The sequence below is a fragment of the Mumia zhuanghuii genome, from assembly GCF_042681565.1.
Lineage (GTDB): Bacteria > Actinomycetota > Actinomycetes > Propionibacteriales > Nocardioidaceae > Mumia.
This window is the reverse complement of record NZ_JBHUFT010000008.1, coordinates 541,618-596,244: the sequence shown is the minus strand read 5'-3', so window position 1 is coordinate 596,244 and position 54,627 is coordinate 541,618. Positions and strand designations below refer to the sequence as shown.

The 54,627-nt window shown below is 70.1% G+C and carries 63 protein-coding genes and 1 tRNA gene (1 of these 64 only partly in view); 16 read left to right on the top strand and 48 right to left on the bottom strand.

Translation table 11 applies throughout. The features are described from left to right. Positions 1-510: the end of an aminopeptidase N gene (pepN, locus tag ACFSDF_RS11225; protein ID WP_377157540.1), read on the top strand. 2,037 nt of this gene lie to the left of the window's left edge; the window shows 510 of its 2,547 coding nt (coding positions 2,038-2,547); its start codon lies off the left edge, out of view; it ends in the stop codon at positions 508-510. A 333-nt stretch (positions 511-843) separates the two neighbouring features. On the opposite strand, the gene ACFSDF_RS11220 is transcribed toward pepN, so the two are convergent. The 4 genes from ACFSDF_RS11220 to ACFSDF_RS11205 form a co-directional block, all read right to left on the bottom strand. Further along, entirely contained in the window at positions 844-1,368 is a 525-nt protein-coding gene (locus ACFSDF_RS11220) for a PH domain-containing protein (RefSeq protein WP_167007605.1), read from the bottom strand. Between the two features lie 13 nt (positions 1,369-1,381). Next, complete coding sequence (locus ACFSDF_RS11215) at positions 1,382-1,537, bottom strand: hypothetical protein (RefSeq protein ID WP_377157537.1); 156 nt, start codon at positions 1,535-1,537, stop codon at positions 1,382-1,384. A gap of 99 nt (positions 1,538-1,636) precedes the next feature. Further along, positions 1,637-2,593, bottom strand: coding sequence for a methylmalonyl Co-A mutase-associated GTPase MeaB (gene meaB, locus ACFSDF_RS11210; RefSeq protein ID WP_167007601.1), 957 nt, complete (start codon positions 2,591-2,593; stop codon positions 1,637-1,639). A gap of 40 nt (positions 2,594-2,633) precedes the next feature. Continuing rightward, complete coding sequence (locus ACFSDF_RS11205) at positions 2,634-3,824, bottom strand: acetyl-CoA C-acetyltransferase (RefSeq protein WP_167007598.1); 1,191 nt, start codon at positions 3,822-3,824, stop codon at positions 2,634-2,636. A gap of 166 nt (positions 3,825-3,990) precedes the next feature. Between ACFSDF_RS11205 and mce the strand changes: the two genes are divergently transcribed. Further along, complete coding sequence (gene mce / locus ACFSDF_RS11200; protein WP_167007595.1) at positions 3,991-4,431, top strand: methylmalonyl-CoA epimerase; 441 nt, start codon at positions 3,991-3,993, stop codon at positions 4,429-4,431. A gap of 15 nt (positions 4,432-4,446) precedes the next feature. Here the strand turns inward: mce and ACFSDF_RS11195 are convergent, their stop codons facing one another. Genes ACFSDF_RS11195 through ACFSDF_RS11185 form a run of 3 tightly spaced genes read right to left on the bottom strand, consistent with a single transcriptional unit; the run spans position 4,447 to position 6,699 of the window. Beyond that, positions 4,447-5,301, bottom strand: coding sequence for a 5-oxoprolinase subunit C family protein (locus ACFSDF_RS11195; RefSeq protein WP_377157533.1), 855 nt, complete (start codon positions 5,299-5,301; stop codon positions 4,447-4,449). Further along, positions 5,298-5,927: a 5-oxoprolinase subunit PxpB gene (gene pxpB / locus ACFSDF_RS11190; protein WP_243843090.1), complete on the bottom strand. Its 630-nt coding sequence runs from the start codon at positions 5,925-5,927 to the stop codon at positions 5,298-5,300. The genes ACFSDF_RS11195 and pxpB overlap by 4 nt, the downstream gene beginning before the upstream one ends. A 13-nt stretch (positions 5,928-5,940) precedes the next feature. Continuing rightward, a complete protein-coding gene (locus tag ACFSDF_RS11185; RefSeq protein WP_208322494.1) occupies positions 5,941-6,699 on the bottom strand; it encodes a LamB/YcsF family protein in 759 nt (252 codons plus the stop codon). 230 nt (positions 6,700-6,929) lie between these two features. On the opposite strand from ACFSDF_RS11185, the gene ccrA reads away from it, so the two are divergent. Together ccrA and ACFSDF_RS11175 are read left to right on the top strand one after the other, a co-directional pair. Continuing rightward, a complete protein-coding gene (ccrA, locus tag ACFSDF_RS11180) occupies positions 6,930-8,267 on the top strand; it encodes a crotonyl-CoA carboxylase/reductase (RefSeq protein ID WP_167007589.1) in 1,338 nt (445 codons plus the stop codon). Between the two features lie 97 nt (positions 8,268-8,364). After that, positions 8,365-9,705, top strand: coding sequence for a coiled-coil domain-containing protein (locus tag ACFSDF_RS11175; protein WP_167007586.1), 1,341 nt, complete (start codon positions 8,365-8,367; stop codon positions 9,703-9,705). Here the strand turns inward: ACFSDF_RS11175 and ACFSDF_RS11170 are convergent. Continuing rightward, positions 9,693-10,502 (bottom strand): alpha/beta hydrolase, encoded by an 810-nt coding sequence (locus ACFSDF_RS11170; protein ID WP_377157530.1) that lies wholly within the window; start codon positions 10,500-10,502, stop codon positions 9,693-9,695. The genes ACFSDF_RS11175 and ACFSDF_RS11170 overlap by 13 nt on opposite strands. Positions 10,503-10,624: 122 nt before the next feature. Between ACFSDF_RS11170 and ACFSDF_RS11165 the strand changes: the two genes are divergently transcribed. From ACFSDF_RS11165 to ACFSDF_RS11150, 4 genes are all read left to right on the top strand, one after another. Next, the gene (locus ACFSDF_RS11165) at positions 10,625-13,045 is read left to right on the top strand and encodes a winged helix-turn-helix domain-containing protein (protein WP_377157528.1); all 2,421 of its coding nucleotides are present in this window, start codon (positions 10,625-10,627) and stop codon (positions 13,043-13,045) included. A gap of 60 nt (positions 13,046-13,105) precedes the next feature. After that, a complete protein-coding gene (locus ACFSDF_RS11160; RefSeq protein ID WP_167007580.1) occupies positions 13,106-13,324 on the top strand; it encodes a hypothetical protein in 219 nt (72 codons plus the stop codon). A 67-nt stretch (positions 13,325-13,391) separates the two neighbouring features. Continuing rightward, positions 13,392-14,474, top strand: a complete 1,083-nt coding sequence (locus ACFSDF_RS11155; protein ID WP_167007577.1) for an AI-2E family transporter — start codon at positions 13,392-13,394, stop codon at positions 14,472-14,474. Continuing rightward, complete coding sequence (locus tag ACFSDF_RS11150; protein WP_377157525.1) at positions 14,471-15,808, top strand: hypothetical protein; 1,338 nt, start codon at positions 14,471-14,473, stop codon at positions 15,806-15,808. Before ACFSDF_RS11155 ends, ACFSDF_RS11150 begins: the two co-directional genes overlap by 4 nt. On the opposite strand, the gene ACFSDF_RS11145 is transcribed toward ACFSDF_RS11150, so the two are convergent. The 8 genes from ACFSDF_RS11145 to ACFSDF_RS11110 form a co-directional block, all read right to left on the bottom strand. Then, positions 15,805-16,035, bottom strand: coding sequence for a hypothetical protein (locus ACFSDF_RS11145; RefSeq protein ID WP_167007573.1), 231 nt, complete (start codon positions 16,033-16,035; stop codon positions 15,805-15,807). The genes ACFSDF_RS11150 and ACFSDF_RS11145 overlap by 4 nt on opposite strands. A gap of 26 nt (positions 16,036-16,061) precedes the next feature. Further along, on the bottom strand, positions 16,062-16,469 hold the full coding sequence (locus tag ACFSDF_RS11140; protein WP_167007571.1) for a DUF7144 family membrane protein: 408 nt from the start codon (positions 16,467-16,469) through the stop codon (positions 16,062-16,064). A gap of 126 nt (positions 16,470-16,595) precedes the next feature. Continuing rightward, positions 16,596-16,949, bottom strand: coding sequence for an SHOCT domain-containing protein (locus ACFSDF_RS11135; RefSeq protein WP_167252001.1), 354 nt, complete (start codon positions 16,947-16,949; stop codon positions 16,596-16,598). 13 nt (positions 16,950-16,962) lie between these two features. Then, positions 16,963-17,400 (bottom strand): DUF6325 family protein, encoded by a 438-nt coding sequence (locus ACFSDF_RS11130; RefSeq protein ID WP_167252002.1) that lies wholly within the window; start codon positions 17,398-17,400, stop codon positions 16,963-16,965. Positions 17,401-17,498: 98 nt separating this feature from the next. Next, a complete protein-coding gene (locus ACFSDF_RS11125) occupies positions 17,499-18,308 on the bottom strand; it encodes a tyrosine-protein phosphatase (protein ID WP_167252003.1) in 810 nt (269 codons plus the stop codon). Continuing rightward, on the bottom strand, positions 18,305-19,183 hold the full coding sequence (locus ACFSDF_RS11120) for a YihY/virulence factor BrkB family protein (protein WP_167252004.1): 879 nt from the start codon (positions 19,181-19,183) through the stop codon (positions 18,305-18,307). Before ACFSDF_RS11120 ends, ACFSDF_RS11125 begins: the two co-directional genes overlap by 4 nt. Positions 19,184-19,246: 63 nt before the next feature. After that, the gene (locus ACFSDF_RS11115) at positions 19,247-19,528 is read right to left on the bottom strand and encodes a hypothetical protein (protein WP_167007557.1); all 282 of its coding nucleotides are present in this window, start codon (positions 19,526-19,528) and stop codon (positions 19,247-19,249) included. A 20-nt stretch (positions 19,529-19,548) separates the two neighbouring features. Further along, complete coding sequence (locus tag ACFSDF_RS11110) at positions 19,549-21,330, bottom strand: 3-hydroxyacyl-CoA dehydrogenase family protein (RefSeq protein WP_167007554.1); 1,782 nt, start codon at positions 21,328-21,330, stop codon at positions 19,549-19,551. Between the two features lie 158 nt (positions 21,331-21,488). On the opposite strand from ACFSDF_RS11110, the gene ACFSDF_RS11105 reads away from it, so the two are divergent. Then, positions 21,489-22,031 carry a hypothetical protein gene (locus ACFSDF_RS11105; protein ID WP_167007551.1) on the top strand — a complete coding sequence of 181 codons (543 nt, stop codon included), beginning with the start codon at positions 21,489-21,491 and terminating at the stop codon, positions 22,029-22,031. 19 nt (positions 22,032-22,050) lie between these two features. Further along, entirely contained in the window at positions 22,051-22,728 is a 678-nt protein-coding gene (gene nucS / locus ACFSDF_RS11100; RefSeq protein ID WP_167007548.1) for an endonuclease NucS, read from the top strand. Between the two features lie 112 nt (positions 22,729-22,840). Here nucS and ACFSDF_RS11095 read toward each other — a convergent pair whose 3' ends face one another. After that, a complete protein-coding gene (locus ACFSDF_RS11095; protein WP_167007546.1) occupies positions 22,841-23,704 on the bottom strand; it encodes an SDR family NAD(P)-dependent oxidoreductase in 864 nt (287 codons plus the stop codon). Between the two features lie 99 nt (positions 23,705-23,803). Between ACFSDF_RS11095 and ACFSDF_RS11090 the strand changes: the two genes are divergently transcribed. Then, positions 23,804-24,313, top strand: a complete 510-nt coding sequence (locus ACFSDF_RS11090; RefSeq protein ID WP_167007544.1) for an O-acetyl-ADP-ribose deacetylase — start codon at positions 23,804-23,806, stop codon at positions 24,311-24,313. Between the two features lie 4 nt (positions 24,314-24,317). On the opposite strand, the gene ACFSDF_RS11085 is transcribed toward ACFSDF_RS11090, so the two are convergent. Next, positions 24,318-24,842 (bottom strand): hypothetical protein, encoded by a 525-nt coding sequence (locus ACFSDF_RS11085; protein ID WP_167007542.1) that lies wholly within the window; start codon positions 24,840-24,842, stop codon positions 24,318-24,320. Positions 24,843-24,955: 113 nt separating this feature from the next. Between ACFSDF_RS11085 and ACFSDF_RS11080 the strand changes: the two genes are divergently transcribed. After that, complete coding sequence (locus ACFSDF_RS11080; protein ID WP_167252005.1) at positions 24,956-25,519, top strand: SLATT domain-containing protein; 564 nt, start codon at positions 24,956-24,958, stop codon at positions 25,517-25,519. 24 nt (positions 25,520-25,543) lie between these two features. On the opposite strand, the gene ACFSDF_RS11075 is transcribed toward ACFSDF_RS11080, so the two are convergent. The 3 genes from ACFSDF_RS11075 to ACFSDF_RS11065 all read right to left on the bottom strand — a co-directional run bounded on the left by ACFSDF_RS11075 (position 25,544) and on the right by ACFSDF_RS11065 (position 29,135). Beyond that, a complete protein-coding gene (locus tag ACFSDF_RS11075; RefSeq protein ID WP_377159048.1) occupies positions 25,544-26,470 on the bottom strand; it encodes an FAD-dependent oxidoreductase in 927 nt (308 codons plus the stop codon). A 28-nt stretch (positions 26,471-26,498) separates the two neighbouring features. Next, complete coding sequence (locus ACFSDF_RS11070) at positions 26,499-27,023, bottom strand: ferritin (RefSeq protein ID WP_167007537.1); 525 nt, start codon at positions 27,021-27,023, stop codon at positions 26,499-26,501. A gap of 99 nt (positions 27,024-27,122) precedes the next feature. Further along, positions 27,123-29,135 (bottom strand): methylmalonyl-CoA mutase family protein, encoded by a 2,013-nt coding sequence (locus tag ACFSDF_RS11065; protein WP_167007535.1) that lies wholly within the window; start codon positions 29,133-29,135, stop codon positions 27,123-27,125. Between the two features lie 95 nt (positions 29,136-29,230). Here ACFSDF_RS11065 and ACFSDF_RS11060 point away from each other — a divergent pair, with 95 nt between their 5' ends. Continuing rightward, positions 29,231-29,545 (top strand): hypothetical protein, encoded by a 315-nt coding sequence (locus tag ACFSDF_RS11060; protein ID WP_167007533.1) that lies wholly within the window; start codon positions 29,231-29,233, stop codon positions 29,543-29,545. Positions 29,546-29,600: 55 nt separating this feature from the next. Continuing rightward, positions 29,601-30,173 carry a cob(I)yrinic acid a,c-diamide adenosyltransferase gene (locus ACFSDF_RS11055; protein ID WP_167252008.1) on the top strand — a complete coding sequence of 191 codons (573 nt, stop codon included), beginning with the start codon at positions 29,601-29,603 and terminating at the stop codon, positions 30,171-30,173. Between the two features lie 28 nt (positions 30,174-30,201). Here ACFSDF_RS11055 and ACFSDF_RS11050 read toward each other — a convergent pair whose 3' ends face one another. The 25 genes from ACFSDF_RS11050 to ACFSDF_RS10930 all read right to left on the bottom strand — a co-directional run bounded on the left by ACFSDF_RS11050 (position 30,202) and on the right by ACFSDF_RS10930 (position 52,550). Next, entirely contained in the window at positions 30,202-30,666 is a 465-nt protein-coding gene (locus ACFSDF_RS11050; protein WP_167007529.1) for a DUF2550 domain-containing protein, read from the bottom strand. A gap of 48 nt (positions 30,667-30,714) precedes the next feature. Beyond that, positions 30,715-31,107, bottom strand: coding sequence for a F0F1 ATP synthase subunit epsilon (locus ACFSDF_RS11045; protein ID WP_167007527.1), 393 nt, complete (start codon positions 31,105-31,107; stop codon positions 30,715-30,717). 22 nt (positions 31,108-31,129) lie between these two features. Next, positions 31,130-32,569, bottom strand: coding sequence for a F0F1 ATP synthase subunit beta (gene atpD, locus ACFSDF_RS11040; RefSeq protein WP_167007526.1), 1,440 nt, complete (start codon positions 32,567-32,569; stop codon positions 31,130-31,132). Between the two features lie 3 nt (positions 32,570-32,572). Then, positions 32,573-33,505 (bottom strand): F0F1 ATP synthase subunit gamma, encoded by a 933-nt coding sequence (locus tag ACFSDF_RS11035; protein WP_167007525.1) that lies wholly within the window; start codon positions 33,503-33,505, stop codon positions 32,573-32,575. Positions 33,506-33,511: 6 nt separating this feature from the next. Then, complete coding sequence (gene atpA / locus ACFSDF_RS11030) at positions 33,512-35,149, bottom strand: F0F1 ATP synthase subunit alpha (RefSeq protein WP_167007524.1); 1,638 nt, start codon at positions 35,147-35,149, stop codon at positions 33,512-33,514. A 66-nt stretch (positions 35,150-35,215) separates the two neighbouring features. Continuing rightward, entirely contained in the window at positions 35,216-36,025 is an 810-nt protein-coding gene (locus ACFSDF_RS11025; RefSeq protein WP_167007523.1) for a F0F1 ATP synthase subunit delta, read from the bottom strand. Next, positions 36,025-36,570: a F0F1 ATP synthase subunit B gene (locus ACFSDF_RS11020; protein ID WP_167007522.1), complete on the bottom strand. Its 546-nt coding sequence runs from the start codon at positions 36,568-36,570 to the stop codon at positions 36,025-36,027. The genes ACFSDF_RS11025 and ACFSDF_RS11020 overlap by 1 nt, the downstream gene beginning before the upstream one ends. A gap of 28 nt (positions 36,571-36,598) precedes the next feature. After that, positions 36,599-36,808: an ATP synthase F0 subunit C gene (gene atpE / locus ACFSDF_RS11015; RefSeq protein ID WP_149769333.1), complete on the bottom strand. Its 210-nt coding sequence runs from the start codon at positions 36,806-36,808 to the stop codon at positions 36,599-36,601. 64 nt (positions 36,809-36,872) lie between these two features. Continuing rightward, the gene (gene atpB, locus ACFSDF_RS11010) at positions 36,873-37,667 is read right to left on the bottom strand and encodes a F0F1 ATP synthase subunit A (RefSeq protein WP_167007521.1); all 795 of its coding nucleotides are present in this window, start codon (positions 37,665-37,667) and stop codon (positions 36,873-36,875) included. A 76-nt stretch (positions 37,668-37,743) separates the two neighbouring features. Beyond that, positions 37,744-37,944 (bottom strand): AtpZ/AtpI family protein, encoded by a 201-nt coding sequence (locus ACFSDF_RS11005; RefSeq protein WP_167007520.1) that lies wholly within the window; start codon positions 37,942-37,944, stop codon positions 37,744-37,746. Positions 37,945-37,971: 27 nt separating this feature from the next. Continuing rightward, positions 37,972-38,406 carry a hypothetical protein gene (locus tag ACFSDF_RS11000; protein ID WP_167007519.1) on the bottom strand — a complete coding sequence of 145 codons (435 nt, stop codon included), beginning with the start codon at positions 38,404-38,406 and terminating at the stop codon, positions 37,972-37,974. Positions 38,407-38,487: 81 nt separating this feature from the next. Next, positions 38,488-39,609 (bottom strand): MraY family glycosyltransferase, encoded by a 1,122-nt coding sequence (locus ACFSDF_RS10995; RefSeq protein WP_167007517.1) that lies wholly within the window; start codon positions 39,607-39,609, stop codon positions 38,488-38,490. Between the two features lie 3 nt (positions 39,610-39,612). After that, positions 39,613-40,254, bottom strand: coding sequence for an L-threonylcarbamoyladenylate synthase (locus tag ACFSDF_RS10990; RefSeq protein ID WP_243843088.1), 642 nt, complete (start codon positions 40,252-40,254; stop codon positions 39,613-39,615). 60 nt (positions 40,255-40,314) lie between these two features. Further along, a complete protein-coding gene (gene prmC / locus ACFSDF_RS10985; RefSeq protein ID WP_167007511.1) occupies positions 40,315-41,166 on the bottom strand; it encodes a peptide chain release factor N(5)-glutamine methyltransferase in 852 nt (283 codons plus the stop codon). Next, on the bottom strand, positions 41,163-42,248 hold the full coding sequence (prfA, locus tag ACFSDF_RS10980) for a peptide chain release factor 1 (RefSeq protein ID WP_167007508.1): 1,086 nt from the start codon (positions 42,246-42,248) through the stop codon (positions 41,163-41,165). The genes prmC and prfA overlap by 4 nt, the downstream gene beginning before the upstream one ends. 93 nt (positions 42,249-42,341) lie before the next feature. Then, positions 42,342-42,548 (bottom strand): 50S ribosomal protein L31, encoded by a 207-nt coding sequence (gene rpmE / locus ACFSDF_RS10975; RefSeq protein ID WP_039342141.1) that lies wholly within the window; start codon positions 42,546-42,548, stop codon positions 42,342-42,344. Positions 42,549-42,688: 140 nt separating this feature from the next. After that, positions 42,689-42,868 carry a hypothetical protein gene (locus ACFSDF_RS10970; RefSeq protein ID WP_167007506.1) on the bottom strand — a complete coding sequence of 60 codons (180 nt, stop codon included), beginning with the start codon at positions 42,866-42,868 and terminating at the stop codon, positions 42,689-42,691. Beyond that, positions 42,865-43,344, bottom strand: a complete 480-nt coding sequence (locus ACFSDF_RS10965; RefSeq protein WP_167007503.1) for a glutathione peroxidase — start codon at positions 43,342-43,344, stop codon at positions 42,865-42,867. Before ACFSDF_RS10965 ends, ACFSDF_RS10970 begins: the two co-directional genes overlap by 4 nt. Then, positions 43,344-45,149, bottom strand: coding sequence for a transcription termination factor Rho (gene rho / locus ACFSDF_RS10960; protein ID WP_167009203.1), 1,806 nt, complete (start codon positions 45,147-45,149; stop codon positions 43,344-43,346). Before rho ends, ACFSDF_RS10965 begins: the two co-directional genes overlap by 1 nt. 513 nt (positions 45,150-45,662) lie before the next feature. Next, positions 45,663-46,583, bottom strand: a complete 921-nt coding sequence (gene thrB / locus ACFSDF_RS10955; protein WP_167007501.1) for a homoserine kinase — start codon at positions 46,581-46,583, stop codon at positions 45,663-45,665. Further along, a complete protein-coding gene (thrC, locus tag ACFSDF_RS10950; RefSeq protein WP_279587745.1) occupies positions 46,580-47,659 on the bottom strand; it encodes a threonine synthase in 1,080 nt (359 codons plus the stop codon). Before thrC ends, thrB begins: the two co-directional genes overlap by 4 nt. After that, positions 47,656-48,969 carry a homoserine dehydrogenase gene (locus ACFSDF_RS10945; protein ID WP_167007498.1) on the bottom strand — a complete coding sequence of 438 codons (1,314 nt, stop codon included), beginning with the start codon at positions 48,967-48,969 and terminating at the stop codon, positions 47,656-47,658. Before ACFSDF_RS10945 ends, thrC begins: the two co-directional genes overlap by 4 nt. A 74-nt stretch (positions 48,970-49,043) precedes the next feature. Beyond that, positions 49,044-50,441 carry a diaminopimelate decarboxylase gene (gene lysA / locus ACFSDF_RS10940; protein ID WP_167007495.1) on the bottom strand — a complete coding sequence of 466 codons (1,398 nt, stop codon included), beginning with the start codon at positions 50,439-50,441 and terminating at the stop codon, positions 49,044-49,046. Positions 50,442-50,444: 3 nt separating this feature from the next. Then, complete coding sequence (argS, locus tag ACFSDF_RS10935) at positions 50,445-52,106, bottom strand: arginine--tRNA ligase (RefSeq protein ID WP_167007493.1); 1,662 nt, start codon at positions 52,104-52,106, stop codon at positions 50,445-50,447. A 30-nt stretch (positions 52,107-52,136) separates the two neighbouring features. Further along, entirely contained in the window at positions 52,137-52,550 is a 414-nt protein-coding gene (locus ACFSDF_RS10930) for a response regulator (RefSeq protein ID WP_167007490.1), read from the bottom strand. Between the two features lie 79 nt (positions 52,551-52,629). Between ACFSDF_RS10930 and ACFSDF_RS10925 the strand changes: the two genes are divergently transcribed. Further along, positions 52,630-52,704: transfer RNA gene (locus tag ACFSDF_RS10925), tRNA-Arg, on the top strand. 52 nt (positions 52,705-52,756) lie between these two features. On the opposite strand, the gene ACFSDF_RS10920 is transcribed toward ACFSDF_RS10925, so the two are convergent. After that, entirely contained in the window at positions 52,757-53,059 is a 303-nt protein-coding gene (locus ACFSDF_RS10920) for a DUF2510 domain-containing protein (RefSeq protein WP_167007488.1), read from the bottom strand. A 25-nt stretch (positions 53,060-53,084) separates the two neighbouring features. Beyond that, on the bottom strand, positions 53,085-53,945 hold the full coding sequence (locus ACFSDF_RS10915; RefSeq protein ID WP_167007485.1) for a 3-hydroxyacyl-CoA dehydrogenase: 861 nt from the start codon (positions 53,943-53,945) through the stop codon (positions 53,085-53,087). Positions 53,946-54,064: 119 nt separating this feature from the next. Between ACFSDF_RS10915 and ACFSDF_RS10910 the strand changes: the two genes are divergently transcribed. Then, positions 54,065-54,627: hypothetical protein (locus tag ACFSDF_RS10910; protein WP_377157510.1), on the top strand; the 563-nt coding region annotated here is incomplete at its 3' end.

Below are 54,627 nucleotides of genomic sequence, written 5' to 3'. Positions count from 1 at the left end.
GCCGTCGACACCGACCTGCGCTGGACCCTGGTCGCCGGGCTCGCCCGTGCGGGCGCCTTCGGCGATGCCGAGATCGACGCCGAGCTTGCGCGCGACAACACCATCTCCGGCCAGGAGAACGCCTCCGGCGCGCGCGCTGGCCGTCCGGACGCCGCCGCGAAGGAGGTCGCGTGGGACGCGGTCGTCGTCCGCGACGACTTGCCGAACGAGACGCAGCGCAGCATCGCTCGCGCCTTCCAGCAGCCCGGACAGGCCGAGCTGCTGCAGCCGTACGTCGACCGCTACCTCGAGACCGCCCGTACGGTCATCGAGAAGGGCGTGTGGCGTGCCTCGGAGATCCTCGAGAGCTTCTTCCCTCGGGCCAACCCGTCCGCGGAGAACCTCGCGACGATCGACGCGTGGCTCGCGGCAGAGGTCGATCTCGACGCGACAACTCGCCGGTACGTGAGCGAGGGCCGTTCGGACCTCGCCCGCGCCCTCGCCGCCCAGGAGCGCGACGCCGCGGTCTGACCCTGGCCGCCCCACGATTTGACCGCCTATCCACCTTGGTCCGACCGAATGCGGTGGATAACCGGTCAAATCGTGGGGCGCGCGCGTACGGGACCCTCAGGCCTCGATGTCGACGTCCTTGGTCTCCTTGCCGACACGAGCGCGGTCAGGGTGAGCCCGCCCATCACGGCCAGGTAGACGCCCACCCAGAACGGGCTGCCGACCGGTGACGCATGAGCCGGCGGGTGCGCCTCGGAGGCATGCGACCGGAGATGCGATCGTGATGCACCGGCGACCGTACGCCTGTGACCGAGGCCGCGGTCCACCCCGGTGGGCCCGCAGGAGGGCGTACGGTCAGCGCGCCGGGCCGCGCAGACCGGCCGCGACGAGGGCGCGCTGAATCGTACGGTCGCGCTCGAGCGGATCCGGGATGAAGCTGATGTCGCGCAGTCCCTGGGCCTGCGCGGCAGATTCGAAGACGAAGTGCCCGTAGCCCAGGATCCGTCCCAGCAGCGTGCGCTCGACCGTGATGTCGAGGATTCGGGCCATCGGCATCGTCGCGACCTTCACCTCGAAGACCCCTCGGATCTTGAGCACGCGATGGTTGGTGATGACGAAGACGTCGAGGTGCTGCTCGGAGGCCCTGAACATGCCGAACCCGATGATCCCCACCCCCACCAGCGCAAGCACCCCGGCGACCGAGATCGGCAGCAGCGGAAACATCGCGATGAGCAGCACCCCGCCAGACACGATCGCGTACGGCATCACGAAGACGACCCAGTGGTGGCGGACGACGTCCTTGACTCGTTCGCCGTCGTCGAGGAGCAGGAGCTTGCCGATGTTGCGATCGGGTACCAGCCTCAGGACCCTGCGCAGCACGACATTCCCCCCGTCAGGTCAGCAGTGATTGGAGGAAGGACGCGAGCTGGCCGAGGGCGTCGGTGATCCACCCGAAGATCAGCTCGACGGTGTCGGCAGCCCCCGTGGGATTTGTGAGCAGGAAGTAGACCACGAAGATCACCACGACGACGCTGATCGCCTTTTTCACCACGGCTGCCTTTCTCGGGGGCAGAAAGCTGCGGGCACACTCTCGGATGTTTATAGCGGAAAGGACTGGGCGCTGTCGCCAGGCGCGCCGTGATCAGCGTCACAGGCTGTCGAGGAGCCGCCTCGACGCCGTGAAAGGGTCGCTCTTGCCGGCGACGACATCGGCCGCGAGGGCGTCGATCCGGTGGTCCCCGTGGAGGGCCGCGAACCGCGTCCGCAGCTCGGTCGTCGCGAGGTTCTCGATCTCGTCGCGGGTGCGCCGCTGGCGTCGCCGCACGAGCTCGCCGCTGGTGCGCAGGTGCGAGAAGTGGGCGTCGAGCGCTGCCACGACCTCGTCGATCCCTTCCTCGCGGTACGCGACGGTGAGCACGATCGGGGGTTTCCACGCCGCGTCGGGACGGTCGGTCAGCGAGAGCATCCCTCGCAGCTCGCGGCGTACCTGCCGTGCACCGTCCCGGTCAGCCTTGTTGACGACGTAGACGTCGCCGATCTCCAGGATCCCGGCCTTCGCCGCCTGGATGCCGTCGCCCATCCCTGGCGCGAGCAGCACGACGGTCGTGTCGGCGAGCCCGGCGACCTCGATCTCGGACTGCCCGACACCGACGGTCTCGACGAGGATCACGTCGCACCCTGCGGCATCGAGGACACGCAGCGCCTGCGGGGCGGCCCAGGCGAGCCCACCGAGGTGGCCGCGGGTCGCCATCGAGCGGATGAAGACGCCGGGGTCTCCCGCATGGTCCTGCATCCTGATCCGGTCGCCCAGCAGCGCGCCTCCGGAGAACGGCGACGACGGGTCGACCGCGAGGACGCCGACCTTGCGGCCCTGCGCTCGGAGCGCGGCGACGAGCGCACCCGTCGTCGTCGACTTCCCGACCCCGGGCGAGCCGGTCAGACCGATGATCTGCGCATGCCCCGCGTGCGGCGCGAGAGCCGCGCTGACCTCGGGGAGCAGCGGCGACGCGTCCTCGACGAGTGAGATCAGGCGCGCGACCGCACGCGCGTCGCCGCCGGTGGCTCGTTCGACGAGCTCACCGACGGCGACGGAACGACGTGCCATCAGGATCGCGTCCGCGTCCTGCGGCGCACCGAAGGACGGGTCACTGCTGCGGGACGCGCACGATCAGGGCGTCGCCCTGACCGCCGCCGCCGCACAGCGCCGCCGCTCCGACGCCGCCACCACGGCGCGCCAGCTCGAGCGCGAGGTGGAGGACGATGCGTGCACCGCTCATGCCGATCGGGTGCCCGAGCGAGATCGCGCCGCCGTTGACGTTGACCTTGTCCTCGTCGATGCCGAGGGCACGCTGGCTGGCGATACCGACGGCGGCGAAGGCCTCGTTGACCTCGACGAGATCGAGGTCGGCGGGCGCGATGCCCTCCTTCTCGCACGCCTTGACGATCGCGTTGGCAGGCTGGAGCTGCAGCGTCGAGTCGGGGCCGGCGACGGTCGCGGCGGCGCCGATCTCGGCGATCCAGGTCAGACCGAGCTCCTCGGCCTTCTCCTTGGCCATGACGACGACCGCGCAGGCGCCGTCGGAGATCTGCGAGGCGGTGCCGGCGGTGATCGTCCCCTCCTTGGCGAAGGCGGGGCGCAGCTTGGCGAGCGACTCGGGAGTCGTGTCCCCACGGACACCCTCGTCGGCCGAGACGGTCACCGTCTCGCGGCGTCCGGCGATCTCGACCGGCACGATCTCGTCGTCGAAGAGGCCGTTCTTCTGCGCGGCGGCCGCGAGCTGGTGCGAACGCGCGCCGAACGCGTCCTGCTCCTCACGCGAGAGCGCATCGACATCGGCGTTGCGGCCCTCGGTGAGCTTGCCCATCGCCTGGTCGGTCAGCGCGTCCCACAGGCCGTCGTACTCCATGTGGTCGAGCATCGTCGTCGCGCCGTACTTGAAGCCCTCGCGTGAGCCCTTGAGCAGGTGCGGCGCCTGGGTCATCGACTCCTGGCCGCCCGCGACGACGACGTCGAACTCGCCCGCGCGAATCAGCTGGTCGGCGGTGGCGATCGCACTGATGCCCGAAAGGCACACCTTGTTGATCGTGACAGAGGGGACGTCCAGCGGGATGCCGCCCTTGTACGCCGCCTGGCGTGCAGGCATCTGGCCGGCGCCGGCGCTGAGGACCTGGCCCATGATCACGTAGTCGACCTGCTCGCCGGTGATCCCAGCCTTCTCCAGCGCCCCCTTGATGGCGACGCCGCCGAGGTCGGCTGCCGACTGGGACTTCAGGCCCCCGAGGAGCCGACCGATCGGGGTGCGCGCCCCCGCGACGATGACGGACTGACGAGACATGGGATCTCCTTACGAAGCGCGACTGCGCGATGTCTGCGGCCGAGACGGCGTGCTCTGGTGGGGTGCACGATACCCGCCCGTAACATCGGCTACCCCCTCGGTGAGGAAGGTCACAGGCTGGACGGCCAGGCGCCGCGCGCGGCCCTCGTGTCCTATCGTGCCCCGCATGGTTCCCGAACACCTCCTCATCGCCATCGACCACGTCGGCATCGCCGTGCCCGACCTCGACGAGGCCCTCGAGTTCTACGCGAACGTCTTCGGCCTGCACTCGGTGCACGAGGAGATCAACGAGGAGCAGGGGGTGCGTGAGGCGATGCTCGCCATCGGCGACACCGACCAGCGCATCCAGCTCCTCGCGCCGCTCTCCGACGAGTCGACGATCGCCAAGTTCCTCACCCGCAACGGGCCGGGCATCCAGCAGCTCGCCTACCGGGTGACCGACATCGAGGCGGTCGCCCAGACCCTGCGCGACCGCGGGATGCGCCTGCTGTACGACCAGCCGCGGCGCGGCACGTCCGACAGCCGCGTGAACTTCGTCCACCCGAAGGACGCCGGCGGCATCCTCGTCGAGCTCGTCGAGCCGGCCAAGACCGACACCGCCCACTGACGCTCCGCCGTCATCTCAGGCCCAGCGCAGCGTGACCCTCTGACCGGGGCGCGCCTGCGCGGCACGGTCGACGTCGGCGTCGGTCACGACAGCGACCACCGGATATCCCCCGGTGACCGGGTGGTCAGCGAGGAACACCACCGGCTGGCCGCTCGGCGGCACCTGGACCGCCCCGCGGTACGCACCCTCCGAGGGCATCGCCGTGTGCGGGTCTCGCAGCGTCAGCGCACGGCCGTCGAGCCGCATCCCGACGCGGTCGGCAGCGGGCGAGACGGTCCACGCCGCGGCGACGAGCGCGTCGGGGTCGCGCACCATCTCGTCTCGCGGGCCTCGGACCACCCGCAGGACGATCTCCTCGTACGCACGCTGCGGCACCGCGTCCACGCGCGGGTACGCCTGCGGGGGCGAACCGACCGGCAGCACCGTGCCGGGCGCCAGCGGCTCCGGGCCGATCCCCGCGAGCACGTCGCGGCTCCGTGACCCCAGGACCGGGGGGACGTCGACACCGCCACGGACCCCGACGTACGACCGGAGCCCGCTGGTCGGCGTCCCGAGCCGGACGGTCTCTCCGGAACGGACCCGCACGGGGGCGTACGGTGCGGCAGCGCGGCGCCCGACCGTGAGCGGGACGGGTGCGCCGGTCACGGCCACCCACGCGTCGCCTCCTCGTACGACGAGCGCGAGCCCTCCGAGGGTCACCTCGATCGCGGCCAGCTCCTCGCCGTTGCCGAGCAGCCGGTTGGCCAGGCGCAGCGCGCTGCGGTCGGCCGCTCCCGAACGGCCCACGCCGATCGCGGCGTGCCCGGGGCGCCCGAGGTCCTCGACGAGAGCGAGAGGGCCGCTGCGCACCACCTCCAGCACCGTCGTCACGACCGGTCCTCCACGAACCGGACGACCGCACCCGGCCTCAGCAGGGCGGGCGGGTCGCGACACAGGTCCCACATCGCCGCCTCCGTCGTCCCGATCAGCTGCCAGCCGCCAGGCGAGGAGCGGGGGTAGACCCCCGTGTACTCCCCTGCCAGCCCGACCGCGCCCGCCGGGACGGCCGTACGGGCACTCTCGCGTCGCGGCACGTGCAGCCGCGGGTCGCCCCCGGTGAGGTAGCCGAAGCCCGGCGCGAATCCCCCGAACGCCACCCGCCACACGCTCTGCGTGTGCGCGCGCACGACCTGCGCCTCGCTCAGACCGGTCATCCGCGCCACGTCGCGCAGGTCGGGCCCGTCGTAGCGCACGGGAATCTCGACCTCCGCGCTCCTCGACGCGTCCGCCGCCACGTCGGCGGCCCGGACGCGCAGCGACCGCAAGGAGGCCGTGAGCGCGGCGAGGTCGGCGCCGTCGCGCGCGACCACGAGCAGCGTCGCCGCCGCGGGAACGACGTCAGCGACCTCGTCGGGTGCCGCTGCGCGCACGGCTGCGTCCCACGCGACAACCTCCGCCGCCCCGTCGAGCTCGACCATCAGCGCGCGGTCGCCGTACGGCACGATCCGGACAGACACGTCGACCGCCCTCTCAGACGAACGCGCCGAGCGTCACGCCGACCGCCTCGAGCTCGGCACGCACTCGGCGCGCGAGCTCGACTGTGCCGGGCGTGTCGCCGTGGACGCAGACCGAGTCGGCACTGATGTCGACGACGCTCCCGTCGACGGTCTCGACCCGCCCCTCGACGACCATCCGGACCACCCGGCTCGCGACGACGTCGGGGTCGATCAAGACGGCCCCGGGCTGCGTACGGCTCACGAGGTGGGCCTCAGGCGTGTACGCGCGGTCCGCGAACGCCTCGCGGACGGTCCGCAGCCCCAGGCGGGTGCCCCACTCCAGAAGCTGCGAGCCGGGAAGCCCGAGCAGCGGGAGTCCCGGGTCGTACGCACGGACGGCCTCGGCGACCGCACGTGCCTGCGTCTTATGGTGGACCGTCGCGTTGTAGAGCGCGCCGTGAGGTTTCACGTAGCGCACGCGGGTGCCGGAGGCGCGGGCGAGCCCGTCGAGCGCCCCGATCTGATAGAGCACGTCGTCCGCCAGCTCCTCAGGGTCCATGTCGATGAAACGGCGCCCGAAGCCGGCGAGGTCGCGATAGCTCACCTGCGCACCGACGGCCACCGCGTTCTCGGCGGCGTGCTCGCAGCTCCGGCGCAGCGTACGGGCGTCGCCGGCGTGGAACCCGCAGGCGATGTTGGCGCTGGTGACGACCTGGAGGATCGCGGTGTCGTCACCGAGCTCCCAGCGCCCGAAGGACTCGCCGACGTCGCTGTTGAGGTCGAGTGTGATCACAGAACTCCCTGAATGAGGACGAGCGCGGTCCACGCTACCCCTGCCGGGGACGGTGGCGGAGCAGAGCGATAATGGCGCGAGATGCCGCTTCAGGGCCAGAAGCCCGGGCCGTACCGACGCACGCCGCGCCACGCCCGCGAGCGATGTCGGTCACCTTTTCGCGCCCCGGCCGATTACCGATGAGTAATATCCGCGTAACGCAACCGCGCCGCTCAATCCTGGAGGACGACGTGCAGCACATTCTCGACGCCATCATGGCGGGTGACACCTCGAGCGAGGACTTCGCGAACATCGCCATCCCCGAGACCTATCGCGGGGTCACGGTCCACAAGGACGAGATCGACATGTTCGAGGGTCTCGCCACGCGTGACAAGGACCCCCGCAAGAGTCTGCACATCGACGAGGTCCCCATGCCCGAGCTGGCACCGGGCGAGGCGCTGGTCGCGGTCATGGCGAGCTCGATCAACTACAACACGGTCTGGACGTCGATCTTCGAGCCGGTGCCGACCTTCGGTTTCCTCGAGCGGTACGGCCGCCTGTCGGAGTACACCAAGCGCCACGACCTCCCGTACCACGTCGTCGGCTCCGACCTTGCCGGCGTCGTCCTGCGCACCGGCCCGGGTGTCAACGCCTGGAAGGCCGGCCAGGAGGTCGTCGCCCACTGCCTGTCGGTCGAGCTCGAGAGCCCCGACGGCCACAACGACACGATGATGGACCCCGAGCAGCGCATCTGGGGTTTCGAGACGAACTTCGGCGGCCTCGCCGAGGTCGCGATCGTCAAGGCCAACCAGCTCATGCCGAAGCCCGGTCACCTCTCCTGGGAGGAGGCCGCCAGCCCGGGCCTGGTGAACTCCACCGCCTACCGCCAGCTGGTCTCCAAGAACGGCGCCGCGATGAAGCAGGGCGACACCGTCCTGATCTGGGGCGCCTCGGGCGGCCTCGGCTCGTACGCGACGCAGTTCGCGCTCAACGGCGGCGCCACCCCCGTGTGTGTCGTCTCGTCGCCGGAGAAGGCCGAGATCGTCCGCTCGATGGGCGCCGACCTGGTCATCGACCGTTCCGCCGAGGACTACAAGTTCTGGAAGAACGAGCACGAGCAGGATCCGCGGGAGTGGAAGCGCCTCGGCTCGAAGATCCGTGAGCTGACCGGTGGCGACGATCCCGACATCGTGTTCGAGCACCCGGGCCGCGAGACCTTCGGCGCCAGCGTCTACGTCGCACGCAAGGGCGGGACGATCGTGACCTGCGCGTCGACGTCGGGCTACATGCACCAGTACGACAACCGCTACCTCTGGATGAACCTGAAGAACATCAAGAGCTCCCACTTCGCGAACTATCGCGAGGCGTGGGAGGCCAACCGTCTCATCGATAAGGGCATGATCCACCCGACTGTGTCGAAGGTCTACAGCCTCGAAGAGACCGGCCAGGCGGCCCTCGACGTGCACCGCAACGCACACCAGGGCAAGGTCGGTGTGCTGTGCCTGTCGCCCGAGGAGGGCCTCGGTGTGCGCGACGCGGAGAAGCGCGCGCGTCACGTCGATCAGATCAACCGCTTCCGCGGCGTCTGATCGCTGATCAGGAGACGCCGACAGGCTGAGTTCGGCGGGGAGGTCGCGATAGGCTTCCCGAAGCGATCTCCCCCCGAACTACAACCGAAGGCACCTCATGTCAGACCCACACGGCAGCTACTCCGACGGCGACTCCTTCTCGCGCACCCCAGGCGACCCGGCGCCGGGGGCCGGTTTTCCGCTCGTGCGGCGAGGCGGCTACGACAAGGACGCTGTCGATGCCTATCTGGCCCAGCACCGCGACGACCTCGCGCGGGCCAACGCCGCCGCCGCCGCGGCCGAGAAGAAGCTGAGCGCACTCGAGACCGAGGTTGCGGAGCTCCGCAGTAAGGTCACGGAGGCCAACAAGCCGAGCTACGCAGGTCTCGGTGGCCGCGCGGCAGAGCTCCTGGGCCTGGCCGAGCAGCAGTCGGCCGAGATGCTCGACCGCGCGAGGCGCGAAGCCGAGGACGTGCGTCGCGTCGCCGAGTCCGAGGCCGCCGCGATCAAGGCGGCTGCGGCCAAGGAGGCCGACGATCTGCGCGCCGTACAGCTCGCCGACGTCGAGGAGACCCGTGAGCGTCTCCTCGCCGAGGCCGAGAGCGAGCGCGCGCTCGCCCTGGCCGAGGCCGAGGACGTCCTCGCCAAGGCCAAGCGGGAGGCGGAGCAGATCGAGCTCGCCGCCAACCAGTCGACGAGCTCCTCGCGCCTCACCGCGACCCGCGCGGCCGAGCAGATCCGTGCGGCCGCCGATCGCGAGCTCACCGAGGCCCGCCGGGTCCTCGCGCTCGAGAAGGAGCGGATGGCCAAGGAGGCCGCCGAGTCGCACGCCGTGGCGACCGAGCAGACGACCAAGATGATCACCGACGCCGAGTCGCGTGCCGCGGCCGCCGAGACGCGGGCGCGCGAGGCGATCGCCGCCGCGACGAAGCGCCGCGAGGAGACCAAGGCCGAGTCCGAGCGCATGGTCGCGCGGTCGCGTCGTGAGGCCGAGCAGATCATGCACACTGCCCGGACGCAGTCCGAGCACTCGCTGGCCCAGGCTCGCGCCGACGCCGAGAAGCAGATCTCCGAGGTGCGTCACGAGCTCGACTCGCTGGTCGCCAAGCGCGACGCGGTCAAGGGTCAGCTCACCAAGCTGCGTGAGGTCATCGGTTCGTTCGCCGGGCTCGACTCGCTCGACAAGGACCCGGAGAAGTCGATCGTGATGACTCCGCGCTCTGAGGTCGCAGCCGTCGTCGAGGAGGTCGAGGCCGTCGTCGAGGAGGCCGCGTCCGTCGTCGAGTCGGACGACTACGACAACGCCGACGACGCCACAACGATCGTCTCCGCCGATTCGGCCGACGACACGGCCATCGAGCGCCCGGCGCGCGAGCGTTCGGTGCGTCGCGCCAAGCTCGGCGGCCCCGCGGCTGCTGATCTGGCCGAGGGCGAGGACGAGGACTCTCAGGCCTCTTGAGGCCCTTCCGAGGGGCGGGCCGACTCGAACGCCGCGACCGTACGATCTGCGTACGCTGAGGCGTCGGCCCGCTCCATCGGACCTTCCCACGTCCGTGGGAGCGGGATCGTGGCACGCGGATTGAGGCGCGCCACGATCTCGTCCAGGACACGCTCGGTGTCTCCGACCCACAGGTGCTTCGCACCGTCGACGGCGATCACCTCGGCCTGCGGCACCCGCGCGAAGCGCTCCCGGGCCTCGGCGGGCCGCAGGTAGTCGTCGAGTTCGGGCACCAGCGCCGTCAGCGGCTTGCCGTCGGCAGCCCATGCGTCGAGATCGGCGTCGCTCGAGTAGCGCAACGGCGGCGACAGCAAGATCGCCCCCTCCACCTCGGCGTCCAGCCCGTACTTCAGCGTGAGGTCCGTCCCGAACGACCACCCGACGAGCCAGATGCCGGGCAGGTCCTCGAAGTCCGCGAACTCGATCGCGGCAGCGACGTCGTACCGCTCGCCCACGGCCGCGTCGAACGCTCCCCCACTGGTGCCCTGCATGCTGGTGGTGCCGCGCGTGTTGAAGCGCAGCACCGCGATGTCCGCCAGCGCGGGGAGGCGGTACGACGCCTTGCGGAAGAGGTGGCTGTCCATCATCCCGCCGTGCGTGGGCAGAGGGTGCAGGCAGATCATCGTCGCCACGGGCTCGCGCGACTCCGGCAGCGCGAGCTCTCCGACGAGCTCGAGCCCGTCGGCGGTGTGGAGCGTGATCGGCGTGCGCCGAGCGGGGAGGACGGAGTTGCCGCGGATCACCTGAGCGTCGTTCACGCCGGCAAGCCTACGTTCCGTGAGTGCAAGACCTCGTGCGGGACGGGCCACCTGCCACTAGCCTCCAAGTGCCGACGTGCGTACGGGGGTGCGCACCACGGGTGACACCGGGGAGTGTGGCCGTGACGCTGCAGGCCGACCAGGACGCGCGGACGTTCGACGATGCAGGCGTCGTCGTTCGACGCCGACTCCTGAGCGCGCTCGACCGGGCCGCACGCCGACCGATCACGCTTGTCGCGGCTCCGACCGGGTACGGCAAGACCACCCTGCTCCGTCAGTGGGCGCAGGAGCATCCCGAGGCCCTGTCGTTCGATGGCGGGCGGGCACGGCCGTGGGAGCAGGTCGTTTGCGCACTGCGCGAGGGCCGCCCCGTCCTCGTCGACGATGCCCACCTCGCGGGATGGGGCAGTGCGTTCGCCGCGGCCTGCGGAGCCGCAGGGCCGTCGGCGTCCCTCGTCGTCGCCTCGCGTGTCGACCCCCTCGTCGCGCTCCACCCTGACCGGCTCGCCGGGCGGGTGTCGGAGATCCGGGCGGAGGAGCTCGCGTTCTCGCTGGGTGAGCTGTCTCGAGTCGTGGCCAGGTCGGGCCGCCGGCTCGACCACGCCCAGGCCGAGGCGATGCACCTCGAGACCGACGGATGGCCGGCCGGGGTCCGGCTGACGGCGATGCGCTCGCGCGACGGACTCGCGACGGACGGTGCCTACTCGCCGAGTGGCAGCTATCTCATGGCCCACGTGGTCGCCGACCTCGATCCCAGAGTGCGCGCGTTCCTCTTGGCGACTGCGGTGCCCGAGGAGTTCGACGTCGCCCTCGCGTGCCGCCTGTCGGGCCGGTCCGACGCCTACGACGTGCTGGGCGAGATCACGCACTCGGTCGGCTTCGTCGTGCGCGACGGCGCGACCGGCCGCCTCCGCTACCACCCGATGCTGCGCCACCTGCTCCTGAGCGAGCTCGAGCGCGAGCCTGTCGCGCGTTTGCACGCCCTGCACCAGATCGCCGGACGCTGGACGTTCGGACGCGATCAGCTGGAGGCGAGCGCAGGCCATGCCGTGCGGGCCCATGACGACGACCTCGCCGCCGACGTTGCGGTCGCGCTCGCCTGCCGAAGTCTCGGCGATGACGACTGGAGCGCGCTGGATGCGCTGACCAGCGCCGTACCGGCCGTGTTCGCCCGCGACGACGAGCGCGGGCGCCTCCTGCTGACGCTGCGCGCGGCACGCAACGACGACAGCGTGGGCGCGGCGGCCGCCCTCGCCCGCACCGCACGCCGTACGAGCCTCGACATCCCCACGCACGAGCGAGTCGGCACGTTGACCGCCCTGTGCCGCGGCTGGCTCGCGCTCGGCGAGGGCCAGGGCGCTGCCGCGCAGGAGTGGATCGCGGCGGCGGACCCTGCCGTCGACCTCGGCGCCGGCTCACCGACCGCAGGATTGCGCAGCGCGTGGGTGCGCGTCTACGGGGCGCTGCTGGTCACCGACGGCAGGCTCGACGAGGTCGATGCCGTCCGGCGGTACGCCTCTCGCCTGGCTCGCCACGCACCGTGCGCGGGGGCGACCGCCGCGGAGATGACGATGTGGGCGGCCTTCGCCGCCGGCCGCCCGGCGGATGCACACAAGGCCGCCGGCGAGGTCGAGCGGCTCAGCGACGGATCTCCACCCCGATCGGTCTCGCTCGTCCGCGCGTGGCTCGACGTCGAGCGCGGCTCCCCTGCGGGCGTCGATCCCCCTCAGGGGCAGGCGGACCAGCTCCCAGGGATGCTGCCGTCGCCTCTGCTCGACCTGCTCGCCGAGCACTTCCGTCATCGCGCGGTGCAGCCGCCCCGCCCCGCGCACGAGGTGGTGGCCGAGTGCCAGCGGGCGACCACGTGGCTCGTGGCACGTCATACCCTCCTTGGCGCAGTGACGGCGTTGCTGTCCGCCGGCGCGACAACGACGGCGGTCGACGCGGTGCAGCGGGTCGGTACGGCTCACCCGCGGCTCGACACCTCGCCCTACCTGTTGTGGATCGCACTCACGGACGCCCTGCGGACCGGTGTCCGCGAGCAGCTCGGACCGCTGCTCGAGCAGGTCGACTGCGCCCACGACGTCCCCGAGGACCTGCGCGTACGGACGCTGATCGCTGCAGCAGCGCTCGCGCACAGGGGCGACGACGCCACCGCGGCCTCGGCCCGCTTGCGTCCGGCCCTCGAGAGCACCGCGGTCCACGGGTGGCGGCGGCCGTGGCTCGCCCTGGGACCGTCGGCGTTCGACCTGCTCACGGCCGAGCACGGCCGCGTGGGCGCGCACGGCGACCTGGTCACGCGCCTGCTCGTCGAGCTCCGTACAGATCGGGAGATCACCGACGAGCTCGTGGTCGCGCTCTCGACCCGCGAGCTGGAGATCCTCCAATACCTCCCGACGTCCCTCGACCAAGGCGAGCTCTGCGCGACGCTGTTCATCTCCCGCAACACCCTCAAGACTCACCTGCGGGCGATCTATCGCAAGCTCGGCGTCGAGTCACGACGTGAGGCCGTCCTCAAAGCGCAGCGCGTCGGCCTCTTGTGAGCACCGATCTCGCCCGCAGCGGGTGAGTCGCCTCCACCCGCTCCGTCGCAGACTGGGCGCATGGACGAGGACGAGGGCACGCCGTACGTCATCGTCGTCGCAGGTGCGTTGACCGACGCAGTGGCACGCGCCACCCGCGCCAGGGGCCTGGACGTGACCGAAGAGCGTGGTCGGCTCGTGCTGCGCGGTCGGTTCTCCGGCCTGGTCGCCCTGAACGACCTGCTCTTCGCCCTCGACGACCTCGGGCTCACCCTCGTCTCGGTCCGCCAGAACGCGTGAGCGTCCGCGCCGATCTCACACCGCACGGGTGAGTCGCAGCAGCCCAGGGCTGTCCTAGCGTCGAACCGTGCCTGACGATCGAGAGCCATCGACGCGGCTCGCGCTCCCCCGTGAGCCACTCATCATCCTCACCTGCGCCGGCGCCCTCGCCGCAGCGATCGGGTTGCGCGTGTTCGCTGGCATCATCGCGCCGCTCATCCTCGCGCTCGTCCTCGTCGTCGCGGTCCAACCCGTCCGTGACTTCGCCGTGAGGCGCGGCGTCCCCGAGTGGCTCGCGACGGGGACCACCCTCCTTGCGGTGTACGCCATCGTGGGCGGCTTCGGAGTCGCCCTGGTGGTCGCCGCGGGCAGATTCGCGACGTTGCTCGGCGAGTACGAGCCGCAGTTCCAGGCGTTCGTCAACGACATCGGGGACCTCCTCGAGTCGTGGGGCGTCGGTAGCGCGGAGGTCCAGGAGATGATCAGGTCGATCGACCTGGGCAGCCTCGTCGGGATCGCGACAGACCTCATCGGAGGTGTCGCAGGCGCGTTCTCGAGCATCTTCTTCATCGTCGTCCTGCTCTTCTTCGTCGCGACGGACGCGGGCGCATTCGCCTCGAAGCTGCGCAGGGTCCCCTCGAGCGGCTCGCGTACGGCGGAGGCGTTCGGGAGGTTCGCCCAGGGGACGCGGACGTACCTGGTCGTGTCCACGCTGTTCGGGCTCGTCGTCGCCCTCGTCGACGTCGTCGCGCTGTACGCGCTCGACATCCGGGACCCGTGGCTGTGGGGCATCCTCGCGTTCCTCACGAACTACATTCCCAACATCGGGTTCATCATCGGCCTCATTCCGCCGACGATCATCGCGCTGCTCGATCACGGCTGGGGTACGGCGCTGGCCGTGATCCTCGTGTACTCGGCGGTGAACTTCGTGCTGCAGACCCTCGTGCAGCCCCGAGTCGTCGGCAACACGGTCGGACTGTCAGGATCGCTGACCTTCTTGTCCCTCATCTTCTGGGCCTCGCTGTTCGGCGGCATCGGGGCGATTCTGGCCATCCCCCTCACCTTGTTCGTCAAGGCCGTCTTCGTCGACGTCAGTCCCGACCGGGGCTGGATCGGCCCGCTGCTGTCCAGCGACACCGTGCCGAAGGCCGTGGAAAGGACCACACCATGAGTGCGAACGACGAGGAGGTCGAACGGCTCCGTGCGGAGGTCGCCGATCTCAGGCAGCGCCTGTCCGATCAGCCCGACGCCACAGCCGCCCCCGACGGACGCAGCGGCTGGTGGCGTACGCCGCTGGTCGCCGTGCTCGTCTTCCTCGGCGCGCTCATGGCCCCGCTGTCCGTCGTCGCGACGTGGGCGCACGACGAGATCGGCGACACCGACCGCTACGTCGAGACCGTCGCGCCGCTGGTCTCAGACCCGGCGGTGCAGGACGCGCTCACCAACCTCATCACCGACGTGATCGTCACGCAGCTCAACATCGACGCGGTGACGAAGGAGGCGCTCGACGCAGTGGCGCAGCAGGACTTCGTACCGCCCCGTGCGGCTCCGCTGCTGCCCGCCCTCGCCACTCCGTTGACGAGCGCCGTGGAGGGGTTCGTGCGCGACACCGTCGACCGCGTGGTCCGCTCCGAGACGTTCGAGGAGGCGTGGGTGACCGCCAACCGCGAAGCCCATGGCCAGGCAGTCGCCGTCCTCACCGGCGCCGACACCGACCAGGTCGAGGTCACCGACAATGCGGTGAGCATCAACATCGCGACGTTCGTCGAGGCGGCCAAACAGCTCCTCGTCGACCGTGGGTTCGCGTTGGCCGAGCGCATCCCCGAGGTCAACGCGAGCTTCGTGCTCTTCCAGTCCGATGACATCGGCAAGGCGCAGACGTGGTTCAGCTGGCTCGAGACGGCCTCGCGCGTGCTCCCGATCCTCGGGCTCGTCCTGCTCGCGACGGCGGTCTTCATCGCGCGAGACCGCAGGCATGCGCTCTTCGCTGTCGCGATCTCGGTCGCCGTCGCGATGGTGCTCCTGGGCCTGGTCCTCAACCTCATCCGGCCGCTCTACCTCGACGCGGTGCCGTCCGACGTGCTGCCCGCTGATGCCGCTGCAGTCGTCTACGACCAGCTCGTCCTGTTCATCCGTACCGCGCTGCGCGCGGTCCTCGTCATCGCGCTCGCGCTCGCGGTGACCGCGTTCCTCCTCGCCCCGACGGGAGCCGGCGCCGCGATCCGTACGGGCATCGTGGGCGCGGCGGGACGGATGCGCGAGCGCTCCGGCATCTCCCGCGGCCCCGTGTCCACGTTCGTCGCCACCTACCGGACCTTCGCCCGCGTCGCGGTCGTGGCGCTCGGGGTGCTCGCCTACGTCTCTCTCGACCATCCGACCGGGGGCAACGCGCTGGTGATCGTCGTCCTGATCGTGCTGGGCCTGCTCGTGGTGGAGCTGGTGGCCGGGCCGCGGGAGCGGAAGCCGGCTGAACAGCCGGCCAGTGGTCCAGGGACTCCCGGTTAGTCGTCCTGGGTGGGGGTGACCTCGATGAGCTCCACCCCGAGCTCCTCGAGGGCCTGCAGCGCGCCGAGGAGCTCGGCACGGTCACGAAAGGCACCCCGAAGCGCGACAGTGTCTCCGGGTTCCACACGCAGGCGCAGCGCGGCCAGCGCAGCGACGAGCGCCTCGCTCAGCTCGCCTCGCACGAGGATCTCGTACGAGGTCGATCGGCCGGGCGAGGCGCTCGTCATGCGCGCTCCGTTCAACGAAGGAATCGTCAGCTCTCGAAGTCTGGCGTGTAGTTGGCCAGTGCCCAGATGAGGAACACGTTGAACGCGATGATCACGACTGCCCAGATCGGGTAGTACGGCAGCCACAGGAAGTTGGCGATGATCGAGAGGACCGCCAGGCCGATGCCGGCTCCGCGCGCGAACGCGTTGCCGGACATGATCGCGAACGCGATCACGATGAAGAGCACGCCGAGCACGAGGTGGATCCAGCCCCACGTCGTGACGTTGAACGCGTACACGTAGTCCTCGGTACGGACGAAGACGTCGTCCTTGGCGATGGCGGCGATCCCCTGGAAAACCTGGACGAACCCGATGATCGCCAGCATCGCTGCTGCGAAGATCGTGAGCCCCTGCGCCCAGGGGTTGCTGGTGCGTGTGGCAGAACGGGTGGACATTCGGTCTCCTTCATCAGGCGGCGGCCACCCCGCCGCGTACCAGTCAGCGTGTCGGCGCCACGGCGCCGCAGCATCACACCCACGGGGTGATTCGCCGCGGGCGATCACCGCCGCGCGGCGAGTGCCTCAGCCGCCGAGGATCTTGGCCTTCTGGGCGGCGAACTCCTCCGACGTCAAGATCCCCTGCTGCTGCAGTGCCGCGAGCCGCTCGAGCTGGGTGACGACGTCGCCGCCCCCCGCGGCAGCTGGCGCCGGCTGCTGCGCGGCGTACTGCTGGGCCGCGGCCGCCTGCTGCGCCGCAGCCTGCATCGCTGCCTGCTGTTGCTGCTGCTCGTACGCCTGCGACTGCGCCTCCTGCTCGTACCGGGCGTCCTGGCGTCGCTGCATCCGGTTGTTCACCGCGCCGGCGGTTCCTGCCACGACAGCAGTCCTCGCCGCCAGCCCGATGAGGCCCGGGCGTCCCCCACGTCCACCGATCATGGTCGTACTCTCCTCACTCAGATCCCCACGCCGCCACCACGGCGTCGAGGTCGGAACGGTCGATGCGCTCGTGCGCGAGGACGACGCCTCCTACAGCGCCGAGCGCTGCGGAGAAGCGAGCGGCCCACACGTTCTCCCAGACGACGAGCACCGCGGACGTCCCGTTCGGCACCGCCTCGGCGATCGCGAGGATGTCCTCCTCACCCAGCAGGCCCGGCACGTCGGACTCCACGCCCAGGATCTCGCGGATCGCGTCCCCGTCGTCGATGTCGAGCACCGTCACGCTCCCGTCTTCACCGCGGGAGACGATCACCGCATCGAGCAGCCGTACGGCTCCGCTCGCGACGGCGTCGGCCACGACGGTGGCCACGCTGCCGTCAGGCGTCGCCCCCTCCAGGAACCCCAGCACGGCGATGTCGACCGGGCCGGACGGGTTCGCGTTGTCCGCCATCGGATGTCCCCTCTCTGCGACGAGCTTTCGTCCCACTCTGCGGTGAACGCCCCGTCTGGGGATCACCCTTCGCGGGTGACGTTGAGCCCGGACGGGCCTCAGCACTCGGTCAGGAGGTCACGAAGGGCCTCCCGGCGGTCCGGGCCGACGCCGAGTCCCTCGGCGAAGTACGTCGCGAGATCGCCGTACTGCGTCCGCGCCTGCGCCATGCTGGTCTCGAGGTACGCCTCACGGACCCCGAGGACCGGGCGGAGCAGTGCGGGATCGCCGCCGTGCGCCGCGAACTCGTCGAAGACGGGCTTGAGCGCCGGGAGGAGCTGGTCGTTGGTGAGCAGGTACTCGCGCACCACGTCCTCCTCCGGCACGCCGACCATCAGGAGGGTCGTCGCCGCGGCCCACCCCGTACGGTCCTTGCCCGTGGTGCAGTGGAACAGCACGGGGCCGCGGTCGAGCGCGAGGAGGTCGGAGAAGAACGTCCGGTACGCCGTACGCGCGCTCGGGAGGGCGACCAGCTGCGTGTAGGCCCGGCTGAGCAGCTCCTCCACCTGCCCGTCGCCGAGGAGCGTCTTGGCGCGCTTCGGGTCCTCGAGGATCGTCGCCATGTCGGTGGGTGTGGCGTCGGTGTCGTCGGCGAGGACGTCGAGCACGACGTGCTCAGCCCCCGGCACCACGACATCCGGGCGCAGTGCGCGCTCGGGTTGGGTCCGCAGGTCCACCACCGTCCGGATGCCGAGCGCGGCGACCGCGTCCAGGTCCGCTCCGCTCAGCCGGCTCAGGTCCGTCGATCGGTAGAGCACTCCGTCGCGGACACGGCGCCCGTCGCTGGTCCTCCACCCGCCGAGACCGCGCAGGTTGGGGAGCGTCTCCAAGGGGATCGACGCACCTGGGTACGTCGCGGGATCGATCATGGGTCCTCCTGCCGAGTCAGGCGCGGGACCACCCGTCCCACCCAGGCCATCATGGTGGCGGTGATGCCCCGGTCGCGCATCCAGACCGACAGCTCGTAGCCGACGACGGCGGTGCCGACCAGCACGTACGCCACGACGACGAGCCACGCGACGATCGCGAACGCGACACCGATCACCCCGTAGCGCTGGGCGTCGATCGCGATGAGGTGCGGCACGTACAGATGGGTCCACCAGCCGGCCGCGAGCTGCACGCCCGTCGTGAGGATCGCCGCGGGCAGCAGGGCCTCGACGGTGGCACGCCCCGCCAGCTCGATCCGGAGCAGCATCATCCACAGCGGCACCGAGATCACCACTTGGACCGGGACGCCCGCGGGGCCGAGGAGGTGTCCGACCCAACCGACCAGGACGAACATCGCGAGCATGAAGAAGACGCCGAGGAAGCCGGCCGAGGCGGCCTTCACCCGTGGCGCGGCCTCGAGAGACCAGGCGAGCTCGTACATCCGCTGGAGCGTCCGTGAGAAGGAACCGATCGACAGCAGCAGGATCACGAAGCTCCCGAGGGTGAACCCGCCCGTCGCGTCCGGCGGCGACGCGAACAGCAGGCTCATGGCCTCGGCGGCGCTGCCGGTGAGACCGAAGTAGTCGATGAGCAGGTCGTCGACCTGCTGGTCGCCCGAGCTGGACAACCAGCTCGAACCGACGACCAGGAGCGGGATCAGGGCGATGAACGCCTGGCCGGACAGGGTGATCGCACGGTTCCGCCCGTCCATGTCGTACATGTGACGCACGCAGCGGCCGGGGAAGGACGCGTCGAACCACGCCTTGACGGCGACGGCCCTCCCGACCCAGGCCTCTGTGCTGGCACGCCGTCCCACCGCACAAGTCTCACCGCGTGCCTCGCGGTGAGCCTCACCCGTGGCGGGTGAGGCCGCGGGCGGTCAGCGGCGGCGTCGCCAGCAGGGGCTGTGCCAGTGTCGGCGCTCCTCGAGGCCCGAGGTGCTCAGGAGCCCCGGCTCGAGCGGCCACACGACGACGTGGGGCGTCGCCGGACGGATCGGCTGCGCGCAGCCGGGGCAGGTGTACGTCTTGGTGGACGTCGCCCCCGTGATCGTACGGACGACCCAGTCGCCGTCGCCGCGCTCCTCGACGCGCTGGTGACCGCCATTCAGCGGCGGAGGAGCACCCCGTGGTCCACGGGGTGTGCGACGTCGGCGAGACATGGCTCCAGCGTACGGACCGCTCAGCGGCGGGCGTAGTCGCGAAAGCCGCGTCCGGTCTTGCGCCCGAGGTAGCCCGCGGTCACGAGGTGCTCGAGCAGCGGCGCCGGCGCCCAGGCGGGCTCACGGAACTCGCGGAAGAGGGTCTGCTCGATCGCCAGCGACACGTCGTTGCCGACGACGTCGAGCAGCTCGAACGGACCCATCGGCAGCCGGCAGCCGAGCTTCATCGCGACGTCGATGTCGTCGGCGGTGGCGTAGTGCGCCTCGAGCATCTTGACGGCGTCGTTGAGGTACGGGAAGAGCAACGCGTTGACGATGAAGCCCGCGCGGTCGCCGCACGACACGGGGTGCTTGCCGATCTGGGCGCACAGCGCCGTGACGGTCTCGCTCACTTCGTCGGCGGTCGCCACGGTCGAGACGACCTCGACGAGCTTCATCACCGGCGCGGGGTTGAAGAAGTGCATCCCGATGATGTCGGCCGGGCGGCTGGTGACCGCGGCGCACGCGATGACCGGCAACGAGGACGTTGTCGTGGCGAGGATCGCACCGGGCTTGCAGAGGCGGTCGAGGTCCTTGAACAGCTCGACCTTCACGTCGAGATCCTCCGCGATCGCCTCGACGACGATGTCGACGTCGGCCAAGGCCTCGCGCTCGGTGCTGCCGGACAGCCGCGCGAGGACCTCGGCCTTCTTCTCCTCGGTGGACCTGCCGCGCGAGATGGCCTTGTCGAGCGACTTGGTGATCGCAGCACGGACGCCGTCGAGCTTGTCGGGCGTGCGTCCGACGTAGACGACGTCGTAGCCGGCCTTGGCGAAGACCTCGACGATGCCCGCGGCCATGGTGCCGGTGCCGACGACACCGACGGTGGCGATGTCGCGGCGCAGCTGCGGCGCGACATCGGCCGACGGGGTGGCGGCATCGGCGACGACCTCCGACGCGTACTCCTCGGTGTACGTGTAGAAGCCGCGGCCGGACTTGCGGCCGAGGAGGCCGGCGGTGACCATCTGCTTGAGGATCGGCGACGGCGCGTGGACACGCTTGCGGTCCTGGAGGTACATCGTCTCGAGGATCTCGTACGCGGTGTCGAGGCCGATGAGGTCGAGAAGCGCGAGCGGGCCCATCGGGTAGCCGCAGCCGAGTCGCATCGCGGCGTCGATGTCCTCGCGCGTCGCGTACTGCGCCTCGTACATCGAGGCCGCGTGGTTGAGATAGGCGAAGAGCAGCGCGTTGGCGATGAAGCCGGCCTTGTCGCCGACGGTGACGGGGCTCTTGCCCAGACGCTGCGCCAGGGCGACGACGTCGTCGACGACGTCGGGCGCGGAGACGACCGTCCGGACGACCTCGACGAAGTCCTGGACCGGCGCCGGGTTGAAGAAGTGGAGCCCGACGACGCGGCTGGGGAGCTTGGTGGCCGACGCGATCTCGGTGACCGAGAGCGCCGAGGTGTTGGATGCGAGGATCGCGTCGTCACGGACGATCTTGTCGAGCTGCTGGAAGACGTCGATCTTGACGTCGAGCTGCTCGACCACGGCCTCGATGACCAGATCGACGTCGGCGAGGGAGGTCAGGTCGGTGGTGTAGGTGATGCGACCGAGCAGAGCCGCACGGTCGTCGTCGGCCAGCTTGCCCCGCTCGGCGGCGCGCTGGGTCGAGTGCGCGATCGTGCCGCGGCCGTGGTCGAGCCCCGCCTCGTCGCGATCGACGCCGATCACCGAGATGCCGTTGCGGGCGAGCACCTCTGCGATGCCGGCACCCATGGTGCCCAGGCCGACGACTCCGACTGAGTTGATCTCGCGCGCCACGGATGTCTCCTGTGTTCGGGGAGGACGTAAGTTACCGGCAGGTTACTACCGGGTGGGCAGGAGTCTCGCAGCGATCACACACCTCGCGCCGTGACTCAGGTCACGCCGTGCCTGTGGAGAACCGTGCCGCTGCGTTCGGCTGCACCTAGCATGGCCGGATGCCCCGTCTCGAGGAAGCACTCCGTTCCGCCCCCGCCGCTGCGTCGGGCGGCCGTCGCGCAGCCCCCGCGATGGTCCTCGCGCTCGTCCTCACGGTCGCCGGGTGTGGCGAAGGCGATACGAGCGCAGGCACACCCGAGGGCACGGTCACCTCATCCGCACCGACAGCGACCACGGCGCCCACCACGACTCCGACGACCGAGCCGACGCCCGAGCCCGCGCCCGAGACACCGACGACGCCGGCGCCCTCCCCACCCTCCGACACCAGCTCCACCCCCAGCACCGGCGAGCTCGCCGCAGCCAAGGCGGGACGCGGTCCCGTCGGCGTGTGGCGCAACCGCGAACTGCAGTGGGTGCTGCGCATCAAGAAGAACGGACGCTTTGTCGATGACTTCGCCGGCGTCAAGAACATCCGCTCCGGCAAGTGGCGCCTCAAGGGCAAGAAGGTGATCCTCAAGGGCGGCGACGGCGTGACCACCCGGGGCAGGCTCAAGTCCAAGACCCTCACCATCAGGGGGACCGTGCTCGTCCGCGTCCGATGAGGCTCGCTAGCCTGTCGGGGTGCGACTCGTCATTGCCCGTTGCCAGGTCGACTATGCAGGTCGCCTCACGGCCCACCTCCCGATGGCCACACGTCTCATCCTCGTGAAGTCGGACGGATCGGTGTCGATCCACTCCGACGACCGCGCGTACAAGCCTCTCAACTGGATGAGCCCTCCGGCGACGCTGCGCGAGGTCAGGACCGAGGACGGCGCCCTCGAGTGGACGGTCTCGGCCACCAAGACCGACGACACGCTGCGGATCCTCATCGACGAGCTCGTCCACGACTCGAGCCACGACCTGGGCATCGACCCGGGGCTCCAGAAGGACGGCGTCGAGAAGCACCTCCAGGAGCTCCTGGCCGAGCACCCGACGACGCTCGGTGACGGCATGACCCTGGTGCGCCGCGAGTACATGACCGCGATCGGCCCCGTGGACCTCTTGTGCAAGGACCCCGACGGCGCCTCGGTCGCGATCGAGGTGAAGCGACGCGGCGAGATCGACGGCGTCGAGCAGCTCACGCGCTACCTCGAGCTGATGAACCGCGATCCCCTGCTCGCCCCCGTACGCGGCATTTTCGCGGCGCAGGAGATCAAGCCGCAGGCCCGCACGCTCGCGACCGACCGTGGCATCGAGTGCCGCGTCGTCGACTACGACGCGCTGCGCGGCATCGACGACCCGAGTCTGCGCCTGTTCTGAGCGCGCGAGCCCCTTATGGGGCTCCTAGGCTCGCCCGCATGGCCGCCGACGGTGGAGTCGCGCCTCAGAGAGGACGACGACCACCCACGGCGGGCGCTCGTCGGCCTGCCCGCTATGACGTCTCGGGAGCGGCGGGCCAGGTGAACGCGGGATCACGCGCGTACTCGTCGCGGCGCCAGGCCAGTGCCATCGCCACCATCTCGTGGGCACCGCGACCGATGATCACGCGACGTGGCGGGGCGGGCTGGGCGACGAGCGCGAGGAGAGCCGCCGCGGCCACCTCAGGGGGCTCGTCGGCGTCGACGGCAGCGTCGTCGGCGGCACCGTCGGGATAGGACGGCATGCCGAGCACCGCCTCGCGCACCGGCGCGTACGCCGTGATCGCGCTCTCGGCGAAGGCCATGCTCGTGCCCGCCCAGTCGGTCGCGAAGCCGCCCAGCTGCGCCATGGTCACGTGGATGCCGAACGGCGCGACCTCGTCGGCCATCGCGCTGCTGAACCCTTCGAGCCCCCACTTGCTCGCGTTGTAGAGCCCGAACAACGGAACGGTCCCGACCGCACCGACGGTCGAGATCTGGACGACGTGGCCGCCGCCCTGCGCACGCAGGTAGGGCAGGGCAGCCTGCGAGACCCAGATCGCGCCGAGCAGGTTCGTGTCGAGCTGACGGCGCACCTCGTCCTCGGCGAGCTCCTCGATCGCGCCGATCTGCCCGTACCCGGCGTTGTTGACCACGACGTCGAGTCGTCCGAGCCGGCCGTGAGCCTCCGCGACGGTCCGGACGACGGCGGACCGGTCGGTCACGTCGAGCGGGAGAACGACGAGCTGGTCTCCGTACGCGGCGGCGAGGTCGTCGAGCACGGCGGGCGTGCGTGCGGTGGCCGCGACCCTGTCACCAACCTCGAGGGCGGCGACGACGAAAGCCCGCCCCAGCCCTCGTCCTGCTCCGGTCACGAACCAGGTCCGTTGCTGGGTCATGGCACTCCCTGTCCTCGTCGGGTGGCGAGACGATGCGTCTCGTCTCGTACGAGACTACACGCATGGCCCCGCTCGCCGCCATCAGGTATGCAAGGAGGCATGATCCGCATCGAGGTCGTCCAGGGCGACATCACGACCGTCCGGGCTGACGCCGTCGTCAACGCCGCGAACAGCACGTTGCTCGGCGGTGGCGGCGTGGACGGCGCGATCCACCGCGCCGGCGGGCCGGAGATCCTCGAGGCGTGCCGCGAGCTGCGGGTGACGAGCCATCGAGAGGGACTGCCGACGGGCGACGCGGTCGCGACCACGGGCGGCCGCCTCCCGGCCCGCTGGGTCATCCACACCGTCGGCCCGGTGTGGTCCGGGCACGAGGACCGTACAGACCTGCTCCGGTCGGCGTACGCACGCAGCCTCGCGGTCGCCGACGAGCTCCAGGCACGCGTGGTCGCCTTCCCGCTGATCTCCGCCGGTGCGTACGGCTGGCCCCTGGACGATGCGGTCGCCGTCGCGGTCTCGACGATCCGCGGCGCCACGACCGAGGTCGAGCGGGTCGTCCTCGTCGCCTACGGCGAGGCGGCCGACCGGCTGCTGCGCGCTGCCGTGGATTGAGCCTTCACTCGGCGTCCGGCCCCTGCTCGCGCACGCGCTGCACGTGCGCGAGCGAGTCGCGCAGCTCGTCGAGCCACGTGTCCGCGTGCCGCTGGACCAGCCGCACGCACCAGCCGAGCGCGTCGCTGCGACTGCGCGCGACACCGCCGGCGACGAGCGTGTCGAGCACCTGCCGCTCGGGCTGCCGCAGCCGCGTCATCACCGGGGACGCGAGATGGGTGAAGAGCGCTCGCGTGTCACCGCACTCCACGCCCCACGACACCGTACGGGTGAACCGGTGCTGGGCTTCACGCGCGACCTCGATCCGCGCGTCCCGGGTACGCGCACGGAACTCACGGATCCGACCCTCGACCGCACCTGCCCGCTCGGCGTCGGAGGCCCCCTCAGGCAGAGCGGGCTCGGGGATGCGTCCGATCACCACGATCTCCTCGCGGTCGACGGTCACGCTGACGAGCTCCTCGAACAGCCCCTCGGGCAGGCGACCCGCGAACCACCCACGCACCTCGTCCGTCTCAGCCTCGGTAATCATGTAATCCGTCTTACGCCCGTTTGTCCGAAATGACAAGGGGTCTACGCCCGGGCCCTGGGACGACCGCCGCATTCTCGCCCAAGAAGGCAGCCGGTCCCGCTACGGTCCTGCGCATGTGGACGTATCGCGGTGACGAACCGACCGTCGTGCAGTGGCTGGTCACCATCCGGGTCGGGCACGAGGGCCACCGGCTCGCTGCCAAGGCCGCCCGCCGGCGGCACCGCCTCATCGGAGCGACGGCGGTCGTCCTCGCGGCGCTCGCCGCCTCCGCCAGCTTCACGAGCCTGCTGTCGGAGCCGCGCGCGTGGCTCCAGGTCACCGCCGGCGCGCTTGCCGTCGCGACAGCGGCCACGGCGCTGCTGCACACCTTGCTCAACGACGCGGACGTGATCGCCGCGCACCAGCGCGCGGGCGCCGAGTACGGCGACGTCCGACGCCAGCTCGAGCAGGCGATCTTGTCCGAGCGCATCACCGACGACCGCCTCTCCGAGATCCGCGCCGACTGGACCCGCGTCGAGAAGGCCTCCCCGACTCTGCCCGGGCGTGCGTCGCGGCGCGCGGCACAGCAGCTCGAGGCTCTTGCCGAGACCGTGGCGCCGCCCGCCGCTGCGACACCGGCCACCGTGGCGCGGGACGCCGAGATCGACGAGCCCCTCAAAGAGCTCACCGCGAGCTGATCACCCGGCAGCGCCGCCGGCGGCTCAGAGGGTGTCGAGCAGGTCGGCGACCTCGTCGGCGCACCCCCACGACAGTGTCACGCCAGCACCGCCGTGCCCGTAGCAGTGCACGACGGGGCTCGCGCCCTCGCGCCGCTCGAGCGCGAGCCGCACGGTCGGACGCGCGGGCCGCAGTCCGACCCGGACGCCGAGCACCGGTGCACCGCGAAGCGCCGGGACCAGCGCGGCGGCACGTGCCAGGATCGCCTCGGAGTCCTGCGTACGAGGGGCGAGGTCCCAGACTCCGGGCTCACTTGTGCCCCCGACCACGACGTCGTCGCCGCGCGGCACGACGTACGTGACGGTGTCGTCCCGGTCCGCGAGGACCACCTCGTCGACTCCGGGAACGGGCGGGAGGCGCAGCACCTGACCTCGTACGGGGCTGGTGGTCTCGTCACTGCTCAGCAGCCGGCTGCCGAGACCCGAAGCGTTCACGACCGCGTCCGCCCCGGGTGGCAGGGCCGACAGCGCCATGCGGGTGACCGTGCCGCCGGACGCAGCGAGCCTACGCTCGAGGTAGTCGAGGTAGCGCGGCATGTGCGCGACCGCCCCGTCGAACGTCCACCCGTCGGCGTAGCCGTCCGGAGGCGAGGCGATCCGGCGCAGGTCCGGCACCGCCTCGCGCCACCACGGATCGGGCGACCGCTCGGGCAGCAGCTCCTGAGTGCGCCGTACGAGCACGCCCGGACCTCCGTCCGACTCGTCCGCGGCGAGCGCGGCGAACACCTCGTACGACCTGCGGGCCCAGCCGAGGACGCGGTCGACGGGGAACGCGAGGTACGGATACCAGCAGGCCGCGGCGACGGCCGAGGTCGTCTCGCGCGGCAGGTCGCGCGCGAGGACGTCGACGTGGTGGCCGCGCTCAGCAGCCACCACGGCGCACGTCAGTCCCGTGACACCGGCCCCGACCACCAGGACTCGCACGGGTCCGCCGGGTGCCTCAGGCCCCGGCGACCGGCGGGGCGGTCGGATCGGCCGCCTCGCCCTTCTCCTCGCGAGCGACCCAGTGCTCGATCGCCTCGAGGTCGTCCGCCGACCGGGTCACGACGGCGAGGAGGTCGCTCATCTTGGAGACCTCCTCGACCTGCTCCTTGATGAACCACTGCATGAACTGGTCGGACGCGAAGTCGTTCGCGTCGCGCGCCACGCGGGTCAGCTCGTTGATCTGGTCGGTGACCCGCTTCTCCTGGGCAAGCGCCAATGTCACCGGCGCGACCGCGTCGTCGAAGTCGTTGATCGGGTCAGCGACGCCCGGGACGCGCACCGGCACGTCGGCGTCCAGGAGGTACTGCACCATCATCATCGCGTGGTCGCGCTCCTCCAGCGCCTGCTGGAAGAAGAGCGCCGCCATGCGCGGCATGGTGAGCGCGTCGTAGTAGCACGCGATCGCGACGTACTGCTGGTGTGCGGCGAACTCGTGCCCCACCTGCTCGCTGAGCAGCGCCGCGAACTTGTCGGATGCCATGTGCCTCACTCCTCGCTGCGGGCTCCCTGCCCGCGTCGTCGTCCGTACCCCCGACGCTAGTCGGAGGTACGGACGCATACCAGCAAGGCGTGGCTAGCCTCAGGCCAGATCGTTGGCCCTGCGGATCACGTCGACGATGTCGTCCATGATCTGCGTCATGCCGTAGTCCTTCGGCGTGTAGACCGCCGCGACACCCGCCTCGATGAGACGCCGTGCGTCGGACTCGGGGATGATGCCGCCGACGACGACCGGCACGTCCCCGATCCCCGCCTCGCGCAGCAGCGACAGCACGTCGGGGACGAGCTCCATGTGCGACCCGGAGAGGATCGACAACCCGATGCAGTCGACGTCCTCGTCCACGGCCGCCGCGACGATCTGTGTCGGGGTCAGGCGGATGCCCTGGTAGACGACCTCGAACCCAGCGTCGCGCGCACGCACCGCGATCTGCTCGGCGCCGTTGGAGTGTCCGTCCAGGCCAGGCTTGCCGACGAGCAGACGCAACCGTCCGCCGAGCTCCTCCCCGGTCGCCTTCACACGCTCGCGTACCGCGGTGAGCTCTGCTCCTGCCTCGGCCACTCCGACCACCCCCGTCACACCGGTCGGCGCGCGGAACTCGCCGAACACCTCGCGCAGCGCGCCTGCCCACTCACCGGTCGTCACGCCGACGCGCGCACCGGCCAGCGTGGCGTCCATCAGGTTCGCGTCGGTCTTGGCGTCGGTGCGGAGCCGCTCCAGCGCCTCGGCGACCTCCGCCTCGTCACGTTGCCCGCGCCACGCGATGACGCGCTCGATGGCGCTCGCCTCGGCCAACGGGTCGGCGGTCTGGATCGCCGCGTCGAGGTCGGCCGTCAGTGGCGACTCCTCGGTCTCCTTGTAGGCGTTCACGCCGACGACGAGCTGGTCGCCCGCCTCGATCTGCGCGCGACGCGCTGCGTGGGAGGCAACCAGCGCCTGCTTCATGTAGCCCGACTCGACCGCGGCGACCGCACCGCCCATCGCCTGGACACGGTCGATCTCCTCCTTGGCGCCGGCGACCAGCTCGGCGACCTTGGCCTCGATGACGTGGCTGCCGTCGAAGATGTCGCCGTACTCGAGCAGGTCCGACTCGTACGCGAGAACCTGCTGGAGACGCAGGGACCACTGCTGGTCCCACGGACGTGGGAGGCCGAGCGCCTCGTTCCACGCCGGCAGCTGGATGGCGCGGGCGCGGGCGTTCTTGCTCAGGCTGACGCCGAGCATCTCGAGCACGATGCGCTGCACGTTGTTCTCCGGCTGCGCCTCGGTGAGCCCGAGCGAGTTGACCTGGACTCCGTAGCGGAAGCGCCGCATCTTGGGGTCCTGCACGCCGTAGCGCTCGCGCGTGATCTCGTCCCACAGCTGGCCGAAGGCGCGCATCTTGCACGTCTCCTCGATGAACCGGACACCCGCGTTGACGAAGAACGAGATGCGTCCGACGACCTTCTCGAACTCCTCCGGCGGCACCTGCCCGGCGTCGCGGACCGCGTCGAGGATCGTGATCGCCGTCGACAGGGCGTAGGCGAGCTCCTGGACGGGCGTCGCGCCGGCCTCCTGCAGGTGGTAGCTGCAGATGTTGAGCGGGTTCCACTTGGGCATGTTGACGACCGTGTAGGCGATCATGTCGGTCGTCAGCCGGATCGAGGCCGCCGGCGGGAACACGTACGTCCCACGCGAGAGGTATTCCTTGATGATGTCGTTCTGGGTGGTCCCCGCGAGCTGGCCGACCCACTCCTGCGGGTCCTCGCCGGCCTCGCGCGCCTGCTCCTCCGCGACGACCTGATACATCGCGAGCAGCCACATGGCCGTCGCGTTGATGGTCATCGAGGTGTTCATCGTGTTGAGAGGGATGCCCTCGAAAAGGCGGCGCATCTCCCCGAGGTCGGGGACCGGCACGCCGACCTTGCCGACCTCGCCGCGGCTGAGCTCGTGGTCGGGGTCGTAGCCGGTCTGGGTCGGCAGGTCGAAGGCGACGGACAGACCCGTCTGCCCCTTCGCGAGGTTGCGGCGGTACAGCGCGTTGGAGTCAGCCGCCGAGGAGTGCCCGGCGTAGGTGCGCATCACCCAGGGGCGATCGCGAGGGGTCTTGTCGGCCATGCGGCTTAGGTTAGACGCTTGTGACCGGTCGGTAACACCCACGTGATCGGAGTCACGAGGGTCACATCGGGAGCCCGCGGGTGCACACTGACGGTATGGGTGGCAGAGGGGCTCTCGTCGGGTACGCGTTCGTGCCTCTCATCAGTCTGCTCGCCGTGGCCGGGCTGGCCCTGATCCTCAAGTGGGCGCACTCCCCCGGCAAGCGCGTCCGGCTCCCTTCGTACGGGATGCTCGTCCCCGTCGCTCGGTGCAAGGACCAGCACGGTGCCGAGATCACCGCGGCGCGACTGCGGACCGAAGGCATCCGGGCGTCGGTCACGCACGACGTCCGTGGGTGGCTCGTGCTCGCCTGGTCCGCGCAGGCGGATGTCGCCCGCGCGTGGGTCGCCGCCCGCCACCCCCACCCCTGACCTCGCGAGTCACTGCGCGCTCGAGAGTCAGTTCGCGAGGAATAGGGTGGGCGCCATGGTCAACCTCACCCGTATCTACACGCGTACCGGCGACGACGGCACGACCCGTTTGGTCGACATGAGCAAGACGTCGAAGCTCGACCTCCGGCTCCAGGCGTACGCCGACACCGACGAGCTCAACAGCCACCTCGGATACGCCCGGTCACTGGGCACGCTCGACGAGGACGTCGACGCGGTGCTCGCGCGGGTGCAGAATGACCTCTTCGATGTCGGTGCCGATCTGGGCGCTCCGGTCGTCGAGAACCCGGAGTACCCGCCGCTGCGTGTGGAGCCGGAGTACGTCGAGCGGCTCGAGCAGTGGTGCGACCACTACAACGCCGAGATCGAACCGCTGAGGTCGTTCATCCTGCCCGGCGGTACGCCTGCGGCGTCGGTCCTGCACATCGCTCGTACGGTCTGCCGACGATCCGAGCGCAGCGCGTGGGCAGCGATCGAGGAGCACGGCGACACGATGAACATCCTTACCGCGAAGTATCTGAACCGTCTCTCGGACCTGCTCTTCATTCTCGCCCGCTACGCCAACCGCGAGGTCGGCGACGTGCTGTGGGTCCCCGGCGGAGAGCGCTGACCCGCCCGTACGGGCGCAGCGGGGGGCGTCAGATGACGTTGTTGACTTCGCGGCCGGGAGGCGATGACTCCAGCCAGGCGAGGAGGCCCGTCAGCGCCTGCGGGCTGAGGGCGAGCTGGATCTCGGTCTCGCCGTCGACCGAGCACTGGACGATCGTGTTGCCCGCGTGCAGCGCAAACGTCTCTGAGCCGACCGGCTTGCGGCGCCCGAGCACCTCGACGTGGCCGCGCTCCAGCCGGAGTACAGGACGCGGGGAGAAAGAGAAGGTGCGGAACCACTCGAGATGGATGTCGCCGTAACGACCGATCCCTAGGGTCCACCCGCGAGGGTCACCCTCCTCGCGCGGAACATCACGCTTGCGGTTGACGCTGAGGTCGAACGTACTGCCGCCACGGGCGAGGATTCGCCGACGCGCTGCCAGCCCGATGACCGCAAGAACGACCAGGGCCAGAAGCAGGCCGAGGGAGTCGAGCACCCACAACCAGATCGGCATGTGTGCCCTCCTCCCTCGACGAGCGACTCAAGATCTCCTGTGTAGACCTTAGGACGCGAGCTCAACGGCGCGGATACGGGCCTCCAGACGGCGTACCGTCTCAGCGGCCTCTTCGTCGTCGCTTCCCTCGGACTTGATCCGCTCGAGGTCGTGCTTCGCGCGCTCCAGGTCGATGTCGTGCGACATGACCGCGCTCTCCGCCAGGATCGACACGCGGTTTGCGGCCACCGAGAGGAAGCCCGAGTCGACCGCGGCCACCCAGGTCTCCTTCGTGTCCGTCTCGATCTCGACGACCCCGTCGGCGAGCACCGACATCACCGGGGCGTGCCCCGGGAGGATGCCGATGTCACCGTCGAGCGTCCGAGTCATCAAGGACGTGGCCTCGCCGGACCAGAGCAGCCGGTCGGCGCTCACGAGCTCGACGTGCAGTGTGCCTGCCATCAGAGGACTCCTTCTCTCCCGATCAGGAGCTCTTCTGGATCTCGGCCCACTTCTTCTCGACGTCGTCCAGACCGCCGCACATGAAGAACGCCTGCTCGGCCACGTGGTCGTACTCGCCGTCCGAGATGCGCTTGAACGCATCCACGGTCTCGTCGAGCGGGACCGTGGAGCCCTCGATGCCCGTGAACTGCTTCGCCACGTAGGTGTTCTGCGAGAGGAAGCGCTGGATGCGACGGGCGCGGGACACGACCGTCTTGTCCTCCTCCGACAGCTCGTCGACACCGAGGATCGCGATGATGTCCTGCAGCTCCTTGTTGCGCTGGAGGATCTGCTTGACACGGGTCGCGACCTGGTAGTGGTCGGCCGAGATGTAGCGCGGGTCCAGGATTCGCGACGTCGACGTCAGCGGGTCCACGGCCGGGTAGATGCCCTGCGAGGCGATCTCACGGCTGAGCTCGGTCGTGGCGTCGAGGTGCGCGAACGTCGTCGCAGGCGCCGGGTCGGTGTAGTCGTCGGCCGGCACGTAGATCGCCTGCATCGAGGTGATCGAGTGGCCACGCGTCGACGTGATCCGCTCCTGCAGCACGCCCATCTCATCGGCCAGGGTCGGCTGGTAGCCCACCGCGGACGGCATACGGCCGAGCAGCGTGGAGACCTCCGAGCCGGCCTGGGTGAACCGGAAGATGTTGTCGATGAAGAGGAGCACGTCCTGCTTCTGGACATCGCGGAAGTACTCCGCCATCGTCAGCGCCGACAGGGCGACACGCAGACGCGCGCCCGGCGGCTCGTCCATCTGGCCGAAGACCAGTGCGGTCTGGCCGAGAACGCCCGACTCGTCCATCTCGACGATGAGGTCGTTGCCCTCACGAGTGCGCTCACCGACACCGGCGAACACCGACACACCACCGTGGTCGCGGGCAACACGGGCGATCATCTCCTGGATGAGCACCGTCTTGCCGACACCGGCGCCGCCGAACAGGCCGATCTTGCCGCCCAGGACGTACGGGGTGAGGAGGTCGATGACCTTGATGCCGGTCTGGAACATCTCGGTCTTCGGCTCGAGCGAGTCGAAGGACGGAGCCTTGCGGTGGATGCCCCAGCGCTCCTTGATGTCGAGCACCTCGCCCTCTTCGAGGTTGAGGCACTCGCCGATCGTGTTGAAGACGTGGCCCAGGGTCACGTCGCCCACCGGCACCGAGATCGGCTTGCCGGTGTCGCGCACGACGGCGCCGCGGACAAGGCCGTCGGTCGGCTGCATGGAGATCGCGCGGACCATGCCGTCACCGATGTGCTGGGCGACCTCGAGCGTGAGAGGGCGGCCCTCGGCGTCGAGCGCCGTGTGGACCTGCAGGGCGTTGTAGATTTCCGGCATCTGGTCCGTCGGGAACTCGACGTCGATGACCGGACCGGTGACACGGGCGATACGGCCCGTCGTCGTGGTCTCGTTGACAGTGGCAGTCATGTTTCACTCACTCCCGGCGGTCGCGTCGGCGAGGGCGTTCGCGCCACCGACGATCTCACTGATTTCCTGGGTAATCCCGGCCTGACGGGCCTGGTTGGCGATTCGGGTGTACTTCTGGATCAGGTCCTCGGCATTGTCGGTCGCGTTCTTCATCGCCTGCTGGCGAGCCGCGAGCTCCGATGCCGCCGCCTGGAGCAGGCAGAAGTAGAGCCGGTGGTTGACGTACTTCGGCAGGAGCGCATCGAGCACCTCCGACGCCGACGGCTCGAACTCGTACAGGGGGTAGACGTCGCCGTTCTCCGGCGCCTCCGTCCCCTCGACGACCTCGAGCGGGAGCAGCCGGATGACCTCGGGGGTCTGGCTGATCATCGAACGGAACCGGGTGAATACGATGTGGAGCTCGTCCACGGCACGCGCCGGGTCCCCGGTCTCCGGGTCCTCGGGATCGATGAGGAACGCGGACGTGAGGACGTCACCGATCTCGCGGGCGTTCGCGTAGCCCGGGCGGTCGGAGAAGCCGTTCCACGCCTGCACCACGGGGCGCTGGCGGAACCGGAAGTACGCCTCGGCCTTGCGGCCCGTCACGTACATGTCGACCTCCTTGCCCTCGGCGTGGAGCTTCTCGACGAGACGCTCCGACTCCTTGAGGACCGAGGACGAGTACGACCCGGCGAGACCGCGGTCGCTGGAGATGACCAGGACCGCGGCGCGCTTGGGCTCCGGGTTCTCGGTGAGCAGCTTGTGGTCGACGGCACCGAAGGTCGCAAGAGCGGACACCGCGCGCGTGAGCTCACGGGCGTACGGCGTCGCCGCCGCAGCCTGCTGCTGCGCCTTGACGATGCGCGACGCCGCGATAAGCTCCATGGCGCGCGTGATCTTCTTCATCGACTGCGTCGACTTGATCTTCGCACGGTACTCGCGCAGTGAGGTGGCCACGAGAGGTCAGCCTCGCTTCTGCTTGACGATCTGCTCCTGCTCGACATCCTCGTCGGCGAGAGCCTCGTGCTCTTCCTTGCCCGGCTTGATCGAACGGCCGTCGCTGGTCTCGAACTGGTTCGTGAACGCGTCGTACGCCGACTCGAGCGAGCTCGCCGAGTCGTCGCCGAACTTGCCCGTCTCACGGATGGTGTCGAGGATCGCCGGCTCGCTGCGACGCAGGTAGTCGAGGAACTCCGACTCGAAGCGCGAGATGTCGTCAACCGGCACCGGGTCGAGCTTGCCGGTTGTGCCCGCCCACAGCGAGACAACCTGCTCCTCGACCGGGAACGGCTGGTACTGGCCCTGCCGGAACAGCGCCATCAGACGCTCGCCGCGCGCCAGCTGCTGCTTGGAAGCGGCATCCAGGTCGGAGGCGAACATCGCGAAGGCCTCCATCGCACGGTACTGCGCGAGCTCGATCTTGATCGAGCCGGTGACGGCCTTCATCGACTTCAGCATCGCCGAGCTGCCGACGCGCGACACCGAGATGCCGACGTCCACCGCGGGGCGCTGGTTCGAGTTGAACAGGTCCGACTGGAGGAAGATCTGACCGTCGGTGATCGAGATGACGTTGGTCGGGATGTAGGCCGACACGTCGTTGGCCTTCGTCTCGACGACCGGGAGACCCGTCATCGAGCCCGCGCCCAGCTCGTCCGAGAGCTTCGCGCAGCGCTCGAGCAGCCGGCTGTGGAGGTAGAAGACGTCGCCCGGGTACGCCTCGCGGCCCGGCGGGCGGCGAAGCAGCAGCGACACGGCGCGGTAGGCCTCGGCCTGCTTGCTCAGGTCGTCAAAGACGATGAGGACGTGCTTGCCGTCGTACATCCAGTTCTGGCCGATGGCCGAGCCGGTGTACGGGGCGAGGTACTTGAAGCCCGCCGAGTCCGAGGCCGGAGCCGCGACGATCGTCGTGTACTCGAGAGCACCGGCCTCCTCGAGCGCCGAGCGCACCGAGGCGATGGTCGAGCCCTTCTGGCCGATCGCGACGTAGATGCATCGCACCTGCTGGCTGGGGTCTCCCGACTCCCACGCCTGCTTCTGGTTGATGATCGTGTCGATCGCGATGGCGGTCTTGCCGGTCTGACGGTCACCGATGATCAGCTGGCGCTGGCCACGGCCGATCGGCGTCATCGAGTCGATCGCCTTGATGCCGGTCATCAGCGGCTCGTGGACGCTCTTGCGCTCGACCACGGAGGGTGCCTGCAGCTCGAGCGCGCGGCGGCCGCTGGTCGCGACCTCGCCGAGGCCGTCGATCGGGTTGCCGAGCGGATCCACGACACGACCGAGGTAGCCGTCACCCACGGCGACCGAGAGGACCTCGCCGGTGCGCTTGACGGGCTGACCCTCCTCGATGCCGGCGAAGTCACCGAGGATGACGACGCCGATCTCGCGCGAGTCGAGGTTCAGTGCGAGACCGAGCGTCCCGTCCTCGAACTCGAGCAGCTCGTTGGCCATCGCGGACGGCAGGCCCTGGACGCGGGCGATCCCGTCCATCGCCTCCGAGACGACGCCGATCTCCTCGGTGGTCGCCTGCGGCTTGTAGTCGCTGACGAACTGCTGGAGCGCGTCGCGAATCTCATCGGGACGGATCGTGAGCTCCGCCATGTCAGTGCCTACCTTCTTCTCGATCGTGCTGGGGAAGTACTTGGTCCAGGGTTGTGAGGGCCATCGTCAGCCCACGAGTCCGCGACGCGCGTCTGCGAGCTTGGTCGACACCGTGGAGTCGATCCGCTCCCCGGCGATCTCGACGGACAGACCGCCGATCACAGCCGGGTCGACGGTGACGTCCACGTACACCTCTCGACCGTACTTGCGGGCCAATGCTCCGGCCAAACGCTGCTTCTCGTCGGCATCGAGCGCGTACGCAGCGGTGACCAGCGCCTGGAGGCGACCTGCGAGGACAATGGCGTCCTCGGAGAAGCCGGCGAGCGTCTGCTCGAACCCGTGGTTGCGTCCGGCGACCGCCTGTCGGGCCAGGGCGAGGGTCACGTCGTCCGCCTTGCCGTCGAGTAGACGTGAGACGAGGACCTTGCGGCCCTCGACGGAGGTCGCCCGGTCGCCGAGGGCCTGCCGAAGATCGGGGTCGGCCACCACGACGCGCGAGAACTCGAGGAGAGTGTCGGCGACTACGTCGAGCTGACCGTCGCGCTCAGCGCGGCTGAGGACCGCCTGGACACCAGCCTGCTCCAGCGCGTCGGCGACGTCACGCGCCGAACCCCACCGTCCCTGTGCGGCGATCGACACGATCTCCAGCGCACCGGAGCCGATCTTCTCGCCGAACAGGCTGCGGACGAGACCGGCCTTGGCCTCGCCCTCGCTGGCGGGGTCCGACAGCACGCGGCGGAGCACCGGGTTGGCGTCGAGCGCGCCGACGACCGCGAACACGTCCTCGCCTACGGCGACGCCCTCAGCGCCGTCGGCAGCAGCACCGCTGACGGCGTCGAGGACTTGGGCGAGCGAAGCCGCCGAAACGCCCCGCATCAGTTCGCCGATCCGTTCGACGAGCCCTCGAGGTCGACGATGAAGCGCTCGACGGTACGGCGCTGACGCGCCTCGTCCTCCAGCGACTCACCGACGATCCGCGACGCGAGCTCGGTGGAGAGCTGCCCCACCTCGCGGCGCAGAGACTGAACCGCCTGCGCGCGCTCGGCCTCGATCTGCTGGTGCGCGGCCGTGACGATGCGCTGAGCCTCGTCCTGCGCCTGGGTTCGCATCTCGGCAGTGATCGCGGCACCCTGCTCGCGCGCCTCCTCGCGGATGCGTGCGGCTTCGTGCCGGGCCTCGGCGAGCTGGGCGTTGTACTGCTCCAGCGCCGCCTTGGCCTCCTCCTGGGCCTGAGCCGCTTCCTTCATGCCGCCTTCGATCGCGGCGGCACGCTCGGCGTACGCCTTCTCGAAGTTCGGGACGACGAGCTTCGCGACCAGGAAGACGACGATCCCGAAGACGATCAGGCCGAGGATGACCTCGGACCAGACCGGGAGGATGGGGTTGTGCGCCTCCTCCGCGGCCAGCTGTGTGATGTCCATGTGGTGGGACCCTTACGTCTCGACTGGATCAGATAGGCAGGACGAACGCGAGCGCGACGCTGATGATGAACAGCGCCTCGGCGAGGACGAAGCCGAGGATCGCGATCGTCTGCAGGCGCGACTGCGCCTCCGGCTGACGGGCGACGCCGGCGATGTATGCGGCGAAGATGAGGCCGATGCCGACACCGGGACCGATCGCGGCAAGGCCGAGACCGATCATGTTCAGAGAGCCTTCCACGGCTTTTCCTTTCGTCGTCAGCGCCTAGGCGGCGCTTCTGGTGAAACTCTTTGGGGTGGGTGGGTCAGTGTTCGTCGGCGATGGCTTCGCCGATGTACATCGCGGTCAGCAAGGTGAACACGTACGCCTGCAGGAACATCACCAGCAGCTCGAGAAAGCTGACCGCGATGCCGAGCAGGAAGGACAGGACGCCGACCACGCCGTACAGCGCGTTGCCCGAGTCCAGCAGCAGATAGGCGCCGCCGGTCGCGAACAGGATCAGCAGAAGGTGGCCGGCGAACATGTTGCCGAAGAGTCGCAGCGTCAGCGTGATCGGCCGGATCAGGATGTTGGAGAAGAACTCCAGCGGCACGAGCAGGAGAAGGATCGGGCCCTTGATGCCACCGGGGACCGTCTCGTGCTTGAGGTATCCGACGAAGCCGTGCTTGGCGATGCCGACCGCGTTGTAGACCACCCAGGTGATCGCCGCCAGCGCGACGACGAAGCCGATGCGCGCGAACGACGGGAACTGGATGAACGGGATCACGCCGTAGTAGTTGTTCACCAGCACGAACATGAACAACGCGAACAGGTACGGCACGTACTTCATGTAGTGCTCGGACCCGATGTTGTCGCGGGCAATGCCGTTGCGGACGAAGTTGTAGATGTACTCGCCGGCGAACTGCATCCGCCCGGGGACCACCGCGGCACGACGCGAGAACGCGTACGTGAGGCCGACGACGACGAACCCCGAGAGGATCACCAGCACCATCGGCTTGGTGAAGTCCACACCGAAGATCGTGAAAATCGGGGGCAGCTCGAAGCTGGAGGGACCCGGCGGGTGGAACTCTGCGAGGACAGTCCGTCCTTCGGTGGTCACTCGATCACCTCATCTATGGCACGGTCGCGCCGCGGTTCCACGGGCGTCATGGGTACGTCGGGTAGCAGATGAACGGTCAGGACTTGTGCGGCGTGGCCGCGTACACGGTGAAGATCCCGAGCGCTGCCCCGAGGGCTGCGCCGGCGAACACCATGAACGAGGTCCCCCACCAGCGATCCAGTCCGAAGCCGATGGCTCCGTAGACCACGATCCCTCCGACGATCCGGCTGATCGCCTGGCTCAGGCTGCGTCGAGGACGTCGGGAGGATTCGCTCATTGCCAACGGAACGGTAGCATGCCCGGCTCACGACTCGACCCCCAGGTCGTACAGCGGCTGGCGGCTCGTCACGGCGGCAACGACGAACAGTGCGGTGCTCACGAGAGCACCCACGAGAAGGGTGATCCCGAGGGCTCCGCCGTGCACGACATCGCCGAGCGCACCCGACTGCGTGAGCACGAGAGCGAGGGCGGCAACGAAGAGCACGTTGGTCGAGTAGAGCAGGAGCGCGATGAGGAGCGTCGCGCCGTTCGCCGGCTTGGCGAGGACCTTGAGAGCGACGGCGGTGAACCCGAGCAGGAACGCGACGAGCGCGACCCCGATCAAGGACCCGACGACACCTGGCCCACCGGCCACGAGCGCGCTGCCGGCCATGCACGACACTGCCGCCGCGAGAACGACCCCACCGAGCACGCGGGTCACGCGTACGGGGCGTCGGGTCGAGCTCTGGGTGGTCGTCATGGGGGCGGCCGTCCAAACGTGCGGGTGGGTGTTTGTGAAAACTAGCACAAGCGCTTCACGGGCCCCAAACCCGGGGCCTTCTCAGGCTCGGCCCGTACGCCCGACCCGGGGCAGCCAGAACACCACGAACGCCGTCACGACCACCATCACCACCACCCCTGCGCTCGCCCGCCAGCCGCCGACGAGGCCTAGCGCGACAGCGCCGAAGGCGACCACGCCGGCGATCATGTACATCGCGAGCACGGCCCGCCGGTGGGAGTGGCCGATCTCGAGCAGCCGGTGGTGCAGGTGCAGCTTGTCGGGCGCGAACGGCGAGCGCCCCGCGCGGGTCCGGCGCACGACCGCCATCAGCAGGTCGACGAACGGCACGAGCAGCACCGCGAACGGCAGCAACAGCGGCAGCAGGGCGGGGACCAGCGACGCCTGCGCGCCGCCGAGGCCTTGTATCGCCTCGGCCGCCGAGAACCGCCCCGACAGCGAGACGGCCGAGCAGGCCAGCACGAAGCCGATGAGCATCGCTCCGGCGTCGCCGATGAACATCCGCGCCGGGTTGAAGTTGTGCGGCAAGATCCCCACGCACACGCCCGCGAGCGCGGCACACAGCATCGCGGCCGCGATGGCGTTGGTCTGCCGGTTCTCGGCGACCAGGACGAAGGCGAAGATGAAGAACGCGACCGCGCCGATCCCGACCACTCCCGCTGCCAGCCCGTCCAGACCGTCGACGAAGTTGACCGCGTTGACGCAGATCACGATCGTCAGGACGGAGAAGAGGATCGACTGCAGCGGGTCGATCGCCCAGGTGTTGCCGGGCAGCGGGAGGTAGACGAGCTGCACGCCCATGGAGACGGTGATCACCGCCGCCAGGAGCTGTCCGGCGAACTTCGTGAGCGCGTCGAGCTCGTACACGTCGTCGATGACCCCGACCAGCGTGATCACCGTCGCGCCGACCATGACGGCGCCCGCGTCCGCGAGGACCGCGTCCTCCGAGCTGGACAAGAACGGCATCCGCGCCGCGACAAGATAGGCCGCCAGCAGGCCGAACAGCATCGCCACGCCGCCGAAGTAGGGGATGGGCACCGCGTGGACGTCGCGGTCGCGCACGCGCGCGTACGCCCCGACCTTCATCGCGCCCTCCCGTGCCAGCACGGCGAGCAGATAGGTCACCGCCACAGCGACCAGGAAGACGACGAGATACTCGCGCATGGCTCAGGCGACCTCGAGCCCCAGCTCGATCAACCGCTCGGCGGTGACGGCGCCGGGACGGACGATCCGCGGGCGCTCCCCCGTACAGTCCACGATCGTCGACGGGACGCCGCTGCCCGAGGGTCCGCCGTCCAGATAGACCGCGACCGAGTCGCCGAGCTGCTCCTCGGCCTCGACGACCGTCGTCGCGGCAGGGTGGCCGGTGAGGTTCGCGCTCGAGACCGCGAGTGGGCCGGTGCGCTGAAGCAGGGCGAGCGTGGTGGCATCATCTGGCATCCGGACAGCGACCGTGCCCCGGGTCTCGCCCAGGTCCCAGGCGAGAGAGTCCTGCTGGTGGCAGATGACCGTCAACGGCCCCGGCCAGAGCGCCTCGACCATCGTGTAGATGTACGGCTCGACGCCCGTCGCCAAGGCGTCCAGCGTCATCGTCGACCCCACGAGGACCGGTGGCGGCATGTGCCGTCCACGACCCTTCGCCGCCAGGAGCGCGGCGACGGCGTCGGCGTCGAACGCGTCCGCTGCGATGCCGTACACCGTGTCGGTCGGCGTCACGACCAACTTCTGGCTCTGGAGGGCCGCCTTGGCGGCCTCCAGGCCTGCCTCACGCTCATCGTCGTCACCGACGCAAGAGAACCGTTCGCTCACAAGGGCCATGGTGCCAGTCCGCCTCCCACGCTCGTCTGCGCCCTCGCCTGGGAGGCCGTGTCAGCGCCGGACGCGCCGCGCGGTCACGAACCGCGGCCGGCCGGCCAGGTCCGTACGGTCCTGCACGTCGACGAACCCGCCGTGCGCGACGAACACCGCTGGAGCAGACTCCCCCTGCACGTCGGCGTGCTCCGCGCCGACCATCGCGCCGTCACGCAGCAGGCGCGCGGCGGTCGCGGCGACGTCGCGCATCGCGTCCAACCCGTCCTCGCCGGACCAGAGCGCCAGCGCGGGGTCGTGGTCGCGCGCCTCCACGGCCACCGACTCCCACGCGGTCAGCGGGATGTACGGAGGGTTGGCGAGCACGAGGTCCACCGTGCCGTCGAGGTCGGCGAACGTGTCGGCCAGGTCGCCGTGCCGCAGGTCGACGTCCAGCCCGGCCAGGTTGCGCTCGGCGTACGCGAACGCGTCGTCGCTGAGCTCCACCGCATGCACGCGGGCATGAGGGCGCTCGGACGCCACTGCCCCCGCGATCGCGCCCGATCCCGTACCGAGGTCGACCACGACGGGGTGCTTGGCCTCGACGCCGTCGAGGACGGTGAGCCCCCACTCGACCAGGGACTCGGTCTCGGGCCGCGGGACGAACACGCCAGGCCCGACCGCGAGGTCGCGGTAGCGGAACGCCGCCGTGGTGGTGAGGTGCTGGAGCGGCTCACGCGTGGCGCGCCGGGCGACGAGGACCTCGTACGCGCTCGCCTGAGCGCCGTCGAGGTCGTCGACCAGCAGCAGGCCCGCCCGCCCCGTGCCGAGGACATGCGCGAGCAGCAGCTCCGCGTCGTTGCGCGGCGAGGCCACTCCCGCCTCTGCGAGCTGGCGGGTGGCGTCGGCGAGCAAGGCTCGCAGGTCTGTCACCGACCGGCCTCGACCGACGCGAGGCGCGCCGCGAGATCGGCCTCGACGCAGGCGTTCACAACGTCGTCGAGGGCGCCGTCCATCACCTGGTCGAGGTTGTACGCCTTGAACCCGACGCGGTGGTCGGAGATGCGGTTCTCGGGGAAGTTGTACGTACGGATCCGCTCAGAGCGGTCAACCGTACGGACCTGCGAGCGCCGCGCGTCCGACGCCTCGGCGTCCGCCGCGTCCTGCGCGGCCTGCAGCAGCCGTGAGCGCAGGATGCGCAGCGCCTGCTCCTTGTTCTGGAGCTGGCTCTTCTCGTTCTGACAGCTCACGACGATGCCGGTCGGCAGGTGGGTGATGCGCACCGCGGAGTCGGTGGTGTTGACGCTCTGTCCGCCAGGACCGGATGACCGGAACACGTCGATCCGCAGGTCGTTGTCGTTGACCTCGACGTCGACGGACTCGGCCTCGGGGAACACCATGACGCCCGCTGCGGAGGTGTGGACGCGCCCTTGCGACTCGGTCACAGGGACCCGCTGGACACGGTGCACGCCACCCTCGAACTTCAGCTTGGCGTACGGGGCCTCCCCCGGCTCCGGGGTGCCCTTCGCCTTGACGCCGACCGTCACGGACTTGTAGCCGCCCAGGTCGGAGGCGTTCTCATCGATGAGCTCGGTCTTCCAGCCTCGGGACTCCGCCCAACGCAGGTACATCCGGAGCAGGTCGCCGGCGAAGAGGGCGGACTCCTCACCGCCCTCCCCCGCCTTGATCTCGAGGATCGCGTCCTTGGAGTCGGCGGGGTCGCGCGGGACGAGCAGGTGCTCGAGGCGCTCGGCGAGCTCATGCTCGCGGACGGTCAGGGTCTCGACCTCCGCAGCGAAGCCAGGATCCTCGTCAGCGAGCTCGCGAGCAGCCTCGACGTCGTCGACGACCCGCTGCCACTCGCGGAAGGTGCGGACGATGCCGCTGAGCTCGGCGTAGCGCTGGCCCAGCCGCTTCGCCTTCGCGGGGTCGCTGTGGACCGAGGGGTCGGCCATCTGGGTCTCGAGGTCGGAGTGCTCGCGTACGAGCGTCTCCACCGCGTCGAACCTGCTCATCGGCTCCTCCTCGTTCGCGGGTCCACCCGATCGGGACCCGGCACGACAACGGCGCCGGCACACGCATCGAGCGTGGCCGGCGCCGTGACGTCGTTACTTCTTGCCGTAGCGCTTCTCGAAGCGAGCGACGCGGCCGCCCGTGTCCAGGATGCGCTGCTTGCCCGTGTAGAACGGGTGGCAGGCGGCGCAGGTCTCGACGCGGATGACGCCGTCGGTCGCGGTGCTGCGCGTGGTGAACGTGTTGCCACAGGTGCACGAGACCTCGGTCGACACGTACGTGGGGTGAATGTCCTTCTTCATGTTGTCCTCTCGCTCGACTCTGGGTCGGCCCGCCGGTCGGGCCGTGAACCAGTGCCTCAGGCATTGTGCCACCGTCGCTCCGTGAAACACGAATCGCGGGTGGAGCATTCCCGCGCTCGCTCACGCAGGCGTGACGCGGCTCACGAGATCATGGACCCGGTCACCAGCAGGATCGAGATCGCGATCATCGCCACCGCCGCCGTCAGGAAGACCGCGAGCTCCGAGATCGCGACGCCCTTGTTGGCCTCGGTAAGCGCGAACAGCACCGAGGCCGCGGCGAGTGCGTTGAGCAGCACCACCGCGACCAGCAGTGGACTCACCGCAGGAGCTTCTCGATGTCGTCGGCGATGTCCTCGGGCTTGGTCGTGGGCGCGTAGCGGTCCACGACGTCGCCGTCGGAGTTGATCAGGAACTTGGTGAAGTTCCACTTGATCCGGTCACCGAGAACGCCCGACTTCTGGTCGCGCAGCCACTTGTAGAGCGGGTGCGCGTCCGGGCCGTTGACGTCGACCTTGGAGAACATCGGGAACGTGACGTCGTACGTCAGGGAGCAGAACTCCTTGATCTCGGCCTCGTCGCCCGGCTCCTGGTTGCGGAACTGGTCGCACGGGAAGCCGAGGACGACGAGCCCCTCGTCCTGGTACTTGCGATAGAGCTCCTCCAACCCCTCGTACTGCGGGGTGAAGCCGCACTTGCTGGCGGTGTTGACGACGAGGACGGCTTTGCCGCGGTACTCGTCGAGCCCTCGCTCCGTCCCGTCGATGTCGACGGCCCGGAACTCGTACGCGTTCGTCATCAGTCGTCGTCCCCGCCGCCGCGGCGCCCCGTCGACGGGGTGCTCTGGTTGATCTGCATCAGGAACTCGACGTTGCTCTTGGTGCTCTTGAGCTTGTCGATCATCAGCTCGAGGGCCTGCTGGCCGTCGAGGGCCGAGAGGACGCGGCGCAGCTTCCAGACGATCGCGAGCTCTTCGCGGCTCATCAAGAGCTCCTCGCGGCGGGTGCCCGAGGCCTCGACGTCGATCGCCGGGAAGATGCGCTTGTCCGCGAACTCGCGGCGCAGACGCAGCTCCATGTTGCCGGTGCCCTTGAACTCCTCGAAGATCACCTCGTCCATCCGCGAGCCGGTCTCGACGAGCGCGGTGGCGAGGATCGTCAGCGAGCCACCGTCCTCGATGTTGCGGGCCGCGCCGAAGAACTTCTTGGGCGGGTAGAGCGCCGAGGAGTCGACACCGCCGGACAGGATGCGGCCGCTGGCGGGGGCCGCCAGGTTGTAGGCGCGGCCGAGGCGCGTGATGCCGTCGAGGAGGACGACCACGTCGTGGCCGAGCTCGACCAGCCGCTTCGCGCGCTCGATCGCCAGCTCGGCGACCGTGGTGTGGTCGGTGGCCGGACGGTCGAAGGTCGAGGCGATGACCTCGCCCTTGACGGTGCGCTGGAAGTCGGTGACCTCCTCCGGACGCTCGTCGACGAGGACGACCATCAGGTGGCACTCAGGGTTGTTGGTCGTGATCGCGTTGGCGATCTGCTGCATGATCATCGTCTTGCCGGCCTTGGGAGGCGAGACGATCAGGCCGCGCTGGCCCTTGCCGATCGGCGACACGATGTCGATGATGCGGCCGGACAGCTGGGCCGGGTCGATCTCGAGGCGCAGACGCTCAGAGGGGTACAGCGGCGTCAGCTTGGAGAACTCAACGCGCTGCTTGGCCTCGTCGATCGTCATGCCGTTGACCGACTCGATCTTGACGAGCGGGTTGAACTTCTCCTTGCGCTCGCCGTCGCGGGGCTGGCGCACCTGGCCGACGATCGCGTCGCCCTTGCGAAGGCCCCACTTGCGGACCATCGACAGGGAGACGTAGACGTCGTTCTCGCCGGGGAGGTAGCCGCTCGTCCGGACGAAGGCGTAGTTGTCGAGCACGTCGAGGATGCCGGCGGCCGGGATGAGGACGTCGTCCTCGTTCACCATCGGCTCGACCTCGCGCCCGGTGCGCTCCGGGCGGTCACGGTTGCGGTTGCGGTTGCGGTTGCGGTTGCGACGACGGCCGCCGCTCTCGCCGTCGCGGTCGCCACGGTTGTCGCTCTCGGCGTCGTTCTTCTGATCTCCCCGATCGCTACGGTCGCGGCCGTCCCGGATGTCGCGGTTGTTGCGCTCGGCACGGTCACGGTTGTCCTCACGCGACTTGTCCTCGCGCGGCTTCTCGTCACGCGACTTGTCCTCGCGCGGCTTCTCGTCACGCGGCTTCTCGTCACGCGGCATCTCGTCACGCGACTTGTCCTCGCGCGGCTTCTCACCACGGTCGCGAGCCTTCTCGCCACGGTCGTCGTTGCGCTTCTCCTTGCGGGGCTTGTCCTGCCGCGCGGGAGCGTCGTTGCGCTTCTCGTCGCGGGGCTTGTCCTGCTTCGCGGGAGCTTCGTTGCGGGGCTTGTCGGCGACCGGGGCCGACGACGCCTGGGGGGTGCTGGTCTGCGCGGCGGGCGCGGGGGCGGACGAGCCGCCGCCCTGCGCGGCCTGGATGGCCTCGATGAGGGCACCCTTGCGCATCTTGCCGAAGCCCTTGATACCGAGGCCGGAGGCGATCTGCTGCAGCTCAGGCAGCACCATCGCGTTGAGTCCCGTGCCGCTGCGACGGCGCGGGGCCTTCGCGGGTGCGGACTCGGTGGAGCGCTCGCCGGATTCGTCGAGCAGAGTGGGTGTTTCGGTCACGTGAGGTCCTTCCCACGTCAGGCGACGCGCGGGCGCCGCTCGTTGTCAGCGGTTCGTACGATGTCGCGAACCGCCAAGCCCGACCGCATACAGTGCGAACGGACGAAGCATTGCGATTTCCGCCGCGGGTCCTGGAACTTCTGAGCGCGTACACGACTCAGGAGGATGCGGGGAAGAGACGGGATCGAGAGGGGTTCGATCGATCGGACCCTCTCGGATCACCTGTCAGCGACTCTAACACCCCCGTCGGACCACCTGTTCCCCGCTGGTGCCGCGAGTCATACAATCGTGACCTTTCGACGTTCAGCACAGACCTTCTGCCCCCCGACCCTCCCATCGGTGACTCACCGTCCACGCGCCCCGCGCCATGGACGCCCAGGCACCGACGGAGGGAACGGGCGTCCGGGCGACTCAGACCTGGCGCGCCCCGGCACGGTCGACCGGCAGCGAAAGCACGGCCCAGCCCTCGGGCGCGCGGCCGACCAGCGGGGCCGCGTCGAACGCATCGGTCGCGAACGCGAGCACCGTCGGGCCGGCGCCGGAGATGATCGCCGGGATACCGTCAGCGCGCAGCACCTCGACCAGCGCGTACGAGGCGGGCATCGCCGGCGCGCGGTACGCCTGGTGCAAGGCATCCTCGGTGGCGTCGAAGAGCAGCTCGGGACGGCCATCGAGCGCGGCGACGAGCAGGGCGGCACGGCCGGCGTTGAGCGCGGCGTCGGCGTGCGGGACATGCGCAGGCAGGAGTCCGCGCGCGACCTCTGTGCTGACCCCGTCCTCAGGCACGTACACGACGACCTCCGCCTCGACGTCGAGGCGGACCGCCCGAGCCTCGACGCCGTCCATCCAGGCGATCGTCAGCCCGCCGAGCAGCGCGGCGGCGACGTTGTCGGGGTGGCCTTCCAGGCGCGTCGCAAGGCGCAGAGCCGCGGCGTCGTCGAACCGAGCCTCGCCGAGCGGCGCGATCGAGGCGGACCCGGACAGCAGTGCCCGCGCGACCGTGATCCCACCGACGATCGCCGCCGAGCTCGAGCCGAGCCCACGGGCGTGCGGGATCCGGTTGACGCAGTGCACGCGCAGCCCGGGCTGGGTCATCCCCAGCTCGTCGAAGACCGCACGCAAGGAGCGGACGACCAGGTGCGACTCGTCGCGCGGGACGTCGGCCGCGCCGACACCGTCCACGGTGACGGTCAGCCCGCCGTCGTCGACGACCTCCGCCGTCACCTCGTCGTACAGGCTGAGTCCGAGGCCGAGCGCGTCATAACCGGGCCCGAGGTTGGCCGACGACGCAGGCGTACGGACGGTGACCGGGCCCTCGACGAACGGGCTCATGCCAGGCCGGCGAGCTCGGCCGCCTTGCGGACGTCCGCATCGACGACGTGGTCTGCGATCGCACCGAGGTGCTGAAGTGGCGTGTCGATGTCCTTGAGGCCGTTGCCGGTGACGACGACCGCGATGGTGGCGCCCGTCGGCACCTCGCCTGCGGCGTGCGCCTTCACCAGCCCGGCGACTCCCGCGGCCGAGGCCGGCTCGACGAAGACGCCGTCGCGCCGCGCGAGCTCGCGCTGGGCGTCGAGGATCTCCTGGTCCGACACGGCGCTGATGCGGCCGCCGGAGGTGTCGCGCGCCTCGACCGCGAGGTGCCACGACGCCGGGTTGCCGATGCGGATGGCGCTGGCAACGGTCTCCGGGTCCGGCACGGGCGAGCCCGTGACGAGCGGGGCGGCGCCCTCGGCCTGGAAGCCCCACATCCTCGGGGTACGGGTGGCGAGGTCGGCCTCGGCGTACTCGCGGTAGCCCAACCAGTACGCCGAGATGTTGCCCGCGTTGCCGACCGGCATCACGTGCACGTCCGGGGCGTCACCGAAGACGTCGACGACCTCGAACGCGCCCGTCTTCTGGCCCTGGAGCCGGACGGGGTTGACGGAGTTGACGAGCGCAACGGGGTACGAGTCGGCGAGGCCGCGCGCGATGTCGAGGCAGTCGTCGAAGTTGCCGCGCACCTGCACGACGAGTGAGTCGAACATCAACGCCTGCGCCATCTTGCCGGCCGCGATCTTGCCCTGCGGCACGAGCACGATCGGCCGCAGCCCCGCCCGGACCGCGTACGCCGCCATCGAGGCCGAGGTGTTGCCGGTGGACGCGCAGACGACGGCCTCGGCGCCCTCGGCCAGGGCGACGGTGATCGCCGCCGTCATGCCCCGGTCCTTGAACGACCCGGTCGGGTTGCTGCCCTCGACCTTCAGCCGGACGTCGCTCCCGGTGAGCTCCGACAGCCAACCGGACCGGACGAGCGGCGTGCCGCCCTCCCCCAGCGACACGGCGGGCGTGTCACCGACCATGGGGAGCCAGTCACGGAACTCGTCGATCACGCCGCGCCACGGGCGGGCGCCATGCAGCTGGGTCACAGTCCTTCTCCTTCGACCCGCATGACCGACGAGACGTCGCGGACCATCGGGAGGTCGCGCAGCTGCCGGACGGTGCGCGAGAGCGCCGCGTCGGATGCGGTGTGGGTGATGACGACGAGCTGGGCGTCGTCGCCGTGGCCTTCCTGGCGGACGGCCGAGATCGAGACCTCGTTCTCGGCGAACGCCAGCGCGACCGACGCGAGCACGCCGGCCTTGTCGTCCACGTCGAGGGCGATGTGGTAGCGGGTACGGGCGTCGCCGATGCCGAGCACCTCGCGCCGGGCGTGCGTCCGCTCGGGCGGGCCGCTGACGCCGAGCAGACGGTTGCGGGCAACGCTGACCACGTCTCCGAGGACAGCGCTCGCCGTGGGCGCGCCACCGGCACCGGGTCCGTAGAACATCAGCTGACCGGCCGACTCGCTCTCCACGAAGACGGCGTTGTAGGCGCCGCGGACGCTCGCGAGCGGGTGGTCCTTGGGGATCATCACGGGGTGGACACGCGCCGCGACAGAGGAGCCGTCCGCGCTCTGGTCGCAGATCGCGAGGAGCTTGACCACGCAGCCCATGTCGTCGGCGGAGCGGATATCGGCCGCGGTCACCTCGGTGATGCCCTCACGGTGGACGTCCTCGATGGTCACCCGTGTGTGGAACGCCAGGCTTGCGAGGATCGCCGCCTTGGCCGCCGCGTCGAAGCCCTCGACATCGGCGGTCGGGTCGGCCTCGGCGAAGCCGAGCCGCTGCGCCTCCTCGAGGGCCTCGTCGAAGCCCTGGCCGGTGGTGGTCATGGCGTCGAGGATGAAGTTGGTGGTGCCGTTGACAATCCCCAGCACACGGCGTACGTGGTCACCGACCAGCGACTCGCGCAGCGGGCGCACGATCGGGATCGCCCCGGCGACGGCTGCCTCGTAGTAGAGGTCGCGGCCGGCCTTCTCGGCCGCCGCGAAGAGCGTCTCGCCGTCCTCGGCGAGCAGCGCCTTGTTGCCGGTGACGACCGAAGCACCGGCGTCGAGCGCGGCGAGGACCAGCGAGCGCGCGGGCTCGATGCCGCCAATCAGCTCGATCACGACGTCAACGTCGCCGCGGGTCACCAAGCCCATCGCGTCGGTGGTGAGCAGCGCCGGGTCGAAGGACGTCTCACGGTCGGCCCGGGCACGGTGGACCGCCACGCCGACCAGCTCGAACCGCGCGCCGACACGCTGGGCCAGCTCGTCGGCGTCGCGCGTGAGAAGCCGCGCCACCTCGCTGCCGACGGCGCCGTGGCCGAGCAGGGCGACGCGGAGCGTCCGGGTCTCGTGCTGGGTGGAGGTCACCGGTCCAGCCTAGTCGTCACGTCGGCGGTCAGGTCAGCGTGTTCGGAGGTCGGGCAGGCGGCAGAACGCGCCCGTCAGCCGACGTCGAGCCGCAGGAGGTCGTCCTCGGTCTCGCGCCGGACGATCAGCCGCGCCTCGCCCGCCCTCACCGCCACGACCGCAGGCCGCGGGACGTGGTTGTAGTTGGACGCCAGCGAGCGGCAGTACGCCCCTGTCCCTGGAACGGCGACCAGGTCGCCCGGCCCGATGTCGGACGGCAGGAACTCGTCCTTGACCACGATGTCGCCGGACTCGCAGTGCTTGCCGACGATCCGGCTCAGCACCGCGTCGGCCGACGACGCCCGCGACGCGAGGGTGCAGGAGTAGTCGGCGTCGTACAGGGCCGTACGGACGTTGTCGCTCATCCCGCCGTCCACGGCGACATAGCGACGGGTCGCGCCACCGTCGAGCGCGACGTCCTTGGTGGTGCCGACCTCGTACAGGGTGAACGTCGAGGGCCCGGAGATCGCGCGACCGGGCTCGATCGACAGGCGCGGCACCTCGATCCCCAGGCCGCGGCACTCGCGCTCGACGATCTCGCGCATGCCGTCGGCGAGCTGCTGCGGCGTCGCCGGGTCGTCCTGGGTCGTGTACGCGATGCCGTACCCGCCTCCCAGGTCGAGCTCCGGGGCGGCGTAGCCGAGCTCCTCGGCGATCCGGGCGTGCAGGGTCACGACCCGGTGGGCCGCCACCTCGAACCCCGACGTGTCGAAGATCTGCGAGCCGATGTGCGAGTGCAGCCCGAGGAGGTGGAGCGACGGCTGAGCCAGCACCCGGCGTACGGCCTCGAAGGCATCGCCCTCGGTGATCGAGAGGCCGAACTTCTGATCCTCGTGCGCGGTCGCGATGTATTCGTGGGTGTGGGCCTCGACGCCAGCGGTCACGCGCACCATCACGTGTGCGGTCACCCCGAGCTCGTCGGCGACGGCGGCGACCCTCTCGACCTCGACGTACGAGTCGACGATGATCTTGCCGACTCCCGCCTCGAGGGCGCGGCGGATCTCGGAGACGCTCTTGTTGTTGCCGTGCAGGCCCAGGTTGGCTGCCGGGACACCGGCCCGCAGCGCGACGGCCAGCTCGCCGCCGGTGCAGACGTCCATCCGCAGGCCCTCCTCGGTGATCCAGCGAGCCACCGCCGTGCATAAGAAGGCCTTGGCGGCGTAGTAGACGTCCCAGCCGTCGAAGGCGTCGCGGAACGCCCGTGCGCGAGCGCGCAGGTCGTCCTCGTCGACGACGTAGAGCGGCGTGCCGAACTCGGCCGCGAGCGCGGTGGCGCAGACGCCCGCGACCTCGAGCTCCCCGTCGTCACGTCGGGCGACGTGGGCCGACCAGAGGTGCTCGACCAGGGCGTTGGTGTCCTCAGGCTCGCGGAGCCATGCGGGTCCGCGGCTGCCGGCCTGCCCGTGGAGGGCGCCGGCCTCGTGCGCGCGCACGGGTCACATCCGCTCGGGCGCCGAGACGCCGAGCAGCTCGAGCCCGTTGGCGAGCACCGTACGGCTGGCGTCGACGAGGACGAGGCGCGCGGCGTGGATCGGCCCGGGCTCCTCGTCTCCTTGCGGGAGCACCCGGCACACGTCGTAGAACTTGTGGAATGCCGAGGCGGTGTCCTCGAGGTAGCGGGCGACGCGGTGCGGCTCGTGCAGCTCGGCAGCCCGCGCGACGACCCGCGGGAACTCCGCGAGGGCCCGCAGCAGGTCGCCCTCGCGCGAGGTCGACAGGAGCGAGAGGTCGGCCGCGTCGGGCGCCGGGGCGAGCCCGAGGTCGCTGGCGTTGCGCAGGATGCTCGACAGCCGCGCGTGGGCGTACTGGACGTAGTAGACAGGGTTCTCGGCGCTCTGGCGCGTCACCTCGGCGACGTCGATCGTCAGCGGCGAGTCGACCGGGTGGCGCGCGAGCGTGTAGCGCAGGGCGTCGACGCCGATGAGGTCGACGAGCTCGGTGAGGGTCACGAGCGTGCCCGCCCGCTTGGAGAGCTTGAGCTCCTCTCCGTCGGCCAGGATCTTCACGAGCTGGCCGATGAGCACCTGCAGGTTGTACGAAGGGTCGTCGCCCGCGCACGCCGCCATCGCCTGGAGCCGGCCGACGTAGCCGTGGTGGTCGGCGCCGAGGAGGTAGAGGCACTGCTCGAAGCCGCGGGCGCGCTTGTCGAGGTAGTAGGCGGTGTCCGACGCGAAGTAGGTCATGTCGCCGTTGGAGCGGATCAGGACGCGGTCCTTGTCGTCACCGAAGTCGGTGGTCCGCATCCAGGTGGCACCGTCGGCCTCGTACAGGTGGCCTTCCTTGTCGATGACGCCGAGGGCGCGGTTGACCGCCCCGGATGCGACGAGTGTGCGCTCGGAGAACCAGAGGTCGAAGATCGTCCGGAACCGCGCGAGGTCGGCCTTCTGGTGGGCGAGCTGGAGCTCGTAGCCCTTCTCGCGGAACGCGACGAGCTGCTCGTCGGTCGGGAGATCACGGATGCCGGGGACGGCCTCGACGACCTCGGCGGCCAGGTCGGCGACGTACGCGCCGTGGTAGCCGTCCTCGGGGACGGCCTCGCCGTTGGCCACCGCCATGAGGGACGCGCCGAACTTGTCCATCTGGCTGCCGCGGTCGTTGACATAGAACTCGGTCGAGACCCGTGCCCCCGCCGCCGTGAGCACCCGCGCGATCGCGTCGCCGACGACCGCCCAGCGGGTGTGGCCGAGATGCAGCGGACCAGTGGGGTTGGCAGAGATGAACTCGAGGTTGATCGCGCGGCCGGCGAGGACGTCGGAGCGCCCGTACGCACTCCCGGCGCGGACGACCTCGCCCGCGAGAACACCCTGGGCGCCCGTGTCGACACGGACGTTGAGGAAGCCGGGGCCGGCAACCTCGACGGCTCCGACGCCGGCGGCCTGGGCGAGCTGCTCGGCGAGAGCGGTGGCGAGGTCGCGCGGGGCCATGCCCGCCTTCTTCCCGAGCTGCAGCGCCACGTTCGTCGCATAGTCGCCGTGGTCCTTGACCTTCGGTCGCTCGACGACCACGCGGGTCGGGACCTCGGGCAGGGAGACGGTCCCCGCCGCCACCAGGGCGTTCAGGGCGTCGACGATCGCGTCGGACAGCTGTTCGGGAGTCACCTACGAATCGTATCGAGGCCGGTCAACGACTTAACCCCGCCCGGCCTGCGGGCTCGCCGAGCCCTCGAGCACCTCGCGCACCGTCCGTACCAGCACAGCGGGGTCGAACGGCTTCGTGACGTACGCCTCCACACCGGCCTCCTGCCCACGCAACAGGTCGTGCGACTGCGCCTGCGTCGTCACCATCACGACCGGGATGTCGCGCGTGCTCGGCGACCGGCGTAGCGCGCGCACCGTCTCGAGCCCGTCCATACGGGGCATGACCACGTCGATCGTGACGACGTCCGGATGTGTGTCGACCACGACGTCGAGACACTCCAGGCCGTCTGCCGCCTCGAGGACGGTCCAGCCCTCCAGCTCGAAGTTGGTCCGGAGCAGCAGGCGGATGGAGTCGGTGTCGTCCACCACGAGGACGCGCGGCGGACGGCCGGACGGGAAGGGCATGTGCGCAACGGTACTTGGGGTGCGGTACCGTTGTCCGGCTCGTTCAGGAACGCGAGCGAGGCGGCGCCGAGAGGCGTTCGCCCCCGTAGCTCAGGGGATAGAGCACCGCCCTCCGGAGGCGGGAGCGTAGGTTCGAATCCTACCGGGGGCACCACTCAAGACGAGGGCCCCGACCTGTCACAGGTCGGGGCTTTTGCGTGCCGCGCTCACGAGTCTGCGGGGTTGCCGATTCCTTGCCGCAGCAGCCACGCGGCCGCGCCGAGCAGCGCCGCCGCGACAGCGAGATCGAGCAGCTGACCGCTCTTGATCCCTGCCCCCAGGACACCGAGGGCAAAGAGCGCAAGCAGTGCCGCGGCGACCAGCGCGGCCGGGCGCCGCCGTGGCGCGTGCGGGTCCCGCGGCTCGGACGACGTGCGTGTCGTCCAGCTCGCGCCGTCCCAGTAGCGGAAGAGCGCCTCGTCCTTCGGGTCGGGATACCAGCCGGCCCTCGGCGTTCCCCTGCTGCGCATGTGGCGAGGATCTCACCGCCGCGGCTCACGCGCCGTACCGGTAGAAGCCCTCCCCCGACGCGACGCCGAGCTTGCCCTCGTCGATGAAGTCCCTCTTGAGGATCTCGGCGAACTTCTGCTGCGTCGGGTCGTCCGAGGCCTTCGCGATGTTGTACGGGGTGACCATGCCGATGACGTCGAAGATCTGGAACGGGCCCATCGGGGCGCCGGTGGCGATCCGCCAGGTCTTGTCGATCGTCTCCACGTCGGCGACCCCGTTGACCCACAGCGCCGCGCCGGCATTGAGGAACGGGACGAGCAGCGAGTTCAGGACGTAGCCGGGCTGCTCCTTCTTGAGCGCGATCGGGACCATGTTGATGTCCTTCGCGAACTCCACGACCGCCGCGAACACCGCGGGATCGGTGTCCGCGGTCCCCATCACCTCGGCCGTGTTCTGGACCCACACGCGGTTGGCGAAGTGCAGCGCGAGGAAGCGGGCCGGGCGACCGGTGGCGTCCTTGAAGTCGCTCGGCAGCAAGGTCGAGGAGTTGGTCGCGAAGATCGCGCGCTCCGGCGCGGCCTCGCCGACCTTCTGCCAGGTGGACCGCTTGATCTCGAGGCTCTCCGGGACGGCCTCGATGACGAGGTCGGCGTCCGCGACCGCGTCGGCGAGGTCGGACGAGTACGTGATCCGTTCGAGAGCCGCGACAGCCCTGCCTCCTGCTGCGCCCTCGACCTCGGCCTCGTACGTCTTCGCCAGACCCTCGAACCGTGCTTTGCCGGCCTCGAGGGCAGCGTCGTCGATGTCGTACGCGGTCACGGCGAAGCCGGCGTACGCGGTGGCGTAGGCGATCTGGGACCCCAGGACCCCGGTCCCCAGCACGGTCACGCTTCTGATGTCGGTCATGACGTCGCTCCTTTCGAGCATCCGATCAGCATCGTGGTCACGGATGAGGCCGCTCCGCATTCCGGGAAACCCGCCCGAAGGCGGACCCGCGCACCCTTTCCCGTCGTACCCTGGACGGCATGAAGGCCCAGCGTGAGCACCGAGTCATGTCGTGGCTCGTGTGGCTCGCGGTCGCGGGCCTGGTCGGAGCCACCGTCGGACCCGTGATGATCCTCGTCCTCGTCGGTGCCTGCGCGTTCGGCCTGGGCGCCGAGGAGATCGGCTACCGCCGCCGTGCGCGGGTCTACTTCGCGCGCCTGCACCGCTCTGCGCTGCGTCGCCACGACACCGTCCTCGACCGCTGGATGGACATGCGCGAGGAGGCGGCGACCCGACCGTCCGCACGCCTCGTCGACGACGTGACCAAGAAGCCGACGGCCCAGTTCGTCTCCGTCGCCGCCGACGCCGTCGACGCGCGGTCGGCCGTACGCCCTGGGGACCACCCGAGCGTCGCCTCGTACGACGACGCCGTCCTCGCGCTCGAGCAGAGCTGGCGCCGCCTCGAACGCCGTGCACGCGGCGCGGACGCCCTCGACGACGCGCGACGCTGGGGCCTCGACCGGCTGCCGGACGGCGCCACCGCGGCGCTCGCCCCGCTGGTCCCGGTCGTCCAGGCGGCCGCACGCGCTGCGTGGAGCGCCGC

Bases quoted from the DNA above. Each gene is read 5' to 3' on its own strand.
- ACFSDF_RS11145 (WP_167007573.1), bottom strand. From the start codon at position 16,035: ATGACGAGCGCCTCGCCCGGCCGATCGACCTCGTACGAGATCCTCGTG.
- mce (WP_167007595.1), top strand. From the start codon at position 3,991: ATGGTTCCCGAACACCTCCTCATCGCCATCGACCACGTCGGCATCGCC.
- ACFSDF_RS11025 (WP_167007523.1), bottom strand. From the start codon at position 36,025: ATGCGGGGCGTTTCGGCGGCTTCGCTCGCCCAAGTCCTCGACGCCGTC.
- ACFSDF_RS11090 (WP_167007544.1), top strand. From the start codon at position 23,804: ATGATCCGCATCGAGGTCGTCCAGGGCGACATCACGACCGTCCGGGCT.
- ACFSDF_RS11055 (WP_167252008.1), top strand. From the start codon at position 29,601: ATGGTCAACCTCACCCGTATCTACACGCGTACCGGCGACGACGGCACG.
- ACFSDF_RS11080 (WP_167252005.1), top strand. From the start codon at position 24,956: ATGTGGACGTATCGCGGTGACGAACCGACCGTCGTGCAGTGGCTGGTC.
- ACFSDF_RS11150 (WP_377157525.1), top strand. From the start codon at position 14,471: ATGAGTGCGAACGACGAGGAGGTCGAACGGCTCCGTGCGGAGGTCGCC.
- ACFSDF_RS10930 (WP_167007490.1), bottom strand. From the start codon at position 52,550: ATGCCCTTCCCGTCCGGCCGTCCGCCGCGCGTCCTCGTGGTGGACGAC.
- ACFSDF_RS10965 (WP_167007503.1), bottom strand. From the start codon at position 43,344: ATGACGAACGCGTACGAGTTCCGGGCCGTCGACATCGACGGGACGGAG.
- ACFSDF_RS11070 (WP_167007537.1), bottom strand. From the start codon at position 27,023: ATGGCATCCGACAAGTTCGCGGCGCTGCTCAGCGAGCAGGTGGGGCAC.
- ACFSDF_RS11160 (WP_167007580.1), top strand. From the start codon at position 13,106: ATGGACGAGGACGAGGGCACGCCGTACGTCATCGTCGTCGCAGGTGCG.
- ACFSDF_RS10915 (WP_167007485.1), bottom strand. From the start codon at position 53,945: ATGACCGACATCAGAAGCGTGACCGTGCTGGGGACCGGGGTCCTGGGG.
- ACFSDF_RS11060 (WP_167007533.1), top strand. From the start codon at position 29,231: ATGGGTGGCAGAGGGGCTCTCGTCGGGTACGCGTTCGTGCCTCTCATC.
- ACFSDF_RS10920 (WP_167007488.1), bottom strand. From the start codon at position 53,059: ATGCGCAGCAGGGGAACGCCGAGGGCCGGCTGGTATCCCGACCCGAAG.
- ACFSDF_RS11125 (WP_167252003.1), bottom strand. From the start codon at position 18,308: ATGATCGATCCCGCGACGTACCCAGGTGCGTCGATCCCCTTGGAGACG.
- ACFSDF_RS11115 (WP_167007557.1), bottom strand. From the start codon at position 19,528: ATGTCTCGCCGACGTCGCACACCCCGTGGACCACGGGGTGCTCCTCCG.
- ACFSDF_RS11085 (WP_167007542.1), bottom strand. From the start codon at position 24,842: ATGATTACCGAGGCTGAGACGGACGAGGTGCGTGGGTGGTTCGCGGGT.
- ACFSDF_RS10995 (WP_167007517.1), bottom strand. From the start codon at position 39,609: ATGCGCGAGTATCTCGTCGTCTTCCTGGTCGCTGTGGCGGTGACCTAT.
- ACFSDF_RS11175 (WP_167007586.1), top strand. From the start codon at position 8,365: ATGTCAGACCCACACGGCAGCTACTCCGACGGCGACTCCTTCTCGCGC.
- atpD (WP_167007526.1), bottom strand. From the start codon at position 32,569: ATGACTGCCACTGTCAACGAGACCACGACGACGGGCCGTATCGCCCGT.
- ACFSDF_RS11065 (WP_167007535.1), bottom strand. From the start codon at position 29,135: ATGGCCGACAAGACCCCTCGCGATCGCCCCTGGGTGATGCGCACCTAC.
- ACFSDF_RS11005 (WP_167007520.1), bottom strand. From the start codon at position 37,944: ATGAGCGAATCCTCCCGACGTCCTCGACGCAGCCTGAGCCAGGCGATC.
- prfA (WP_167007508.1), bottom strand. From the start codon at position 42,248: ATGAGCAGGTTCGACGCGGTGGAGACGCTCGTACGCGAGCACTCCGAC.
- rho (WP_167009203.1), bottom strand. From the start codon at position 45,149: ATGGTGCTGCCTGAGCTGCAGCAGATCGCCTCCGGCCTCGGTATCAAG.
- ACFSDF_RS11095 (WP_167007546.1), bottom strand. From the start codon at position 23,704: ATGACCCAGCAACGGACCTGGTTCGTGACCGGAGCAGGACGAGGGCTG.
- meaB (WP_167007601.1), bottom strand. From the start codon at position 2,593: ATGGCACGTCGTTCCGTCGCCGTCGGTGAGCTCGTCGAACGAGCCACC.
- atpA (WP_167007524.1), bottom strand. From the start codon at position 35,149: ATGGCGGAGCTCACGATCCGTCCCGATGAGATTCGCGACGCGCTCCAG.
- ACFSDF_RS11050 (WP_167007529.1), bottom strand. From the start codon at position 30,666: ATGCCGATCTGGTTGTGGGTGCTCGACTCCCTCGGCCTGCTTCTGGCC.
- ACFSDF_RS11020 (WP_167007522.1), bottom strand. From the start codon at position 36,570: ATGGACATCACACAGCTGGCCGCGGAGGAGGCGCACAACCCCATCCTC.
- ACFSDF_RS11000 (WP_167007519.1), bottom strand. From the start codon at position 38,406: ATGACGACCACCCAGAGCTCGACCCGACGCCCCGTACGCGTGACCCGC.
- ACFSDF_RS11135 (WP_167252001.1), bottom strand. From the start codon at position 16,949: ATGATCGGTGGACGTGGGGGACGCCCGGGCCTCATCGGGCTGGCGGCG.
- ACFSDF_RS11130 (WP_167252002.1), bottom strand. From the start codon at position 17,400: ATGGCGGACAACGCGAACCCGTCCGGCCCGGTCGACATCGCCGTGCTG.
- rpmE (WP_039342141.1), bottom strand. From the start codon at position 42,548: ATGAAGAAGGACATTCACCCCACGTACGTGTCGACCGAGGTCTCGTGC.
- ACFSDF_RS11205 (WP_167007598.1), bottom strand. From the start codon at position 3,824: ATGTCTCGTCAGTCCGTCATCGTCGCGGGGGCGCGCACCCCGATCGGT.
- ACFSDF_RS11105 (WP_167007551.1), top strand. From the start codon at position 21,489: ATGCCCCGTCTCGAGGAAGCACTCCGTTCCGCCCCCGCCGCTGCGTCG.
- ACFSDF_RS11140 (WP_167007571.1), bottom strand. From the start codon at position 16,469: ATGTCCACCCGTTCTGCCACACGCACCAGCAACCCCTGGGCGCAGGGG.
- thrB (WP_167007501.1), bottom strand. From the start codon at position 46,583: ATGAGCCCGTTCGTCGAGGGCCCGGTCACCGTCCGTACGCCTGCGTCG.
- ACFSDF_RS11045 (WP_167007527.1), bottom strand. From the start codon at position 31,107: ATGGCAGGCACACTGCACGTCGAGCTCGTGAGCGCCGACCGGCTGCTC.